General features: G+C 65.6%; 54 protein-coding genes, 1 tRNA gene and 1 pseudogene (1 of these 56 running past the window's edge). 26 read left to right on the forward strand and 30 right to left on the reverse strand.

Annotation, left to right across the window (positions count from 1 at the left end):
* Nucleotides 1-623: 623 nt before the first annotated feature.
* From FJW10_RS25940 to FJW10_RS25980, 9 genes are all read right to left on the reverse strand, one after another.
* Nucleotides 624-708, reverse strand: a tRNA-Leu gene (locus FJW10_RS25940).
* Between the two features lie 139 nt (nt 709-847).
* Nucleotides 848-1,468: a 2,3-bisphosphoglycerate-dependent phosphoglycerate mutase gene (locus FJW10_RS25945; RefSeq protein ID WP_140834797.1), complete on the reverse strand. Its 621-nt coding sequence runs from the start codon at nt 1,466-1,468 to the stop codon at nt 848-850.
* 30 nt (nt 1,469-1,498) lie between these two features.
* Nucleotides 1,499-2,320 (reverse strand): 4-hydroxy-tetrahydrodipicolinate reductase, encoded by an 822-nt coding sequence (dapB, locus tag FJW10_RS25950; RefSeq protein ID WP_140902205.1) that lies wholly within the window; start codon nt 2,318-2,320, stop codon nt 1,499-1,501.
* Nucleotides 2,317-4,239, reverse strand: coding sequence for an ABC transporter ATP-binding protein (locus FJW10_RS25955; protein ID WP_246674374.1), 1,923 nt, complete (start codon nt 4,237-4,239; stop codon nt 2,317-2,319). Before FJW10_RS25955 ends, dapB begins: the two co-directional genes overlap by 4 nt.
* An 80-nt stretch (nt 4,240-4,319) precedes the next feature.
* The gene (locus FJW10_RS25960; RefSeq protein ID WP_140902207.1) at nt 4,320-5,339 is read right to left on the reverse strand and encodes a glucokinase; all 1,020 of its coding nucleotides are present in this window, start codon (nt 5,337-5,339) and stop codon (nt 4,320-4,322) included.
* Between the two features lie 312 nt (nt 5,340-5,651).
* Entirely contained in the window at nt 5,652-6,731 is a 1,080-nt protein-coding gene (mepA, locus tag FJW10_RS25965; RefSeq protein ID WP_140834793.1) for a penicillin-insensitive murein endopeptidase, read from the reverse strand.
* Nucleotides 6,732-6,824: 93 nt separating this feature from the next.
* Nucleotides 6,825-7,730 (reverse strand): SDR family oxidoreductase, encoded by a 906-nt coding sequence (locus tag FJW10_RS25970; RefSeq protein WP_140902208.1) that lies wholly within the window; start codon nt 7,728-7,730, stop codon nt 6,825-6,827.
* Nucleotides 7,731-7,743: 13 nt separating this feature from the next.
* A complete protein-coding gene (gene queG / locus FJW10_RS25975; protein WP_140902209.1) occupies nt 7,744-8,895 on the reverse strand; it encodes a tRNA epoxyqueuosine(34) reductase QueG in 1,152 nt (383 codons plus the stop codon).
* Complete coding sequence (locus tag FJW10_RS25980) at nt 8,876-9,568, reverse strand: glutathione S-transferase family protein (RefSeq protein WP_140645947.1); 693 nt, start codon at nt 9,566-9,568, stop codon at nt 8,876-8,878. Before FJW10_RS25980 ends, queG begins: the two co-directional genes overlap by 20 nt.
* A gap of 213 nt (nt 9,569-9,781) precedes the next feature.
* Here FJW10_RS25980 and FJW10_RS25985 point away from each other — a divergent pair, with 213 nt between their 5' ends.
* On the forward strand, nt 9,782-10,588 hold the full coding sequence (locus FJW10_RS25985) for an undecaprenyl-diphosphate phosphatase (RefSeq protein WP_140902210.1): 807 nt from the start codon (nt 9,782-9,784) through the stop codon (nt 10,586-10,588).
* A gap of 250 nt (nt 10,589-10,838) precedes the next feature.
* Here FJW10_RS25985 and FJW10_RS25990 read toward each other — a convergent pair whose 3' ends face one another.
* Nucleotides 10,839-11,216, reverse strand: a complete 378-nt coding sequence (locus FJW10_RS25990; RefSeq protein ID WP_140711214.1) for a YraN family protein — start codon at nt 11,214-11,216, stop codon at nt 10,839-10,841.
* Nucleotides 11,217-11,267: 51 nt separating this feature from the next.
* Nucleotides 11,268-12,158, reverse strand: coding sequence for a 16S rRNA (cytidine(1402)-2'-O)-methyltransferase (rsmI, locus tag FJW10_RS25995; RefSeq protein ID WP_181177669.1), 891 nt, complete (start codon nt 12,156-12,158; stop codon nt 11,268-11,270).
* A 160-nt stretch (nt 12,159-12,318) separates the two neighbouring features.
* Between rsmI and FJW10_RS26000 the strand changes: the two genes are divergently transcribed.
* Nucleotides 12,319-12,507, forward strand: a complete 189-nt coding sequence (locus tag FJW10_RS26000) for a hypothetical protein (protein WP_140902211.1) — start codon at nt 12,319-12,321, stop codon at nt 12,505-12,507.
* Between the two features lie 198 nt (nt 12,508-12,705).
* Here the strand turns inward: FJW10_RS26000 and hemW are convergent, their stop codons facing one another.
* The 4 genes from hemW to rph form a co-directional block, all read right to left on the reverse strand.
* On the reverse strand, nt 12,706-13,878 hold the full coding sequence (gene hemW, locus FJW10_RS26005; protein WP_140902212.1) for a radical SAM family heme chaperone HemW: 1,173 nt from the start codon (nt 13,876-13,878) through the stop codon (nt 12,706-12,708).
* On the reverse strand, nt 13,875-14,537 hold the full coding sequence (gene rdgB, locus FJW10_RS26010; RefSeq protein WP_140902213.1) for an RdgB/HAM1 family non-canonical purine NTP pyrophosphatase: 663 nt from the start codon (nt 14,535-14,537) through the stop codon (nt 13,875-13,877). Before rdgB ends, hemW begins: the two co-directional genes overlap by 4 nt.
* Nucleotides 14,537-14,947: a VOC family protein gene (locus tag FJW10_RS26015; RefSeq protein WP_140902214.1), complete on the reverse strand. Its 411-nt coding sequence runs from the start codon at nt 14,945-14,947 to the stop codon at nt 14,537-14,539. Before FJW10_RS26015 ends, rdgB begins: the two co-directional genes overlap by 1 nt.
* 184 nt (nt 14,948-15,131) lie before the next feature.
* Nucleotides 15,132-15,848, reverse strand: coding sequence for a ribonuclease PH (gene rph / locus FJW10_RS26025; protein WP_112098165.1), 717 nt, complete (start codon nt 15,846-15,848; stop codon nt 15,132-15,134).
* Between the two features lie 197 nt (nt 15,849-16,045).
* Here rph and hrcA point away from each other — a divergent pair, with 197 nt between their 5' ends.
* The 6 genes from hrcA (at nt 16,046) to FJW10_RS26055 (ending at nt 21,710) form a co-directional block, all read left to right on the forward strand.
* Nucleotides 16,046-17,128, forward strand: coding sequence for a heat-inducible transcriptional repressor HrcA (hrcA, locus tag FJW10_RS26030; protein WP_140658212.1), 1,083 nt, complete (start codon nt 16,046-16,048; stop codon nt 17,126-17,128).
* Nucleotides 17,129-17,200: 72 nt separating this feature from the next.
* Nucleotides 17,201-17,398, forward strand: a complete 198-nt coding sequence (locus tag FJW10_RS26035; RefSeq protein WP_140834782.1) for a hypothetical protein — start codon at nt 17,201-17,203, stop codon at nt 17,396-17,398.
* A gap of 117 nt (nt 17,399-17,515) precedes the next feature.
* Nucleotides 17,516-18,856 carry a sorbosone dehydrogenase family protein gene (locus tag FJW10_RS26040; protein ID WP_140902216.1) on the forward strand — a complete coding sequence of 447 codons (1,341 nt, stop codon included), beginning with the start codon at nt 17,516-17,518 and terminating at the stop codon, nt 18,854-18,856.
* Nucleotides 18,857-19,101: 245 nt separating this feature from the next.
* A complete protein-coding gene (locus tag FJW10_RS26045) occupies nt 19,102-19,719 on the forward strand; it encodes a LysE family translocator (protein WP_140902217.1) in 618 nt (205 codons plus the stop codon).
* A gap of 187 nt (nt 19,720-19,906) precedes the next feature.
* Complete coding sequence (gene cysK, locus FJW10_RS26050; protein ID WP_140645934.1) at nt 19,907-20,887, forward strand: cysteine synthase A; 981 nt, start codon at nt 19,907-19,909, stop codon at nt 20,885-20,887.
* Nucleotides 20,888-21,083: 196 nt separating this feature from the next.
* Complete coding sequence (locus tag FJW10_RS26055) at nt 21,084-21,710, forward strand: glutathione S-transferase family protein (RefSeq protein WP_140902218.1); 627 nt, start codon at nt 21,084-21,086, stop codon at nt 21,708-21,710.
* Here the strand turns inward: FJW10_RS26055 and FJW10_RS26060 are convergent.
* Nucleotides 21,707-22,954: an RNA polymerase sigma factor gene (locus FJW10_RS26060; protein WP_140902219.1), complete on the reverse strand. Its 1,248-nt coding sequence runs from the start codon at nt 22,952-22,954 to the stop codon at nt 21,707-21,709. The two genes, FJW10_RS26055 and FJW10_RS26060, sit on opposite strands and share 4 nt — an antisense overlap.
* Before the next feature lie 11 nt (nt 22,955-22,965).
* On the reverse strand, nt 22,966-23,334 hold the full coding sequence (locus FJW10_RS26065; RefSeq protein ID WP_140834777.1) for a YciI family protein: 369 nt from the start codon (nt 23,332-23,334) through the stop codon (nt 22,966-22,968).
* 241 nt (nt 23,335-23,575) lie between these two features.
* Between FJW10_RS26065 and FJW10_RS26070 the strand changes: the two genes are divergently transcribed.
* From FJW10_RS26070 to FJW10_RS26085, 4 genes are all read left to right on the forward strand, one after another.
* Complete coding sequence (locus FJW10_RS26070) at nt 23,576-24,037, forward strand: RidA family protein (protein WP_140902220.1); 462 nt, start codon at nt 23,576-23,578, stop codon at nt 24,035-24,037.
* A 202-nt stretch (nt 24,038-24,239) separates the two neighbouring features.
* Entirely contained in the window at nt 24,240-25,199 is a 960-nt protein-coding gene (locus FJW10_RS26075; protein WP_140834775.1) for a TAXI family TRAP transporter solute-binding subunit, read from the forward strand.
* 227 nt (nt 25,200-25,426) lie between these two features.
* Nucleotides 25,427-27,523 (forward strand): TRAP transporter permease, encoded by a 2,097-nt coding sequence (locus FJW10_RS26080; RefSeq protein WP_140902221.1) that lies wholly within the window; start codon nt 25,427-25,429, stop codon nt 27,521-27,523.
* Nucleotides 27,520-27,897: a DUF1850 domain-containing protein gene (locus FJW10_RS26085; protein WP_140902222.1), complete on the forward strand. Its 378-nt coding sequence runs from the start codon at nt 27,520-27,522 to the stop codon at nt 27,895-27,897. Before FJW10_RS26080 ends, FJW10_RS26085 begins: the two co-directional genes overlap by 4 nt.
* Before the next feature lie 44 nt (nt 27,898-27,941).
* On the opposite strand, the pseudogene FJW10_RS26090 reads toward FJW10_RS26085, so the two are convergent.
* The 3 genes and pseudogenes from FJW10_RS26090 to FJW10_RS26100 all read right to left on the reverse strand — a co-directional run.
* A pseudogene (locus FJW10_RS26090) lies at nt 27,942-29,534 on the reverse strand (DUF4166 domain-containing protein); the annotation flags it as partial.
* A gap of 24 nt (nt 29,535-29,558) precedes the next feature.
* The gene (locus FJW10_RS26095) at nt 29,559-30,005 is read right to left on the reverse strand and encodes a thiol-disulfide oxidoreductase DCC family protein (protein ID WP_140902223.1); all 447 of its coding nucleotides are present in this window, start codon (nt 30,003-30,005) and stop codon (nt 29,559-29,561) included.
* 212 nt (nt 30,006-30,217) lie between these two features.
* Nucleotides 30,218-30,364 (reverse strand): hypothetical protein, encoded by a 147-nt coding sequence (locus FJW10_RS26100; RefSeq protein ID WP_108702809.1) that lies wholly within the window; start codon nt 30,362-30,364, stop codon nt 30,218-30,220.
* A gap of 395 nt (nt 30,365-30,759) precedes the next feature.
* Between FJW10_RS26100 and FJW10_RS26105 the strand changes: the two genes are divergently transcribed.
* The 3 genes from FJW10_RS26105 (at nt 30,760) to ligD (ending at nt 34,724) form a co-directional block, all read left to right on the forward strand.
* A complete protein-coding gene (locus tag FJW10_RS26105) occupies nt 30,760-31,266 on the forward strand; it encodes a ferritin-like domain-containing protein (RefSeq protein ID WP_140834772.1) in 507 nt (168 codons plus the stop codon).
* 80 nt (nt 31,267-31,346) lie between these two features.
* A complete protein-coding gene (locus FJW10_RS26110; RefSeq protein WP_140902224.1) occupies nt 31,347-32,210 on the forward strand; it encodes a Ku protein in 864 nt (287 codons plus the stop codon).
* A 12-nt stretch (nt 32,211-32,222) separates the two neighbouring features.
* Nucleotides 32,223-34,724, forward strand: coding sequence for a DNA ligase D (ligD, locus tag FJW10_RS26115; RefSeq protein WP_140902225.1), 2,502 nt, complete (start codon nt 32,223-32,225; stop codon nt 34,722-34,724).
* A 55-nt stretch (nt 34,725-34,779) separates the two neighbouring features.
* On the opposite strand, the gene FJW10_RS26120 is transcribed toward ligD, so the two are convergent.
* Nucleotides 34,780-35,454, reverse strand: coding sequence for a winged helix-turn-helix domain-containing protein (locus FJW10_RS26120; protein ID WP_140902226.1), 675 nt, complete (start codon nt 35,452-35,454; stop codon nt 34,780-34,782).
* 166 nt (nt 35,455-35,620) lie between these two features.
* Here FJW10_RS26120 and FJW10_RS26125 point away from each other — a divergent pair, with 166 nt between their 5' ends.
* Nucleotides 35,621-35,989: an NIPSNAP family protein gene (locus tag FJW10_RS26125; RefSeq protein WP_140902227.1), complete on the forward strand. Its 369-nt coding sequence runs from the start codon at nt 35,621-35,623 to the stop codon at nt 35,987-35,989.
* Nucleotides 35,986-36,330 carry an antibiotic biosynthesis monooxygenase gene (locus tag FJW10_RS26130; RefSeq protein ID WP_140902228.1) on the forward strand — a complete coding sequence of 115 codons (345 nt, stop codon included), beginning with the start codon at nt 35,986-35,988 and terminating at the stop codon, nt 36,328-36,330. Before FJW10_RS26125 ends, FJW10_RS26130 begins: the two co-directional genes overlap by 4 nt.
* A gap of 40 nt (nt 36,331-36,370) precedes the next feature.
* On the opposite strand, the gene mbfA is transcribed toward FJW10_RS26130, so the two are convergent.
* Nucleotides 36,371-37,354, reverse strand: coding sequence for an iron exporter MbfA (mbfA, locus tag FJW10_RS26135; RefSeq protein ID WP_140645921.1), 984 nt, complete (start codon nt 37,352-37,354; stop codon nt 36,371-36,373).
* 179 nt (nt 37,355-37,533) lie between these two features.
* Here mbfA and FJW10_RS26140 point away from each other — a divergent pair, with 179 nt between their 5' ends.
* Together FJW10_RS26140 and FJW10_RS26145 are read left to right on the forward strand one after the other, a co-directional pair.
* Complete coding sequence (locus FJW10_RS26140) at nt 37,534-37,857, forward strand: hypothetical protein (RefSeq protein WP_140902229.1); 324 nt, start codon at nt 37,534-37,536, stop codon at nt 37,855-37,857.
* A 112-nt stretch (nt 37,858-37,969) separates the two neighbouring features.
* Entirely contained in the window at nt 37,970-38,947 is a 978-nt protein-coding gene (locus FJW10_RS26145) for a threonine/serine dehydratase (RefSeq protein ID WP_140902230.1), read from the forward strand.
* 15 nt (nt 38,948-38,962) lie between these two features.
* Here the strand turns inward: FJW10_RS26145 and FJW10_RS26150 are convergent, their stop codons facing one another.
* Entirely contained in the window at nt 38,963-39,850 is an 888-nt protein-coding gene (locus tag FJW10_RS26150) for a LysR family transcriptional regulator (RefSeq protein WP_140902231.1), read from the reverse strand.
* Nucleotides 39,851-39,966: 116 nt separating this feature from the next.
* Here FJW10_RS26150 and FJW10_RS26155 point away from each other — a divergent pair, with 116 nt between their 5' ends.
* From FJW10_RS26155 to FJW10_RS26165, 3 genes are all read left to right on the forward strand, one after another.
* A complete protein-coding gene (locus tag FJW10_RS26155) occupies nt 39,967-40,713 on the forward strand; it encodes a glucose 1-dehydrogenase (RefSeq protein ID WP_140834764.1) in 747 nt (248 codons plus the stop codon).
* Between the two features lie 95 nt (nt 40,714-40,808).
* The gene (locus tag FJW10_RS26160) at nt 40,809-42,209 is read left to right on the forward strand and encodes a mercuric reductase (protein ID WP_140902232.1); all 1,401 of its coding nucleotides are present in this window, start codon (nt 40,809-40,811) and stop codon (nt 42,207-42,209) included.
* Nucleotides 42,210-42,277: 68 nt separating this feature from the next.
* Nucleotides 42,278-43,195 (forward strand): NADP-dependent oxidoreductase, encoded by a 918-nt coding sequence (locus tag FJW10_RS26165; protein WP_140902233.1) that lies wholly within the window; start codon nt 42,278-42,280, stop codon nt 43,193-43,195.
* Between the two features lie 365 nt (nt 43,196-43,560).
* On the opposite strand, the gene FJW10_RS26170 is transcribed toward FJW10_RS26165, so the two are convergent.
* From FJW10_RS26170 to FJW10_RS26190, 5 genes are all read right to left on the reverse strand, one after another.
* On the reverse strand, nt 43,561-44,586 hold the full coding sequence (locus FJW10_RS26170) for a hydroxyacid dehydrogenase (protein WP_140709396.1): 1,026 nt from the start codon (nt 44,584-44,586) through the stop codon (nt 43,561-43,563).
* Between the two features lie 443 nt (nt 44,587-45,029).
* Entirely contained in the window at nt 45,030-46,166 is a 1,137-nt protein-coding gene (locus FJW10_RS26175) for an ABC transporter permease (protein ID WP_140902234.1), read from the reverse strand.
* The gene (locus tag FJW10_RS26180) at nt 46,163-47,083 is read right to left on the reverse strand and encodes an ABC transporter ATP-binding protein (RefSeq protein ID WP_140834758.1); all 921 of its coding nucleotides are present in this window, start codon (nt 47,081-47,083) and stop codon (nt 46,163-46,165) included. The genes FJW10_RS26175 and FJW10_RS26180 overlap by 4 nt, the downstream gene beginning before the upstream one ends.
* Nucleotides 47,080-48,033 (reverse strand): HlyD family efflux transporter periplasmic adaptor subunit, encoded by a 954-nt coding sequence (locus FJW10_RS26185; protein WP_140902235.1) that lies wholly within the window; start codon nt 48,031-48,033, stop codon nt 47,080-47,082. Before FJW10_RS26185 ends, FJW10_RS26180 begins: the two co-directional genes overlap by 4 nt.
* On the reverse strand, nt 48,030-48,734 hold the full coding sequence (locus FJW10_RS26190) for a DUF1956 domain-containing protein (protein WP_140902236.1): 705 nt from the start codon (nt 48,732-48,734) through the stop codon (nt 48,030-48,032). The genes FJW10_RS26185 and FJW10_RS26190 overlap by 4 nt, the downstream gene beginning before the upstream one ends.
* A 90-nt stretch (nt 48,735-48,824) precedes the next feature.
* On the opposite strand from FJW10_RS26190, the gene FJW10_RS26195 reads away from it, so the two are divergent.
* Together FJW10_RS26195 and FJW10_RS26200 are read left to right on the forward strand one after the other, a co-directional pair.
* Nucleotides 48,825-49,298: a CYTH domain-containing protein gene (locus FJW10_RS26195; protein ID WP_140902237.1), complete on the forward strand. Its 474-nt coding sequence runs from the start codon at nt 48,825-48,827 to the stop codon at nt 49,296-49,298.
* Nucleotides 49,295-50,227 carry a CHAD domain-containing protein gene (locus FJW10_RS26200; protein ID WP_140902238.1) on the forward strand — a complete coding sequence of 311 codons (933 nt, stop codon included), beginning with the start codon at nt 49,295-49,297 and terminating at the stop codon, nt 50,225-50,227. Before FJW10_RS26195 ends, FJW10_RS26200 begins: the two co-directional genes overlap by 4 nt.
* Before the next feature lie 174 nt (nt 50,228-50,401).
* On the opposite strand, the gene FJW10_RS26205 is transcribed toward FJW10_RS26200, so the two are convergent.
* Complete coding sequence (locus FJW10_RS26205; protein WP_140902239.1) at nt 50,402-51,187, reverse strand: helix-turn-helix transcriptional regulator; 786 nt, start codon at nt 51,185-51,187, stop codon at nt 50,402-50,404.
* 113 nt (nt 51,188-51,300) lie between these two features.
* On the opposite strand from FJW10_RS26205, the gene FJW10_RS26210 reads away from it, so the two are divergent.
* On the forward strand, nt 51,301-52,152 hold the full coding sequence (locus tag FJW10_RS26210; protein WP_140902240.1) for an ATP/GTP-binding protein: 852 nt from the start codon (nt 51,301-51,303) through the stop codon (nt 52,150-52,152).
* Nucleotides 52,153-52,323: 171 nt separating this feature from the next.
* Nucleotides 52,324-53,250: a DMT family transporter gene (locus tag FJW10_RS26215; protein ID WP_140902254.1), complete on the forward strand. Its 927-nt coding sequence runs from the start codon at nt 52,324-52,326 to the stop codon at nt 53,248-53,250.
* Nucleotides 53,251-53,259: 9 nt separating this feature from the next.
* On the opposite strand, the gene FJW10_RS26220 is transcribed toward FJW10_RS26215, so the two are convergent.
* Nucleotides 53,260-54,524 carry the 3' portion of a SulP family inorganic anion transporter gene (locus tag FJW10_RS26220; RefSeq protein WP_140902241.1) on the reverse strand. Its footprint extends 457 nt past the window's final position, so the window shows 1,265 of its 1,722 coding nt (coding positions 458-1,722); its start codon lies off the right edge, out of view; it ends in the stop codon at nt 53,260-53,262.

A 54,524-nucleotide genomic window follows, 5' to 3' on the forward strand; every position in this document is an offset into this window, starting at 1 on the left:
GGCTTGACCCGAGAATCCATGCCGTGACGCGGGTCATATAGTACAACGGAGCGGAATTCTGTAACCGCTGCAACGCCCCGACGTCACGGCATGGATTCCAGGGTCTGCGCGCGTCGCTTCGCTCCTTGCTCCGCCCTGGAATGACGAAGTTTGGAAGCTTACGGCTAATCGCGAACGTTGAGACTTGCATCCCGTTGGCAGTCGGGATGAATGGCGACCCCTTCGCTCTTGGAACTCCGGGATGGCCTGCCATCCGAAGCTCGAAGAGCGAAGGATCGGCTTCATGGCTCTTCATGCGTATAGCGTCGGCAGGCCAGCTTAAAACCAAACCGGTCGCCGGGTTTGGAGCGGCTTGTTCGGAGACGGACCGGAAGGGGAGATTGGAGCAACGGTCACATGTCGTCATTCTCGGGCTTGACCCGAGAATCCATGCCGTGACGCGGGTCATATAGTACAACGGAGCGGAATTCTGTAACCGCTGCAACGCCTCGACGTCACGGCATGGATTCCAGGGTCTGCGCGCGTCGCTTCGCTCCTTGCTCCGCCCTGGAATGACGAAGATCGGAAGCTTACGGCTGATCGCGAACGTTGAGACTTGCACCCCGTTGGCAGTCGGGATGAGATGGTGCCCAGAAGAGGACTCGAACCTCCACTCCTTGCGGAACACGGACCTGAACCGTGCGCGTCTACCAATTCCGCCATCTGGGCTGGTGCGGGCTCATGTAAGCGGGCAAACGATATGTGTCAACGCGCTTTTTTCGTTGCATGTCGCCCAAAAGTGCCAGCGGTTTTGGGATATCGACATGCAACAAAACAAAAATAGGCCGCCTTGGCTGGCCTAATGGCCTCACCCCTCCAGCACGTCCTTCGACGCCACGGTGGAATCGGCGTTGAGCTTGTAGATGACCGGCACGCCGGTGCCGAGCTCGAGCTTGACGATCTCCTCGCCTGACTTGCCGTCCAGCGCCATGATCAGCGCGCGCAGCGAGTTGCCGTGCGCGGCGACCAGCACTGTCTCGCCGCGCAGCACATGCGGCTGCACTTCGTGCAGGTAATAGGGCCACACGCGCGCGCCGGTGTCCTTCAGGCTTTCGCCGCCGGGCGGCGCGATGTCGTAGGAACGGCGCCAGATATGCACCTGCTCCTCGCCCCATTTCTTGCGCGCGTCGTCCTTGTTGAGGCCGGAGAGGTCGCCATAGTCGCGCTCGTTGAGCGCCTGGTCGCGGATCGTCTCCAGGTCGCTCTGGCCGACGATGTCGAGGATGTGCTGGCAGGTCACCTGCGCCCGCTTCAAGGCAGACGTGTAGGCGATGTCGAATTTCAGGCCGCGCGCCTTGAGCTTCTCGCCGGCGGCAAGCGCCTCGGCTGTGCCCTGCTCGGTCAGCCCGACGTCGCGCCAGCCGGTGAACAGGTTCTTCAGGTTCCATTCGCTCTGGCCGTGGCGCACGAGCACGAGAGTTCCCGACATGTCAGCTCCTATAGAGTGTTTGGATAGGGATCAGCTCAGGCCGAGCACGTCCCGCATGGAATAAAGTCCGGGCTTTTTCCCGCGCGCCCAGAGCGCTGCCTTGACGGCGCCGCGGGCGAAGATCGCCCGGTCCTCGGCGTGGTGGGAAAGCGTGATGCGCTCGCCGGTGCCGGCAAGGATCACGCTGTGGTCGCCGACGACGGAGCCGCCGCGCAGCGTGGCAAAGCCGATCGAGCCCGTCTTGCGCACTCCGGTATGGCCGTCGCGCACCCGCACGCTGTTGTCGGCAAGATCGATGCCGCGCCCTTTCGCCGCCGCTTCGCCGAGCAGCAGCGCCGTGCCGGACGGCGCGTCGACCTTGTGCCGGTGGTGCATCTCCAGGATCTCGATGTCGAAATCGTCGGCGTCGAGCGCCTTCGCCGCCTGCTCGACCAGCACCGCCAGAAGATTGACGCCGAGGCTCATATTGCCGGATTTGACGATCGTGGCATGGCGCGCCGCGGCGGCGATTCGGGCATTGTCGTCGGCCGAGCAGCCGGTGGTGCCGATGACATGGACGATGCGCGCCTGCGCGGCATAGCCGGCGAATTCGATGGTTGCCGCGGGCGCGGTGAAGTCGAGCACGCCATCGGCCTTGGCGAAGGCCGGCAGCGGATCGTCGACGATCGGCACGTTGATGATGCCGACGCCGGCGAGCTCGCCGGCATCCTTGCCGAGATGCGCCGAGTCCGGCCGCTCGATCGCGGCGGCGACGCGCGCGCCGGGCATGGTGTGGATGGCGCGGATCAGCGTCTGGCCCATGCGGCCGGCGGCGCCCACCACAACCAAGCCCATATCGCCGGCTTCGCTCATGCGCTTCTCCTGACGGTCTTCTTGGCGCGGCTGCGCGGCGCCGGAGTTTGGCCCGAAGTCTGGCTTGCCTTGACGTCGTCGACAAGCCCCAGCCCCTTCTTGCCCTGGATTCGGTGGAAACGGGCATAGATGCTGTGCGGGTCGGCCATCAGCGCCGCATGCGTGCCTTCCTCGACCAGCCGCCCCTCTTCCAGCACAATGATGTGGTCGGCATTGACTACGGTCGAAAGCCGGTGCGCGATCACGATCGTCGTGCGCCCTTCCATGACATGGGTCAGCGCTTCCTGCACGCGCGCCTCAGCCTCGTTGTCGAGCGCCGAGGTCGCCTCGTCGAGCAAAAGGATCGGCGCCTGGCGAACGATCGCGCGCGCGATCGACACGCGCTGGCGCTGGCCGCCGGAAAGGGTCGACCCGCCTTCGCCGACCGGCGTGTCGTAGCCTTCCGGCTGCTGGCGGATGAACTCGTCGGCCGCCGCTTGTTTCGCCGCCTGCTCGATCTCGGCGTCGGTGGCCGAGAGCCGGCCGTAGCGGATGTTGTCGCGGATCGTGCCTTCGAAGAGATAAGGCGCCTGCGCCACATAGGCGATCGATTGGCGCAGCGAATGCTTGGTCACCTTGGCAATATCCTGGCCGTCGACCTCGATCGAGCCCTCGTCGACGTCGTAGAAGCGCTGCAGCAGCGCCACCATCGTCGACTTGCCGGCGCCCGATGCGCCGACGACGGCCGTCACCTTGCCGGCCGCGGCGGTAAAGCTCAAATCCCTGAGCACCGGCATGTCGGCGTTGTAGCCGAATGTCACATGGTTGAAGCGCACCTCGCCGGTGGTGACCTTCGCCTCGACCGCGTCGGGGGCGTCACCCTGCTTCGGCTCGAGGTCGAGCAGTTCGTAGATCATGCGCGCGTTGACCAAGGCACGTTCCATGCCGACCTGTGTCCGGGCCAGGCGTCTTGCCGGGTCATAGGCCAGGATCAGCGCGGTGATGAAGGAAAACACGGCGCCCGGCGGCTGTCCGAGCACCAGCGCCCGATAGCCGGAATAGGCAAGCACGGCGGTAATGGCGAGGCCGCCCAGGATTTCGGAAATCGGCGACAGCCGCTCCGCGACGCGGGCGATCTTGTTGTTACGCTGCTCGGCCGTGTCGGCCATGATGCCGATGCGGCGCGCCAGCTCGTCCTCCAGGGTGAAGGCCTTGACGATGGCGATGCCTTGGGTGGCCTCCTGCACCGATCCGTTCAGCCGCGAGTTGATCAGCACGGATTCCCGGTTGATCTTGCGCAGGCGGCGGGTGATGTAGACGACGGCCCAGATCAACGGCGGCCCGATCAGCAGCGAGCTGAGCGACAGCACCGGATCCTGGTAGATCATCACGCCGAGGAGGGCGACGAGCGAGACCGCGTCGCGGCTGATGGAAGTTAGCGTCAGCGACAGCAGGTCTCGGATGCCGCCGACATTCTCGTTGACCTGTGCCGCCAGCCGGCCGGAACGGGTCTCGTTGAAGAAGTTGACGCCGAGCTTCATCAGATGGTCGAAGCTGCGCTTCTGGTAGCGGGCGACCAGATTGTTGCCGATCGTCGCCAGCGCCACTGCCTGGCCGTAGCCGGCGAAGCCGCGCAGCAGGGAGGCGCCCATGAAACCGGCGCAGATCCAGACGATCATGTCGCTGCGCCGTTCGTAGAAGATCTGGTTGATCATCGGGGCCATGATCCACGCCGTGAAGGCGGTGGTGCCGGAAACGATCAGCAGGCAGGCGACGGCGACGACATAGGTCCAGCGATATTCCTTGCCGTTTTCGGCCAGGATGCGGCGCAGCACCGCGCTGACCTCGGTGGGCTGGACTTTCAGTTTGAGGGAAGTTTGAACAGTCAAATCAGGGCGCTTCGTGGTTTTCCGCGTGTCGGATGGGCCGCATTTCGGCATCCTCTTAGCGCCCCGGCTACGGCTTGCCTATGGCGAAACTTCGTCGCGGCGGCCGATCGCCAACCCGAACGCTGGCGCGATCAAGCCCGCCAGTGCCGGCCCGCCGTCTGCACTCCGAACAGCGAAGGCGTCCTGGCATAGGCGGCGAGCCCGAGCAACGCCGCCAGCGGATGGGTGATGACATAGACCGGCATTTCGCGCATCAGCGCGCCGTGCGGCGCCTTGTCCTCGAACGCGGCGCGGAAATTGCCGGCTTTCAGCGCCGGCACGATCTTCTGCGCGATGCCGCCGGTCAGGAACACGCCGCCGCGGCCCATGAACACAAGCGCGAGATCCCCCGCTGTGCGGCCGAGACAGGTGACGAACAGCGCCAGCGCCTCCTCTGCCACCGGATCGGATTTGGCGAGCGCGGCCGCCGTGACCTCGGCCGGCGTCGTGAAAGGCGTCGGCTTGCCGTCCGTCCTGGCGACGGCGCGATAAACGTTGACCAGCCCGCGTCCGCACAGGATCTGCTCGCCGGAGATGCGGCCTTCGAGCTTGTCGATATGCGGGAACACCTCGAAGTCGCGCGGCGTGCGCGGGCCGATATCCATATGCCCGCCCTCGCCCGGCACCGGGATCCAGTGGTTGAGCGCATGGATCAGCCCGGCGACGCCAAGGCCGGTGCCGGGGCCAAGTACGACCCGGCTCGCATTGGGTTCCGGCGTGCCGCCGCCGATCTTTTCCATATGCTCTTCGCCGAGCGCCACCACGGCCAGTGCCTGCGCCTCGAAATCGTTGAGCACGACGACTTCGCTCAGGCCCAGATTGGCGAACATCTGCCGGGGCTTCACCACCCAGGGGCAGTTGGTGAGCGGGATCTCGTCGCCGTCGACCGGCCCGGCGATCGCCAGCACCGCCGAGTTCGGCTGGATGGACGAGCGGTCGAGCACCGCCGCCTGGATCGCCTGGTCGATGGTCTTGAAATTGGCCGTCTGGACGATCTGCGGCTCGGTGGCTTCCGAATTGGCATCGAGCACGATCGAGAAGCGCGCATTGGTGCCGCCAATATCGCCGATCAGGACCGGAAACCGCAGCCCTGTCTCGTTCTCGCCTGCCATTTTTTCGCGCGTCCCGTTCCTAGCCATCTGGCACTTGTCTGTTCGTTGAACTAGCGCATGGGCCCGCAAAGTGAAAGCGGCTTCGCGTCCGGCTTCCCCTCCCTTTCAGCGTCGGCGCTGCCCCTCACCTGCCTGCCCTCCGTAGCTGCAGCGGAGGATGGCAGGGCGATTGGGGGGTACTTACCTTGCCAGTGAGGCGCCTGGCTTCGACGTTGGAGCGGTTCGGCGTCTATGGAATCGCTGAACCACTCCAACTCTTTGTTTTTTCGCAATTCCGGGTGGAAAACCGCCGTGCATTTTTCCTGGAGTGCACTAGTTCCCCGGCCGTGGACGCGGCAGCGGGATGCCGATCTTGGGCGTCGGCGCGAAGGCGCTTGCCGCCGACGGAACCGAGGCGTTGCCGCTGGAGATCGTCTCCGCCGGCTCGGTCGGCTGCGGTTCGGCCACGGCGACCGCGGCGCCGCCGCCATGATAGGTCACTGCCTCCAGCGAAGGCGCGTCCGGCGCATTGACTACGTCCTGGCATTGCTTCGGCAGATTGGCCATCGTCATCATGTCGCGCGCCTTGGGCGCGTCCGGATTTTTGTTCGGCCGCCACGGCTCCTCGGTGAACCACCAGGCCAGCGGCTTGCCGCAGCCATCGTCCCCCGGCGTCGTCTCCTGCGCCTTGCAGAAAGGCGAGCCCGGCTGGCAGCCGATGCGCATGTGGAAATGATAGTCATGGCCCCAGAATGGCCGGACCTTGCGCAGCCAGGAGCGGTCGCCGGTGACGGTGTCGCAGAGCTTCTTCTTGATGCCGGCATTGACCAGGATGCGCTCGACCTCCGGATAGCTCGCCGCGCGCTTCAAAAGCCGCGTATGCGCCGGCGTCCACAGCGCGTCCTTCACCAGATGCGTCTTCTCGTCGACCATCAGCGTCGCGCTCATCGATTCGCGCTGCGCCATGGTCAGCGGCCGCCTTGGCATCGGCGTCAGCCATATGTCGGCGTCGAGACCGATCTGGTGCGAGGCATGACCGGTCATCATCGGTCCGCCGCGCGGTTGCGAGACGTCGCCGACCAGAAGCCCCGGCCAGCCATCGGCTACCGCGTCGCGCGAAAGCTTTTCGATCAGCGAAATCATCGCCGGATGGCCCCAGCGGCGGTTGCGCGAAGGGCGCATCACTTCCCAGGTCGGCCCGTCCATCGGCAGCGCCACGCCGCCGGTGAAGCAGCCCTTGGAATAGAAGCCGAAGGATTGCGCAGGCGCCACGGCCGGCAGTTTCCGGGCGCCGAACAGCTCCTTCGCGCGGGGTTCGGCCGAAATGGCGACAGCCGCCAGCGCGGCCAGCGTCACCAGCGCCAGCGCCGCGGTCAGGAACGGCTTGCGGTCAGGCAGCGATCGCAAATTCATCAGGCTGGGTCCCTCTCCAGTCTATCCATTTGCCGCGCGGTCAGGCGAACCCGATCAAGAACGAATCGTACCACGTCGCGCGTCCCGCATCGATCATGCGGCTCTGATCGGGCTGCGCGGCGCTCCGTCCCGCCAGTTGCCCTCGGCCCACATCCGCTCCAGCGCCACCCGATAGTTCGGAAACCGGAAGCGATAGCCGGCCGCCTTGATCGCCTGATTCGCGACGCGCTTGTTCTCGCCATAGAAAGACCGCGCCATGGGCGAAAGTTGGGCGGTCTCGAAGGGAATTTCCGGCGGCGGCGTGACGCCCATCAGCCTGGCGGCATAGGCGACGACATCCTGCGGCGGCGCCGGCTCGTCATCAGTGACGTTGAAGATGCCGCCGAGATTGTTTTCAGCCAGAAGCCAAAGCGCGCCGGCGATATCGTCGCAATGGATACGGTTGAACACCTGGTCCGGCTTGACCAGCCGCCGCGCCGTGCCGTCCTCGAGATTGGCCAGCGCGTTGCGGCCCGGTCCGTAGATGCCGGAAAGCCGAAGGATCGCCACCGGTTTGCCGATCTCCCGGCCAAGCGTCAGCCATTCCTGTTCGGCCGCCACCCGCATCACCGAGCGCCTCGACACCGGGCGGCAAGCGCTGGTCTCGTCCACCCAGGCGCCGCCATGGTCGCCATAGACGCCGACGGTCGAGAGATAGCCGATCCATTCGAGCGCCGGCATCTTTGTCCGGATCGTCTCGCCGGCGGCGTTGAGCACCGGATCGCCGGCGTCGTCGGGGCCGACCGAGACGATGAGATGCGTGGTCTGTGCAAGCGCATCGCTGAACTCGGGCGACAGCGCGCCGTCGAAGCGCAGCGGCTCGATGCCGGCCGACCGCAGCGCCTCGAACTTTTCCGGCGCCCGGGTCGTACCAAAGACCGGCGCGCGGTGCGCGTTGGCCAGCGCGAAAGCCTTGGCCGAATAGCCGGCGCCGAAGATGAAGAAGCGTCTTTCGCCCATCGATGAACCCCCTTCAATCGGCCTTCGCCGGATTCGCTGGCGCCGCCAGCCATTCCTCGCGGACCGTCGCCTCCGTTTCGGTCTTCGATGCCGTGGCGGCGAGGTCGCCAAATTCGCGATCCGACAGCAATCGCGACAGGGCCCAGATTGCCGCACCCCGCACCAGCGGCGAGGCATCGTCGAGCAGGCGGCGCACAATGGGCGTTAGCGATGCATCGCCCGAATTGCCGGCGGCGATCAGCACGTTGCGGATGAAACGGTCGCGGCCGATGCGCTTGACCGGCGAGCCCGAGAAGAATGACCGGAAGCCCGCGTCGTCGAGAAGCAACAGTTCCGACAGCTTCGGCTCGCGCAGATCGGCGCGCGCCGCAAGCTTCGCCTCCGAAGCCATGCTGGCGAATTTGTTCCACGGACAGGCGGCCAGGCAGTCGTCGCAGCCATAGATGCGGTTGCCGATCTTGTCGCGGAACTCGCGCGGGATCGGCCCCTTGTTCTCGATGGTCAGGTAGGAGATGCAGCGCCGCGCGTCGAGACGATAAGGCGCCGGGAACGCGTCGGTCGGGCAGGCGTCGAGGCAGGCGCGGCAGGAGCCGCAATGGTCTATCTCGGCCTGGTCCGGTTCAAGCTCTGCGGTGGTGAAGATGGTGCCGAGGAACAGCCACGAGCCATGCGCGCGGCTGACCAGATTGGTGTGCTTGCCCTGCCAGCCGAGCCCGGCGGCTTCCGCCAGCGGTTTTTCCATGACAGGCGCGGTATCGACGAACACTTTTACGTCGCCGCCAGCGCGCGCGACGATCTTGCCGGCGATCTCCTTCAGCCGGCCCTTCATCACATCGTGGTAGTCCCGGTTTTGCGCATAGACCGAGATCGCGCCGCGGTCGGACTTCGCGAGGATATCGCGCGGATCGCGGTCCGGGCCGTAATTCATCGCCAGCACGATGATCGAACGCACCTCCGGCCACAGCGTCGAGGGCTCGGCCCGCCGCTGAACCGTCTCGGCGATCCACTCCATCGAGCCGTGGAAACCGTCGGATACGAATTCGGCGAGTCTCGCCGGCGCCAGTGGGATCGCGTCCGGCCGGGTCACGGCGACTGCCTCGAAGCCGGCGCGGCGCGCCTCGGCGTCGATCAGCGCGCGCAGGTTCTCAGAAATCGAGGTCCGCATAATGCGACACCGGCGACAGGCCGCGCACCCGGTCGGAAAGCAGCGGCCGGAACGACGGCCGCGATTTCACCCGCGTGTACCATTCGCGCGCGGCGGCATGCTCGCGCCAGTCGATCTCACCGAGATAATCGAGCACCGAAAGCGTCGCCGCCGCCGCGAGGTCGGCATAGGTCACCTTGTTGCCGGCCAGCCAATGGCGCGTGCCGGCCAGCCAGTTGGTGTATTTCATGTGCTGGCGGATGTTGGCGCGCGCGGCGCGGATCGCCGCCGAGTCCGGCGAGCCGCCGCCGGCGGTCTCCGGCATGACCGGCTTCAGCACCCGCTCGCGCACCAGATGCCGCGTCACTTCGCTTTCGGCTTTGCTCAGATACCAGTCGGTCAGCCGGCGGATCTCGGCGCGCTGCATCGGGTCCTCGGCGAACAGCCGCTTGTCGCGCTTCAAGACGCCGCGCGTCTCGTCGAGATATTCGGCGATCACCATGGCGCCGACGATCGGCACGTCGCCTTCGGCAAGCAGGATCGGCAGCGTGCCGGCCGGGTTCAGCGCCAAAAACTCCTTGCGCCGCGTCCACGGCTTTTCCTCGATCAGCGCCAGTTCCTCGCCATACTCGCCGAAGGCGAGGCGCGCGAAGCGGCAGGTGGCGAACATGGGATGATGGAAAAGCGTCAGCATGGTTCCGCGATGAAAAGGCGCACTGGCAATTGGCCGGCCGCGCCGGTAAGTCTTGGCCGCCCGATTCCTGGGGCTGTCATGGGTGTTGCGACCTATAGGGACACTTCCGCCCCATGACAAGCAAGCCCTTCCCTTGGAGCATGATGTCGTCCGAAAACCGCTTCACACTTTTAGGCGTCGTGCTCTAGCCGTCATCCGAGATCAGAGGTTGCCATGGAAAGCCAGACCATCGTCGAAGCGCTGCTGCTCGGGCTTTTGGAGGGCCTGACCGAGTTCATTCCGGTTTCGTCGACCGGCCACATCCTGCTTGCCGGCCATTTCCTCGGCTTCCATTCCACCGGCAAGGCCTTCGAGATCCTGATCCAGCTCGGCGCGATCCTGGCGATCCTCAGCGTCTATTTCAGCAAGCTCTGGCAGATGCTGATCAAGCTGCCCACCGATCCGCAGACCAGGCATTTCGTCATCGGCATCCTGATCGCTTTCCTGCCGGCCGCGGTCATCGGCGCGCTGGCGCATGATTTCATCAAGACCATATTGTTCGAATCGCCCAGGCTGATCTGCATCATGCTGATCATCGGCGGCGTCGTGCTGCTCGTCGTCGACCGCATCAACTTCAAGCCGGTCCATCACGACGTCGAGCGCTTCCCGACCAGCCTTTATCTGAAGATCGGCCTGTTCCAGTGCCTGTCGCTGATCCCCGGCACTTCGCGCTCCGGCTCGACGATTGTCGGCGCGCTGCTGATGGGCGTCGACAAGCGCGCGGCGGCCGAATTCTCCTTCTTCCTCGCCATGCCTACCATGGTCGGCGCCTTCGCCTTCGACCTTTTCAAGAACCGCAACGTGCTGACCTCGGCCGACCTGCCGATCATCGCCGTCGGCTTCGTCGCCGCCTTCGTCACCGCTTTGTTCGTGGTGCGCTTCCTGCTCGATTATGTCTCGCGCAACGGCTATTCGCTGTTCGGCTGGTGGCGGCTTGTGGTGGGCGGGCTCGGCCTGGTTGCCCTGATGGCCTGGGGGTGATTACACTAAGGCGGCGCACCAAACGCCTTCGTCATCCACGGGCGGAGCAAGGAGCGAAGCGACGCGCGCAGGCCCGAGGACCGTGACGCGGACCGTAGAACGCTGCGGTCGCGAATAGCTTTCGTTAGACGCGACGCTCTTTGATCCAGATTCTGCACGGTGGCAGCGCGTCTAGGTCACGGCATGGATCCTAGGGTTTCCGCGACGTCGCTTCGCGACTGCTCCACCCTAGGATGACGAACGAAGGGGATCAACTCCGCCCATAGAACGCGTTCTGGACATGCACCGGCCAGCGCCAGGGCAGCACCGCCACCATGTCGAAACGCATCGAAAGTTTTCCGTAATCCGGTTGGCGCGACAGCCAAAGATCGGCAGCGCCCTCGATCCGCCGCTCCGATTCATGGCCGATCGCTTCCATCGCCTCGATCAGCGTGCGGCGCGCCTTGACCTCGACGAACAGCACAAGGTCGCCGCGCCTGGCGATCAGGTCGATCTCGCCGAGCCTGGTGCGGTGGCGGCGGGCAAGGATGCGGTAGCCTTTCAGCATCAGCGCCAGCGCCGCCAGCCATTCGCCGCGATGGCCGCGCCGATAGGCTTTTCGGCGATGACCGGCCGTGCGCTCAGGCATCTCTTTGTTTGACCATGATCTTTTCCAAAAACCGGGTTCCACTTTTTGGGATCATGGTCTGTCCCTCAGTTCCAGCAGCCGCCGGTAGAGCGCCTGCTTCTGCCCGCCGGTCATTTTCGCCGCTTCGGCCGCGGCCTTCGAGGCCGGCATTTCGGCGGCAAGCGAGAGCAGGAGCCGGTCGATGTCGGCCGGCTGGTCCACCGCCGCCTCCGGCGGGCCGACGCAGACGACGATCTCGCCCTTCGGCGTGTCGGCCGCGGCATAATGGTCGGCCAGCTCGGCCAGCGTGCCGGTGCGCATCTCCTCGAACGTCTTGGTCAGCTCGCGGCCGATGGCGGCTTTGCGTTCGCCGCCGAGCGCCTCGACCATGGCGCCAAGCGTCTCCGCCAGCCGCCGCGGCGATTCGAAGAAGATCAGCGTCGCCGGCACCGCCTTGAACGTTTCGAGCTTGGTCAGCCGTTGCCCGGTCTTCACCGGCAGGAAGCCGGCGAACAGGAAGGCATCGGATGGCAGGCCGGAAGCGGTCAGCGCGGCGAGTGCGGCCGAAGGTCCCGGGATCGGCACGACGCGTATGCCATGCTCCAGCGCCTCGCCGACCAGCCGGTAGCCCGGATCGGAGACCAGCGGCGTGCCGGCGTCGGAGATCAGCGCCACGCTCTGCCCGGCCGCCAGCGCCTCGATCAGCTTCGGCCCCGCCTCGCTCGCATTGTGCTCGTGATAGGCGGTGGTGCGGCGGCGGATGCCGTAACGTTCGAGCAGCACGCGCGAGACGCGCGTGTCCTCGCAGGCGACGATGTCGGCGGCGGCCAGCGTCTCCAGCGCGCGCAGCGTGATGTCGGCCAGATTGCCGATCGGCGTCGCCACCAGATAAAGCGCAGGCAGGAGCGGCCGCGCCGCGATCTCGCTTTGCCCGATCAGATAGCTGCGTTTGTCGCCGGTCACCGAATGCCCCTCCTGACCCGCCCTGTTTGGCATGGCTGGCGCCCCGTTGCAAAACGTGAGGTCGGCGTGAGGAAATCGCCATGCCTTTGCCACAGTGCGGAACGAAACCGGCAACGGCGAATTTAACCCCTGATTCCCCGGGAGGAGGCAGGACCGAACGATGCCCAATCGCTTCGACATCTTCATCAGCCGACTTGAAAGCAAAGCCGCCCGCGAGGGCATGCCTCCACATCCGATCGCCACCCAGTCCGGCGCCCGCCGCGACAAGGCCGACCAGAAGCCTGTCCGCCACGACGAGGCGCATGGCGAGAAGCACCGCGGCAAGCATCGCCAGAAGCACGACGCTTAAGGCAGTTCGCGACCTTCGCGATCTCGCGCCTCGTCATTCCAGGGCGAAGCAAGGAGCGAAGCGACGCGCGCAGACCCTGGAATCCATGCCGTTACTTCGACGCGCCGCCAGCGGTGCGGAATTCTGTTCCGCAGCGTCCTTCGGGTTGGTCACGGAATGGATTCTCGGGTCAAGCCCGAGAATGGCGAACGCGCTGCTCTACCGCGCCAGATCCGCCACCACCGCATCCAGCACGATCATGCCGGCGGTCGTGGCACGCAGCCGGGCGTTGCCGACCGGCGCCACCAGCCCCTCCTCCTGCAGCACCGAGAGCCGCGCGCTCGAAAGACCGCGCCCGGCGAGCGCCTCGTAGCGCTGCAGGTCGATGCCTTCGGCCAGTCGCAGGCCCATCAGCAGGAACTCGTCCGCCTCTTCGGAACGCGTCAAAATCTCGCCGCCGGTGACGCCGTGCCCTCTGGCCTCGACCAGATTGGCCCAGGTCTCCGGCATTCTTTCCGCTATCGTCACCGTGCGGCGGCCATTCTCGACGAAGCGGCCATGCGCGCCGGGGCCGACGCCGACATATTCGCCGTAGCGCCAATAGGTCAGATTGTGCCGACTTTCGGCGCCCGGCCGGGCGTGGTTGGAAATCTCATAGGCCGGCAGGCCACGCGCCGCCGTCACCTCCTGCGTCAGCGCATAGAGGTCGGCGGCGTGGTCGTTGTCGGGCAGCGTGAATTTCCGCGCAGCGTAGAGCGCGTGGAAGGGCGTGCCCTCCTCGATGGTCAGCTGGTACAGCGACAGGTGGTCGACGGCGTAGCCGATCGCCTGCTCCAGCTCCGCTCGCCACGCCTCGGGCGTCTGGCCGGGCCGCGCATAGATCAGGTCGAAGGACAGACGCGGAAAAATCTCACGCGCCAGGCCGATGGCATGCAGCGCCTCCTCGACATTGTGCAGCCGGCCAAGGAAGCGCAGATCCTTGTCGTTGAGCGCCTGCACGCCGAGCGACACGCGGTTGACGCCGGCGGCGCGGTAGCCGCGGAAGCGCTCGGCCTCGACCGAGGACGGGTTGGCTTCCAGGGTCACCTCGATGCCGGCTGGCATCGTCCAGTTCCTGGCCACCGCCTCCAGCACCGCCGCGACGGTTTCCGGCTTCATCAGCGACGGCGTGCCGCCGCCGAGAAAAATGCTGGTCACCTCGCGCGGGCCGGTGCGGTCGCGCATGGTCGCAAGCTCCGTCTCGAAGGCGCGGGCAAAGCGCTCCTGGTCGACCGGCTGGTGGCGGACATGGCTGTTGAAGTCGCAATAAGGGCACTTGGCCGCGCAGAACGGCCAGTGGATGTAGACGCCGAAGCCGGGGCTCCGGTCGAGCGGTATGGTGACCGCGCTCATGCCGATCCTGGTCGCGCCAGATCAAGGCGTGCTTGCGCGAATTTCTGGAAGGCGCGGGCGCGGTGCGAAAGCGCCGTGGCCTGGCCGGGCTTCCAGCCATGCTTTTCTTGCGCGCTCATCTCGCCGAAAGTCTTGTCGAAACCGTTGGGCAGGAACACCGGATCGTAGCCGAAGCCGAGCGTGCCGCGCGGCGGCCAAACAAGCGTGCCTTCCGCCTCGCCGCGATAATATTCGGCTTCGCCGTCCGGAAATGCCAGGCAGATGACGGCGACGAAGCGGCCGGTGCGCTGGACGGGCTCGGTCGCGCGGGCTTGCTGCAGCGCCGTTTCCGTCTTTCGCATGGCCATGCCGAAATCCCTGCTGCCATCGGGCTTCTCGGCCCAGTTGGCGGTGTAGACCCCCGGCGCGCCGTCGAGCGCGTCGACGCAGAGGCCTGAATCGTCCGACAGCGCCGGCAGGCCGGTGGCCTTGGCGGCTGCGTATGCCTTGATATAGGCATTCTCCTCGAAGGTGGTGCCGGTCTCGTCGGGTTCGGGCAGGCCGTATTCCTTGGCCGATTTCGCCTCGAAGCCGAACGGCGCCATCAGGTCGGCGAATTCGCGCAGCTTGCCTTCATTGTGGCTGGCGACGACGATCTTCTTTCCATTGAGGGAATGCATCAAAGACCCCAGATCCTTGGCTCGGCGAACTCGATCGAATTGCCCGACGGGTCGCGGATATAGATCGAATGCCCGCCCTGCGGCCACTCGAAATCGCTTTCGATGGCGATGTTCCTGGCCGCGAGATGCTTGCGCCATGCGGCGATCTGATCGGCGGTCGCGGCGAAGCAGAGGTGCCCTTCGCCGGCCGTGCCGTGCGGCGGCACCTTCAGCCTGGCGTCGGGCGCCGGCGGGATCTTCGTCGCCTCCGCGTTGAAGAGAAGCAATACGCCGTTGCCGCAGCGGAAAAAGACGTGGCGCCCTTCGACCTTGCCCAAGGCTTCGAGGCCGATGATGTCGCGGTAGAAGGCTTCGGCGGCGTGCAAGTCTGTGACGTAAAGCGCTGATTCCAAGATCGCCGAGGGTATCACGAGGCCCCCCTCTCTGCCCTGGCGGCCATCTCCCCCTCAAGGGGGGAGATTGGCAGCTTCGGCGAAGGCGCCATTCTTGCAACGCTGGCGATTGGCGAAAGCGGTCGCGACATCTGATCTCCCTCCTTGAGGGGGAGATGGCCGGCAGGCCAGAGAGGGGGGCCCAGGCTCGGCATTCGAAAACCTACGCCACCGCCATCTGCTGCAAGCTCACCAACCGCGAGATACCCTTCTTCGCCAGCCCCATCAGCGCCGCGAACTGCTCCTCGGAAAACGGCTCGCCTTCCGCCGTACCCTGGATCTCGACGATGCCGCCCTTGCCGGTCATGACGAAATTGGCGTCGGTGCCGGCCGAGGAATCCTCGAGGTAATCGAGATCGATGACCGGCTGGCCGTCATGGATGCCGCAGGAAATCGCCGCGACATGGTCCTTCAGCACCTTGGAAACGCTCACCATCTGGCGCGCTTCCATCCAGCGCAGGCAATCATAGAGCGCTACCCAGCCGCCGGTAATCGAGGCGGTGCGGGTGCCGCCATCGGCCTGGATGACGTCGCAATCGACGGTGATCTGCTGCTCGCCCAGCGCCTGCAGGTCGACCACGGCGCGCAAGCTCCGGCCGATCAGCCGCTGGATCTCCAGCGTGCGGCCGCCCTGCTTGCCGGCGGAGGCCTCGCGCCGCATGCGCTCGCCGGTCGAGCGCGGCAGCATGCCGTATTCGGCCGTCACCCAGCCCTTGCCGGAATTGCGCATCCATGCCGGCACTTTTTCCTCCAGGCTCGCCGTGCACAGCACATGCGTGTCGCCGAACTTCACCAGGCACGAGCCTTCGGCATGCTTGGAGACGCCGCGCTCGAAGGAGATGGCGCGCATTTCGTCGGCTTGGCGTTTGGAGGGGCGCATTCGGCCTTCTTTCTTGTCGTTTTGCGGAATCGTGGCCGGCTTGTAGACGCATGCGGGGCAAGTCGCAAAGGAAAAGGACGCCGCGCAGGAAAACGGGCCGGGCGACCGCAAACGCGGCGCCGTGACCGCAAACGCGGCACCGGGTTGCGCCGCTGTGGCTTAAGTCTATATCTTTCGGAAGGAGGTTTCTCGCCGGAATGAACAAACCAGTCGATCCGACGTCGCAGTCGCCGGTACTTCAATCACTCGACATGCGCTCGCGCGATATCTTCCGGCGGATTGTCGATTCCTATCTGCGCGACGGCGAGCCGGTCGGCTCGCGCAGCCTGTCGCGCATCCTGCCCTCCTCGCTGTCGCCCGCCACCATCCGCAACGTTATGAGCGACCTCGAGCATCTGGGCCTGATCTACGCGCCGCATATTTCCGCCGGCCGCCTGCCGACCCAGACCGGCCTGCGCTTCTTCGTCGATGCTTTCATGGAACTCGGCGACCTTTCCGACGACGAGCGCCGCGTCATCGAGGCGCAGGTGCGCGCCTCCGGCTCGGGCGCGACGCTGGAGCATATGCTGACCGAGGCCAGCCAAATGCTGTCCGGCATGTCGCGCGGCGCCGGCCTCGTGCTCGCCTCCAAGAACGAGGTGGCGCTGAAGCACATCGAATTCATCCAGCTCGAGCCCACCAAGGCGCTGGCCGTGCTGGTGTCGCAGAACGGCGATGTCGAGAACCGCGTCGTCGACCTGCCGGCCGGCATCACCGTCTCGCAGCTGCACGAGGCCTCGAACTTCCTCAACGCCCATATCAGGGGGCGCACGCTTGCCGAGGCGCGCATCGAGATCGCCCGCATCAAGGACGAGACCAGGACGGCGCTCGACACGCTGTCGCAGGATCTGGTCGAGAAGGGGCTGGCGGTCTGGGCCGGCGCCGAGAGCGGCCTGCCGGCGCGCCTCATCGTGCGCGGCCGCGCCAACCTCCTGGAAAACGTCACCGCCCAGGCCGATCTCGAGCTCCTGCGTCATCTGTTCGAGGATCTGGAGACGCAGGACGGGCTGCTGCAGCTGCTCGACCTCGCCGAGGAAGGACCTGGCGTGCGCATCTTCATCGGCTCGGAGAACAAGCTGTTTTCGCTGTCCGGCTCGTCGCTGGTGGTTGCGCCCTATCGGGACAAGGACGCCCGCGTCATCGGCGCGCTTGGCGTCATCGGCCCGACCCGTCTGAACTACGCCCGCATCGTGCCGATGGTCGATTACACCGCGCAGCTGATTTCACGAATGCTGCGCTAGGTGTATCGGTATACAGGGTGATGTCGGCCTGACCTGAATCTCGACACACCTGAGGGTGCAAAGGAGAAAAACATGGCGCTGGAATCGCTCAAGGCCCAGATCGGCCTGCTGCTTGAGGAGATGGTGAACCAGCCCGAGGACGAGCACGAGATCCAGGAGCAGCTGCGCGAGAAATTGCGGGAGATGCGCGCAATGGGTCTGCCCTTGCCGGCTGACCTCGTCGAGTTGGAAAAGCGCCTCGACGACGATCTGGATGCCGAAGAGGCCTGAGCCCGAGGCCCCTCAAATCCGCGTGCGCAAGCTTCTCTTTTCGATCGTTTGCCCAATATGTCCTGGCTCTGGGCGCCTGATCGATTGAGGCGCGCTGGCAGACGACGGAGGACAGCCATGATGCGGATCGCCGGCCTTGCGGGCCTCGCGCTGGTCTTTGCCACCGGCGCCTTTGCACAGCAGGCCGATCAACCTTTGCTCAGCGGTGAAAAGGCCTTCGGCGATTGGAAGGCCGACCGCCCGGGCGTGCGCCGGCTGCTGAAGCCAGAGGATTTGCCGAAGCCGGATGTGACGGAGTCCGCCTCGAACGGCGGCGGCGTCACCGAGCGCCCCGAGGACGCGAAGCCGAAACTTCCGCCCGGCTTCTCCGCCGAGATGGTCGCATCCGGCATCGATAGTCCGCGCGTCGTGCGCGTGGCTCCGAACGGCGACCTCTTCGTCGCCGACAGCCGGGCGAACCAGGTCCGTGTCTATCGCCTGGCGGAAGGCAGCGCCAAGCCCGCGCAAAAGTCGGTCTTCGCCAAGGGCCTGACCCGGCCCTACGGCATCGCCTTCTATCCGCCTGGCGACACGCCGCAATGGGTCTATGTCGCCAACAGCAACAGCGTCGTCCGCTTTGCCTATCGCGACGGCGACCTCAAGGCGTCCGGCAAGCCGCAGATCATCGTCGCAAAGATCCCCGCCAGCCATCACTGGACGCGCGACATCGCCTTCTCGCCCGACGGCAAGACGCTTTATCTGTCGGTCGGCTCGGGCTCCAACGTCGCCGAGGACATGGGCGCAAAGCCGAAGGGCGGTGTCGAGGCGTGGGCGAAATCGCAGCCGCTGGGCGAGGCCTGGGGTCCGGAACAGGGTCGCGCCGACGTGCTGGCCTTCGATCCGGACGGCAACAACCGCAGGACCGTCGCCACCGGCCTGCGCAACTGCTCCGGCATGACCGTGCAGCCGGCGACAGGCGCGCCCTGGTGCGTCGTCAACGAGCGCGACGAGCTTGGCGACAACATCCCCTTCGAATACGCGACCGCCGTGAAGGACGGCGCCTTCTACGGCTGGCCCTGGTATTACATCGGCGACAACGAGGACCCGCGCCACAAGGGCGCGCGCCCCGACCTCGCCGGCAAGGTCACGGTTCCGGATGTGCTGATCCAGGCGCATTCGGCGCCGCTCAACATCGCCTTCTACGACGGCGGCAATTTCCCGGCCGACTACAGGGGCGATGCCTTCGTCGCGCTGCACGGCTCGTGGAACCGCAACGTCCGCACCGGCTACAAGGTGGTGCGGCTGAGATTCAAGGACGGCAAGCCGACCGGCGAATACGAGGACTTCGCCACCGGCTTTGTCATTTCCGATGACGCGGTCTGGGGCCGGCCGGTCGGCGTCGCCGTTGCCAGGGACGGCGCGTTGATCCTCACCGAGGACGGCAACGGCACCATCTGGCGCGTTACGTATGGCGGGTAGCTCCCCCCAATCTCGTCATTCTAGGGCTGCGCGCGTCGCTCCGCTGCTTGCTCCGCCCTGGAATGACGACAGGACTGATCGTTTCGGCAATCTCCAAGGTATGCGGCGTCCCACAAAGGAACCAGCTCCCGGTCGAACTGGCGCAACGAATCGCATTGCGAGGGGAATTACCGTCGCACTGGCATCATGATAAAAGCCCGGCTCTCGACAGCGGTCCCCGCAGGACTGTACGCCAGGCCAGAACCATGACACTCACCGGATTCCTCGCCTACAGCGCCGCCCTCGGCATCGCCGCCGTCATTCCCGGCCCCGGCGTCACGGCGCTTGTCGCCCGCGCGCTCGGCTCCGGCTTCCGCTCGTCGCTCGCCATGTCGTTCGGCCTGATGCTCGGCGACCTCACCTATCTCACCGCCGTGGTGCTCGGGCTTGCTTTCGTCGCCCAGACCTTCGGCATGGTCTTCCTCGCCATCAAATGGGCCGGCGTCGCCTATCTCGCTTTCCTCGCCTGGCGCTTCTGGACCAGCGGCATCACGCCCGAAACCGTCGAGGCCCGGAAGGCCAAGGGAGGTCTGGTGTCGAGCTTCGCCGCCGGGCTGACCGTGACGCTCGGCAATCCGAAGACGATGATCTTCTATCTCGCCATCACGCCGACCATCGTCGACCTGAAGACGATCACGCTCGCCGACTACGCCATCCTTGCGATGCTCACCGTGGCGGTGCTGTTCGTGGTGCTGGTGCCTTACCTGGTTTTGGCCGCCAAGGCGCGCTGGTTCCTGAAATCGCCGCGGGCGCTGAAGGTCCTCAACCGCACCGCCGCCGGCTTCATGATGGGCGCGGCCGCGGCCATAGCGGCGCGCCAATAGGCGCCAATCTCAACCCGCGCCCGATTCGGCCAAACCATTCCCGAAACCCGCTGTGGCGGAAAATGCTTTTCCGGTCGTGGGCGCTTTTGAGCAACCGCCCCACTCGGATATTTTCGGTCGCCGGCCTATCTTGCGCGGCTGAAAGCCCTATTCTGTTTTTGCCTGTGCCATTGCCTTGGAGCGAACCATGAACAAGCCCGTCACCTCCGCGCGCGTGCCCGGCCGCGGCCGCGTCTTCAATTCGATCACGGAGACGATTGGCGACACGCCGCTGGTCAGGCTGGACAAGTTCGCCAGGGAGAAGGGCATCGTCGCCAATCTCATGGCCAAGCTCGAATTCTTCAACCCGATCGCTTCGGTCAAGGATCGCATCGGCGTCGCCATGATCGAAGCGCTGGAGGAGGCTGGCAAGATCGCGCCCGGCAAGACCACGCTGATCGAGCCGACCTCCGGCAACACCGGCATCGCGCTGGCCTTCGCCGCCGCCGCCAAGGGCTACAAGCTGATCCTCACCATGCCGGAGACCATGTCGGTCGAGCGCCGCAAGATGCTGGCGCTGCTCGGCGCGGAGCTGGTGCTGACCGAAGGCCCGAAAGGCATGAAGGGCGCCATCGCCAAGGCCGACGAGCTCGCCGCCACCCTGCCCAACGCCATCATCCCGCAGCAATTCGAGAATCCGGCCAATCCCGAAATCCACCGCCGCACCACGGCCGAGGAAATCTGGAACGACACCAATGGCGAGGTCGACATTTTCGTTTCCGCCATCGGCACCGGCGGCACCATCACCGGCGTCGGCCAGGTGCTGAAGAAGCGCAAGCCCTCGCTGCAGGTCGTGGCGGTCGAGCCGGAAGCGTCGCCGGTGCTGTCGGGCGGCCAGCCCGGCCCGCACAAGATCCAGGGCATCGGCGCCGGCTTCGCCCCGAAAATCCTCGACACGTCGATCTATGACGAGGTCGTCAGGGTTTCGAACGAGGATTCGGTCGCCAATGCGCGTCTCGTCGCCCGCCTCGAAGGCGTGCCGGTCGGCATCTCGTCGGGCGCAGCACTCCAGGCGGCCATCGTCGTCGGCTCGCGGCCGGAGAACAAGGGCAAGAACCTCGTCGTCGTCATCCCCTCTTTCGCCGAGCGCTATCTCTCGACCATCCTGTTCGACGGGCTGGGCGCTTAGGCATACCCCTCGTCATCCTCGGGCTTGACCCGACGATCCATGCCTTGACCGCGGCCGTGGAATGCCGCGGGAGTGTCTCGCTTAATCCCTGGACTGTTCAAAAAAGCATCCGTGGCAGGCGCTGCCCGGCTTGAGCAAGACCGGGCTTCCGGCTCATATCGCCGCCAGGCCTCATCGGCAGGCGGGAGGATTTCTCATGTACAAGCTCTATACGCGCCCGGGCAGCGGCGGCTTCGTCGTCGAGGCTGCGCTTGCCATGACCGGCCTGCCCTTCGAACAGATCGATGTGCCGAAGAAAGATCCGCCCGATCCGGCCTTCCTCGCCATCAGCCCGCTGAACCAGGTGCCCGCGCTGACGCTGCCCGACGGCCATTCGCTGACGGAGTCGGCGGCAATCTGCATTCTGCTCGCCGAGCGCCACCCGCAGGCCGGCCTTGCGCCGCAACCGGGCTCGCCCGGCCGCGCCGAATTCCTGCGCTGGATGGCCTTCATGTCGTCGGTGCTCTATCCGGCGATGCTGCGGCTCTATTACGCGCACCGCTACACCGCCGATGGCGAAGGCCTCCAGCCGGTGAAAGCGGCGGCGGTCGCCGAGATGGATCGCGGCTTTGCTATCCTCGACCAGGCGCTGGCCGGCCGCAACTGGCTGGCCGGCGAGACGCTCTCGCTGGCCGACATCTACCTGGTCATGCTGGTGGCTTGGCATCCCGACCTCGAGAAAGCGCGGGCCGCCTGGCCGAACATCGAGCGCCTGTGGGCGAAACTGCGCCGGCACGACCTCATGCGCAAGCTGAACGCATCGCACGAGATGTGGGCCGCTTAACTCCCAATAAGCTTCGCCTTCTCGCCCTGCAGGAAACGCCGCAGCGCGGGGTCGCGCTCGAGGCCGATCGCCCGGTCGTAGCACTGGGCCGCCTGCTTCGTGTTGCCGAGCCTGGCCAACAGCCCGGCGCGAGCGGCCCAATAGGGCTGGTAGTCCTGCAGCCGCTTGTCCTCGCCGAGCACGTAAAGTGCCGCCAGCCCAGCCGTTGCACCCTCGGTTTCGGCGATCGCCACCGCGCGGTTGATCGCCACCACCGGCGAGCCGGCCACGGCCTGCAGCGCGTCGTAAAGCTGGCGGATCGCCGTCCAGTCCGTGCCGCCGCCGCGCCGGCGCGCCGTATGGGCGGACTGCACGGCCGCCTCGAGCTGGTAGCGGCCGATGATGCTCCCTTGCGCGGCGCGCACCAGCAAGGCCTCCGCCTCGTCGATCAGGCCGTCGTCCCAGAGCGCGATATCCTGCTCGGCCAAAGGCACGAAATCGCCTTCTGGGCCGCGCCTCGCCGAGCGGCGCGCCTCGGCGAACAGCATCAGCGCCAGCAGCCCGAGCGCTTCCGGCTCGTCCGGCATCAGCGAGGCGACCAGCCGACCGAGCCAGATGCCTTCGGTGGCGAGGTTGCGCCGCCGGCTGTCGGTGCCGGTCGGGTCCGACCAGCCTTCGGCGAAGGTGGCGTAGATCGCCTCCAGCACCGCGCCCAGCCGGTCGCCCAGCTCCGCCTGCTCCGGCACGCGGAACGGAATCCCGGTTTCGCGGATGCGCGCCTTGGCCCGCACCAGCCGCTGTCCCATCGTCGCCGGCGAAACCAGGAAGGCCGAGGCGATCGTCGCGGCGTCGAAACCGAGGATCGTCTGCAGGATCAGCGGCGCGCGCACGCTGGCCTCGATCGCCGGATGGGCGCAGGCAAACATCAGCCGCAGCCGGTCGTCGGGCAGCTCCTCGCCGCGCATGCGCGCCTCCATTTCCTCGGCCATCAGCTGCAGATGATCGCGGGCCGCCTCGCCGGTCAGCCGCCGCCGCACCGCGTCCACGTCGCGCCGGCGCGCCACCGCGAGCAGCCAGGCTTCCGGCTCCGCCGGGACGCCGGTTCGCGGCCAGCGTTCGAGCGCGGCCGCGAAGGCATCGGCCAGCGCGTCCTCGGCGCCGGCGACGTCGCGCGTGCGCGCCGCGAGCCAGGCGACCAGCTTGCCGTAGCTGCGCCGGGCGGCCGCCTCGGCCGCCGCCCGCGCGATCTCCGAGCGATCATCCATCACAGGGTTCGCTATGCGGCGGCTATGTACTCGGCCATTTCCCAGATCGGCCGCACCTCGACCGTGCCGGTGCTGGACGCGGGACAGCGCGCGCCCCATTCGATGGCCGTATCGATGTCGGCCGCCTCGATCATGTAGAAACCCGCCAATTGCTCCTTGGTGTCGGCATAGGGGCCGTCGAGCACATTGGTCTTGCCGTTCGCCATCCGCACCGCGGTGGCCGCCTGGGTCGGGCGCAGCCGCTCGCCGGCGATGTACGCGCCGGATGTCTTCAGCGCCTCGGTATAGGCGCCATAGGCCGCGAGCACCTGTTGGGTCTGCTCCTTCGGAGCGTTCGCCATCGCGGCTTCGTCATTGTAGATCAAAAGCATGTATCGCATGGTCTTCTCCCGTTTTGTTGACGGCCGCTTTCGTCGCGTGCCGACCTATGTCGTGCGGCCGCGGCCGATTTCGACAGGCATCGGGAAAATCTTTCGTCCTCGTCCGGCGATTGCGCAAGCACCACGCTCTCCAGGCAGCCAGGGCCGATCGCGGCAACGCTGGAACAACTGGCAGCGGCGCCTCGCGGCGCTATCCTTTTTCTCCGGAGCGGCGGATCGCGCGAAAAGATGGGAGAAGACCATGGAACTTGTGACCCACAAGAAATTCAAGAACGGCCGGCTGATGCCGTGGGGAAAGGGAACGGTCGTCAGCGGGGCGAAGGGGACCGTCTATCTTTGCGGAAACACGGCCACATCGGATGACTACGATCCAATGGGCAAGAAGGGCGGCGGCTTCGTCGGCGATGCCGCGGCGCAATGGCGCGCGGTGCTCGGCAATATCAAGTCGGACCTGGAAGAGCTCGGCAGCGGTCTCGAACATCTCATCAGGCTCACCTTCTTCGTCAGGGGGCCGTTTCCCGACGGCGGCGTCCTCGGCTCGCCCAATTTTCGCCTGGACGTGCTGGACGCGTTCTTTGCCGAGCACTGTCCCAAGCATTGCAGCTACAACAACCCGCCGCCCTCGGAGGTGATCGGGGTCGCGGCGCTTGCTCAAGCCGATATCGTCATCGAAATCGTCGCGGTCGCGGCGCTGCCGGACTGAGGTCCGCCGCCGCAAGCCGCGCAGCGGCATCCGGTGCTTGCAGCGGCGTGCGGACAGAACGGATTTGAGCGGTTCTGCTGTCTTAACCGTTCGTCTAATGACTGCAATTGCGGGTTGGCATTTGCCGCTCGCTGTCTAAACTCTCCGCGAACTCGGGCCGGGAGGACGGCGCGGCCCGGATGTTTTCAGGGAGGAAATCGCGATGTTCAATTTCAGGACCAGGCTTGTTGCCGCCGGCGCGCTGGCGCTGTCGCTTGGCCTCGGCGCCGTGTCGGCCGGGGCGCAGGAATTCATCAATGTGCTCACCGGCGGCACGTCGGGCGTCTACTATCCGCTCGGGGTCGCGCTGTCGGAGATTTACGGCAAGGGCATCGAGGGCTCGCGCACCCAGGTTCAGGCGACCAAGGCTTCGGTCGAGAACCTCAACCTGCTGCAGCAGGGCAAGGGCGAGATCGCCTTTGCGCTCGGCGATTCCGTCAAGATGGCCGCCGAAGGCAACACGGAGGCCGGCTTCCCGGGCAAGCTCGACAAGTTGCGCGGCATCGCCGCGATCTATCCCAACTACATCCAGATCGTCGCCAGCCGGGACTCCGGCATCAAGACGCTCGCCGACCTCAAGGGCAAGAGTCTGTCGGTCGGCGCGCCTGCCTCCGGCACCGAGCTCAACGCGCGCGCCATCTTCGCCGCCGCCGGTCTCAAATACGAGGATCTCGGACGGGTCGAATATCTGCCCTTCGCCGAGTCGGTCGAGCTGATCAAGAACCGCCAGCTCGATGCCACCTTGCAGTCGGCCGGCCTCGGCGTCGCCTCCATCCGCGACCTCGCGACCTCGCTTCCCATCAACGTCGTCGCCGTGCCGGCCGAGGACGTCGCCAAGATCGGGGCGCCCTATCTTTCCGTGGTTATCCCGAAAGGCACCTATGAGGGACAGACGGAAGACGTCGCGACCGCCGCGGTCGGCAATTTCCTCATTACCCGCGCCGACGTCTCCGACGAGACCGCCTACCAGATGACCAAGCTGCTGTTCGAGCATCTCGACCAACTGGCTGCCGCGCATGCCGCCGCCAAGGCGATCGATCCGGCCAAGGCGCTGGACGGCATGCCCGTGGCGCTGCATCCCGGCGCGGAGAAATATTACAGGGAAAAAGGGTTGCTGAAGTAGGGCCCATCGAGGAAAGGCTATCGCATAGCCCAGCGCCAGCCCCCTCATCCGGCCGCTTCGCGGCCACCTTCTCCCCGACGGAGAGAAGAGACCGGCGCCAACGCCGACCGCCTCCTCTCCCCTCGGGGAGAGGTCGGTCGAGCGAAGCGGAGGCTGGGTGAGGGGGAGCGCCATACGCGGTTTCCCTCCCCTCAACCGAGACGGTATTGCCCGCCAGGAATCCGCCAATGACCGATACCCCCACCGTTCTTTCCCCGATCGCCGAGGAACAAGTCGAAGGCCTCCCGCCCGGTTTTGGCGACGGCCTTGCCGGCAAGGTGGCCTTCCTCATCGCCGTCGCCTTCTCCGTCTTCCAGATTTACATCGCCGCCTATGGCAGCCTGCCCAGCCAGGTGGTGCGGGCCATGCATGTCGGCTTCCTGCTGCTGCTCGGTTTCGGCCTCATCGCCAACCTGCGCGCCAGGAGCGCAGCGGCGAAGCTTGGCTTCTGGGTGCTCGGCCTGCTCGGCTTCGGCACCGGCCTCTACAACTGGGTCTTCTACGCCGACCTCATCCGCCGCTCCGGCTTCCTCACCACGCCGGACCTGATCGTCGGCGCGTTGCTGGTGATGCTCGTCTTCGAAGCAGCCAGGCGGCTGATGGGCCTGCCGCTGGCCGTCATCGCCTTCATCTTCCTCGCCTATTGCTTCGTCGGCAACCACCTGCCGCCGCCCTTCACCCATCGCGGCTATGATTTCGCGCAGCTGGTCGACACCTTCGCCTATGGCACCGAAGGCATATACGGCACGCCGGTCTATGTTTCGGCTGCCTACATCTTCATCTTCGTCGTCTTTGCCGCTTTCCTCGAACGAGCCGGCATGATCGCCCTGTTCAACGATTTCGCGCTCGGCCTGGTCGGCTCGTGGCGCGGCGGCCCGGCCCAGGTCTGCGTGCTGTCCTCCGCGCTGATGGGCACAATCTCCGGTTCGGGCGTCGCCAATGTCGTCGCCAGCGGCCAGTTCACCATCCCGCTGATGAAGCGCTTCGGCTTCCGCTCCGCCTTTGCCGGCGCGGTCGAGGCGACCTCCTCGATGGGCGGCCAGATCATGCCGCCGGTGATGGGAGCCGTCGCCTTCATCATGGCCGAGACGCTGAACATCCCTTATGCCGAGGTGGTCAAGGCGGCGATCATCCCGGCGCTGCTCTATTTCGGCGCCTGCTTCTGGCAGGTGCATCTGGAGGCCGGCAAAGCCGGCCTGCACGGCATGGCCAAGGCGGATTTGCCCAATCCGTGGGAAGCGGTCAGAAAGCACTGGCCGCTGGTGCTGCCGCTTGCCGCGCTGATCTACCTGCTGTTTGCCGGCTACACGCCGATCTTCGCCGGCACGATGGGGCTCGCGCTGACCATCGTGCTCATCCTCGGCACGCCGCTGGCAGCCTTGATCGGGCCGCTCGCCTTCCGCTTCGTCTTCTGGCTGGCGCTCGGGCTGGCCGCGGCGTCTTTCATGCGCTTCGGCGTCAATGTGCTCAGCCTCGTCATCGCGGCGCTCGTCATCGCCTGCCTTGCCTTCAAGGGCGGGCGCGAGACGCTGCGCATCTGCGTCGATTCGCTTGCCGAAGGAGCGAAGAACGCCCTGCCCGTCGGCATCGCCTGCGCCATCGTCGGCATCGTCATCGGCACGCTGACGCTCACCGGCATCGCCTCCACTTTCATCGGCTGGATCATATCCATCGGCGAGAACAACCTGTTCCTGTCGCTGGTGTTGACCATGCTCACCTGCCTGGTTCTCGGCATGGGCATTCCGACCATCCCCAACTACATCATCACCTCCTCTCTCGCCGGCCCGGCGCTGCTGTCGCTCGGCGTGCCGCTGGTGGTCAGCCACATGTTCGTCTTCTATTTCGGCATCATGGCGGATCTCACCCCGCCGGTGGCGCTCGCCGCCTTTGCCGCGGCACCCATGGCCAAGGAAAGCGGCCTCAAGATCGGCATCCAGGCGTCCAAGCTCGCCATCGCCGGCTTCGTCGTGCCGTTCATGGCCGTCTACACGCCGGCGCTGATGCTGCAGGACGCGGGCCCGATCGCGGCTTCGTTCGGCTATCCCGTCGAGGTCGCCTACATCGTCGTCAAGGCCTGCATGGGCATCGTGCTGTGGGGGGCTGCCGCCGTCGGCTTCCTCGCCCGCCGCATGGCTTGGTGGGAGCGTCTCGTCGCGTTCTGCGCCGGCCTGCTCCTGGTGGCCGCATTGCCGCTCACCGACGAGACCGGCTGGGTGCTGGCGCTGGCGTGGATCGGCTGGCACTGCTGGCGCGCCCGCCGGCTGTCCGCCGCCGACACTCCATGAGCCTGTGTATCCTCGCCGCCGGCAAGACGGTGACGCTCGCCGTCGCCGCCTTCACGCTATCCTGGACACATTCGGTGGAACGGACGCGCTGGCAGGAGGACTGGACGGTGACGCCGGCCGGGCTGCGGGTCGTTGAGGCACGGGTCAAGGGCTCCGGCGCCGGCATGGAGCCGCCGGAGGGCTCGGTGCTGCGGGGCGGCTGGTGGGTCTATGCGCCCCGGATCGGACCCCAGCCGCGTCTGGTGCTCGCGGCATCCGGCGCCACCGGGGAAGGCTGGACGCTGTGCACGGCGGCCAACTGCCGGGAACTGGGCGGGACGGCCGGCGAACCCACCGTGCTCGAACCGTGCGACGGCTCGAGCCAGCCACGGTAGCGCACGATCAGCCCGGCGACCGGGTGCGATATCTCGACATGGAAGCGGAAGCGGTCGTCCTCGACTGTTTCGTACGCGTTCGACCGCGGGCAAAGCCACATCGGCAATGGCAGACCGAGAAAGCTCCAGCGGCGCAGCACGAGCGACAGGCGGTCCTCGCCGGCCACCAGCGCCATGGCGAAGGTGAGGGGGCCGAAGCGCTCGCAAAGCAGCCGATCCGAGCGGCCACGTCCGGCAAATTGCCGGCTCGAAAAACCGTGAGTTCCGAAAGACCGCGTCCAGGTCTCGCCTTGCCCGTCTGTGACGAAACGCACCTTGACGGGGACATCGGCTGCAGTAGGCGGAAAGCCGGCCATGCGCGCGGCAAGCCGGCTAAGAATACCGCCGCCGCGCTCCACGCTCGCACTTCCTTCCGCCATAGCCGCTCCCTCATGCATGGCGCGGATTTCAGCTGGCAGGCTTTTCCAGGCATCGCCGAGCACACCGGAATAGAGAGCCTTTCCCTTGTCGGTGTCGTTCCTGAGGCCGGTGTGGATCGTCTTGCCGGCAAACAGCGCTTCATAGTCCGCGAGATCGACGTCACGCACCGCCGCCCGGGCGCCCGGCAAGGGCATGCGGCCGTCGAGCGCCTTGCGGACGATCGCCTCGACCGCCATGGACGGGATCAGCGGCCCGTCATCGCCCTCGGCCAACAGGTGCCAGGACCGTTTGATCGGCTTGCCGGCCTCGTCCGCGCCTTCGACTTCGACGAACATGCCGCCGCGATGCTCGCCCCATGACAGCCGGTTGGTCGCCCAGTGCATCAGCGGCGCCAGCGGCGACAGCGATCGCGCCAGGCCGGCACGGACCAGCCAGGCCAGGCCGATCAGCGCGCGGTGCAGCACCTCGGGCACCGGCCCGGCGCCCATCCAGATCGTGCTCGCCTCCGGCCACAGCGCCTGCAGCGCGCGCAGGTCCGGCACGTCGACCAGCGAGAACAAGGTGTTCCTCACCGGTACACGCCCGGGCGGCGCGATCGTGTACCGCATCTGCTCGGTGAGCGGGTAACCCTCGGCCGGCCTGCCGCCGCGCTGCAGCCGCACCGCCCGGCCGGCATAGCTCGCGATGGCGCGGATGACGTTCTCGCCGACGCCGGCGAAAGGCGACGGCGCGATGCCGCCACGGATGGTGCCGACGCGCGCCATGCCGGCCGAAAGATGGCGCACCACGGCGGCCGTCAGCACCGGGAAGCTCGACACCCCGGACAGCACGACGACGCCGGCCGCCCTGGCTGCCGCGTCGAAAGCGGATACCCCGGCGACGAAGTCCGAACCGTCGGCAAGGTCGAGATAGTGGATGCGCGCGGCGATACAGGCCTCGACCAGCCGGTAGCGCCCCTCGCCATAGGCCTGAAACGGACCGCTGGCGTCGACGACGATGTCGGGCAGCATGCCGGCGAGTTGCGCGCCAAGGTCGCCGTCGCGGTCGAACGTCGCCGGCACCAGCCGAGCCTTGGTGTTGCCTCGATCCCCGCAATAGGCCGCTGCCTTGGCGAGCGACCGGCCGGCGATGATGAGCTCGAGGCGCGGCTCGTTCTCCAGCAATTGGACGATGCGTCCGCCGAAGGTGCCGTAGCCGCCGACGATGAGAAGCTTCATGCCATGCCCCCAAGCCAATCGCCGTCAGCCGATCAACCGCTCCCGCAACTCGGCCGAAGGAATATCGCAACTGTCCTTGCAGCCGAACAGCGCGTAGCGGTTCTTGGCGACGCGGTCGTAGAGCCAGTCGCGCAGCGGCCGCGGCAGCATGAGCAGCGCCTTTGCAATGCGCCATGGCCAGCCGAGCGCGGCCATGACGGCGATGAAGCTGTCGAGGCGCGTGAAGGCCGCGCCGTCGATGATGGCGAGGTTGCTGTCGTAATCGTCGGTCGGCAGGCCGTGCTCACGAAACAGTGCCTCGCCGAGCGGCGACTGCGCCGTGGCGAAGCGGAAGCGTTTTTTCCGGTCGAGCTTGAGGATGAGCTGGACGAAGCCCGAGCAGAACACGCAGACGCCGTCGAAGACGATCAGCGGCTGGCTGGCGTCATAGGCCTGGCGCGGCAAGGTGGGAGGTTCGGGCAGGTCGGTCATGGCGGCCCCGGCTGCTTGTGGCCCCCTTACGCTATGCCAAGGGGACACTGAGCTGGGGAGACACTAAGCCAGCCGGCGGCGGCGTCAAAGCCGCGGCGTTGTCGCACGCCATGTGGCGGCGAGCGCAAGGCGTTCGGCGCGATAGGTGGTAGTGCGCTGGTCGGCGGCCGGCCGGCAGATGCGGCTGTGGTGGGCGCGTTCGCGGGTCATGATCAGTTCGCGCTGACGCCCAGCGAGTTGCCGCGGCGCGCGCACGCAGGGCCTGGGCCGCGCATGTAATAGCGCTCGGGCCGATAGGTCGGCGCGACGAATTCGCGAATGGCTGCGGCGTAGCCGGCGATGTGATTCCAGAAGTTCATTTTTACTGTCCCTGTCCCGCTTTCGGATGTCCCGTCCGAATTGTTCGAGAGCATAGCGTCGAGGCGTGAATAGTCGGTGAACGTGATGTTAATTTCTGGTCCGAAACACGTTGCATCGTGGCCGGATTACGGCTGATTCGCGGTCTTTCGGTGCCTTTCGTCGCCTTTCCGCCCCGTGTGACTTTTGCATCACATATGTTTCGTTCCGATGTCGCTTGCGCGCGCATCTGTTTCACGTTTGCCCGGGGACAGGGAATTTCCTTTCGCGCGCCTGGGCGGGCAGGAACCTGTCACGGAAGACGACGTTGACCTCGCAAGGTCGGGCGAACCGGCCGGTTGACGGCTGTCCTGCCGGGCAACTTCCTCAAAACGCGAAACATGGAAAGGCAACCGCCATGGGCTTCTTTTCGAAAGACATCAAGACGCTGGACGACCTCTTCATCCACACGTTGCGCGACATCTATTATGCCGAGAAGCAGATCGAGAAATCGCTGCCGAAGATGATCGACAAGGCGACCGATCCGCAATTGAAGGCCGGCTTCGAGAAACATCTTGCGCAGACCAAGGGCCACATCGAGCGGGTCGAGCAGGTGTTCGAGCTGCACGGCGTCAAGGCCAAGACCGTCAACTGCCCGGCCATCGACGGCATCCTCGCGGAGGCCGACGAAGTCAGCGGCGATGTCGACGACAAGGAGGTTCTGGACGCTGCGCTGATCGCATCCGCCCAAGCCGTCGAGCACTACGAGATAACGCGCTACGGCACGCTGATCGCCTGGGCCAAGCAGCTCGGCCGCAGCGACTGCGCCAACGTGCTGGCCAAGAACCTCAAGGAAGAAGAGGCGACGGACCGCAAGCTAACCGAGATCGCGGAAAGCAAGGTCAACCTGCAGGCCGCCGAATAGCAGGCCGCGTGGCAGCCCTCCCGGAACCCAAGCGAACCCCTGTCCGTTGCGATTGAAACCGCATCGCGCAGGAGTTCGCAATGGCACCACGCCCGGCCTGGAAGGGCTATCTCAAACTGTCGCTGGTCACGTGCGCCATCGAGCTCACCAACGTCGTGACCCATGCCGAGAAGGTCTCTTTCCGCATCCTCAACCGCAAGACCGGCAACACCGTCAAACGCATCTATGTCGATGCCGGGACCGGCAAGCCGCTTGAGGAGGGGGACGAGATCAAGGGCTATGAGGTGAGCGACGGCGATTTCATCCATATCGAGGAGGACGAGATCGAAGCGGTGCAGATCGAATCCTCGCACACGATGAGCCTCGACGGCTTCGTCGAGAAATCCTCGATCGAGCAGATCTATCTCGATACGCCCTACTATGTCTCGCCGGCGGACAAGGTGTCGGAGGAGGCTTTCGCCGTCATCCGCGATGCGATGGCTGGCAAGAAGATGGCTGGCCTTGCGCGTATCGTGCTTTACAGCCGCGAGCGCCCGGTGGTGATCGAGCCGCTCGGCAAGGGCATGGTGCTGACGACGTTGCGCTACGACAACACTGTGCGCCAGCCCGACGCGGTGTTCGGCGAGATCAAGTCGGTGAAGACCGACCGGGAGATGACGGATCTCGCCGAGCTCATCATCGACAAGAAGCATGCCAAGTTCGATCCTTCGAAGTTCGATGACAAATACGAGGATGCGCTGCTCGAGCTGATCCGCGCCAAGAAGGCCGGCAAGAAGGCGCCCAAGGCCAAGGCGCCGCCGAAACCCTCCAATGTCGTCAACCTGTTCGACGCGCTGAAAAAGAGCTTGAATGCCGATGGTGGCGGCAAGGGCGGCAAATCCACCGCCAAGGCGCCGGCGAAACGAACCAAAGCCAAGCCCGCGCCGAAGCGCAAATCCGCATAGGAGCACAGCGTCATGGCTGGTCTCGAGCAATATCACGCCAAGCGCGATTTCAAGAAAACAGCCGAGCCTGCGGGCAAGGTCGCGCGCGGCAAGAAGGGCGGCGGCATTTTCGTCGTCCAGAAGCACGCCGCCACGCGGCTCCACTATGATTTCCGGCTGGAGCATGACGGCGTGCTGTGGAGCTGGGCGGTGACGCGCGGCCCGAGCCTCGATCCGCATGAGAAGCGGCTGGCCGTGCATGTCGAGGATCACCCGATCGACTACGCGTCCTTCGAAGGCACCATTCCGAAGGGCCAATATGGCGGCGGCTCAGTCATCGTCTGGGACGAAGGCAGGTGGACGCCGGATGGCGATCCGGCCAAGGGCATGAAGAAAGGCCATATCGACTTCGAGCTCGAGGGTCACAAGCTCAACGGCCGCTGGCATCTGGTCAGGCTGAGGCCCCGCCCGGGCGAGAAGCGCGACAATTGGCTGCTGATCAAGTCCGACGATGCCGCCGCCCGGCCCGGCGAGGATGTCCTCGAGGAGGAACCGAAATCGGTGAAGTCGGGCCTGACTATCGAGGAGGTGGGCGAAGGCAAGGCCGCCAGGGGGGAGAAGCCGAAAGTCTGGCAATCCAACAGGCCGGCTGCCGCCAAGGCCAAGGCCGGGCATGACAAGCGTCTCGACTTCATCGAGCCGCAGCTGGCGACGCTGGAGAAGGATGCGCCCGCCGGCGAGGACTGGCTGCATGAAGTCAAGTTCGACGGCTACCGCATGCAGGCGCAGATCGCCGGCAGCGAGGTCAGGCTGCTCACCCGCGCCGGTCTCGACTGGACGGACAAATTCGATGGTCCGGTCACCGCCGCGCTTGCCGGGCTGAAATGCCGCGACGCCATCATCGACGGCGAGATCGTGGTTTTGGCCGACAGCGGCGTGTCGTCCTTCCCCTTGCTGCAGGCGGATCTGTCGGCCCGACGCGCCGACCGCTTCGTCTATTATGTCTTCGACCTGATGCGGCTCGACGGCAAGGACCTGCGCCGCGAACCTTTGGTCGAACGCAAGCAGGCGCTGGCCGAACTGCTCGGCGAGCAGCCCGACCATTCGGGGCTGCGCTTCAGCGACCATTTCCACGAGCCGGGCAAGGTCATGCTGCAGCATGTTTGCCGCATGGGCTTGGAAGGCGTGGTGTCGAAACGTGCCGATGCGCCCTACCGCAGCGGACGTGGGCTCTCCTGGATCAAGTCGAAATGCACGCTCAGGCAGGAATTCGTCATCGGCGGCTATCTGCCCTCGGACAAGACCGGGCGCGGCCTGCGCTCGCTGCTGGTCGGCTTCAACGAAGGCGGCAAGCTGCACTATGCCGGCCGTGTCGGCACCGGCTTTTCCGGCAAGGTGATGACCGATTTGAAGAAGAAGCTAGACGGCCTCGAGGCGAAGGGCTCGCCGTTCTCGGCCGCCGTGCCCAAGGGCAAGGGCCTCACCTTCGTCAAGCCGGAGCTTGTCGGCGAAGTGGAGTTCCGCAGCTGGACTTCCGACCGTATAATCCGCCACGCCTCGTTCCAGGGGTTGCGCGAGGACAAGCCGGCGGAGGAAGTCGTGCAAGAACAGCCGAAGAAGGCCGAAAGCGAAGCAAAACCGAACGCAAAGACGGCGCCGAAGCCCTCGGCCGGAATGGCGAAGACCTCGGTAAAGCTCTCGCATCCCGACAAGCTGCTGTGGCCCGACGAAAAGGTCTCCAAGCAGGACCTGCTCGATCACTACGCGCTGGTCTGGCCGCGCATGGCAGAATTCGTCGTCAACCGGCCGCTGAGCCTGGTGCGCGCGCCGGACGGCATCAACGGCCAGCGCTTCTTCCAGAAACACGCCTCGCCCGGCATGAGCGACAAGATCGCCAGGATGAAGGATCCGACCGACGGCGAGGAGATCCTGTTCATCAGGGATTTCGACGGCCTGGCCGCACTCGTCCAGTACGGCGTGGTCGAGGTCCATATCTGGGGCTGCACCCTCGACGCGCTGGAGAAGCCGGACCAGATCATCTTCGACCTCGATCCGGACGAAGGCGTGGATGTCGGCAAAGTGCGCGAGGCGGCGCTCGACATCCACAAGCAGCTTGGCGAGCTGTCGCTGCCGAACCTTGTCAAGACCTCCGGCGGCAAGGGCTATCACGTGCTGGTGCCGCTGAAACCCTCGGCGGAGTGGGACGCGGTCAAGGACTTCGCCCATGATTTCGCCCGCGCGCTGGAGCAGGCCGCGCCCGACCGCTACACGGCGACGCTGTCGAAGAAGGCGCGTACCGGCAAGATCTTCGTCGACTATCTGCGCAACGGCAGGGGCTCGACCACGGTCGCGCCCTATTCCTCGCGCGCCAAGAAGGGCGCGACGATATCGATGCCGGTGACCTGGCCTGAGATCGAAAAGGGACTTGCGCCGAACGCCTTCCCGCTTGGCGATGCGACGACGCTGGAACAGTTGAAGAAGGCCGATCCGTGGAAGGAGTTCTTCAAGCTGGGGAAGTCGCTGAAGCGGGGATGAGCCTGGGCGAAGGAAGGCCACGTCGTGGTTCTGTCAGCATCGTGTGATTGTCCGCCTAGGAGAGAAACACCCGCTTGAATTCCTGCCTGCCCGTCGGCGAGAACACCACGGCGCGGCTGTCCTTTTCGCGCCGGGCCCATTTCTCGGCGATGATCCTGTCGAGGATGGCGGCGCCCAGAGTGCCGGCGAGATGCGAGCGCCGCACGCTCCAGTCGAGGCAGGCGCGGCACACCGGCCGCCGCGCCTTGGCATGGGTGTCGATGCCGAGCGCGGAAAAATGCGAGACGCCGGATGACGAGAGCCTGATCTCGTTGTCCTCGCGCAGCAAAAGTTTCCTGTCGAAGAGCCGGTCGAGCATCGCCACCGCCTGCTCGCCGGCGAGGTGATCGTAACAAACGCGCGCCACGCGCATGGCCGCGTCGCGCGGGCCGGGCCGTACACGCTTCGGGCCGACCGCCTCGGCGACGCCGATGATCGCTTCGATCATGACGGCCACCTGCGCGCTGGCCAGGCCATAATAGCGGTGGCGCCCCTGGCTGGCCAAGGTCAGCAGCCCGCCTTCCATCAGTTTCGACAGATGCGAGGAAGCGGTGGGCAGCGACACGCCGGCCTCGAGCGCCAGTTCCGACGCCGTCAGCGCCGTACCACCCATCAACGCGTTCAGCATGTTGGCGCGGGCCGGATCGCCGACCAGGCTGGCGATGCGGGCGATGTCCGGTCCTTCACGCATGGTTCGATCCTTATCGAAGCATTCCCGTCAGGGAAGCATTATTCTGGGGTCATCTCAAGCAGCGCGGCAAACCCTCCTGACAGGAATATGCCTAGCACAATGACGCAAGCGATGTTTCGACCGGGATCGAACCGTCGTCGAAAAACAACCATACGAGGACACCGACATGACCATCACCTGCTTCATCCGCTACGAGATCGATCCGTTCGGCAAGGCGGCGTTCGAGCAATATGCGCGCGTCTGGGGCCAGGCCATTCCGCGTTGCGGCGCCGACCTGATCGGCTACTACGCCCCGCACGAAGGCTCGGCCACCACGGCCTATGCCGTCTACAACATCGAGAGCCTCGCGGCCTATGAAGCCTATCGCGCCCGGCTTGCCGCCGACCCGGCCGGCAAGGCAAACTACGAATTCGCGCGGCGCGAGAAATTCATCCTCAAGGAGGACCGCGTCTTCCTGAAGCTGGTGTCCGGCCCGCATGGCCCGCGGCAGGTCTTTCGCACCGACGTGACGGTCAGGGAAGGGATGGAGGCATGATCGCAGTCATCTTCGAAGTGGAGCCGGCGGAAGGCAAGCGCGATGCCTATCTCGGCATCGCCGCGGAGCTTAAGCCCCTGCTCGACGGCATAGACGGTTTCATCTCGGTCGAGCGCTTCCAGAGCCTTGCCGATCCCAAGCGGGTGCTGTCGCTGTCCTTCTGGCGCGACGAGGACGCGGTGAAGGCCTGGCGCAACACCGAGGAGCACCGGCAGGCGCAGAAGGCGGGGCGGGGCGGAATCTTTGCCGGCTACCGTTTGCGCATCGCCCATGTCGTGCGCGACTACGGGATGACCGAAAGGGCGGAAGCGCCAAGGGATAGCCGCGCGGTGAATGGGTGAACCGCGCCTTCCCTTATCCCCTTGCGGGAGAAGGGAAAACCTAAGCGTTCCCGATCAGCACGCCCGCCCCGAACACCAGCGCGCCGCCCAGCACCACCTGGAAGGCGGCGCGCCAGAACGGGGTCTGCATGTAGCGGTTCTGGACGAAAGCGATCGCCCAGAGCTCGAAGAACACCACCACAGCCGCCACGGCGGTGGCCGTCCAGAAGTGCGGGATCAGATAGGGCAGCGCGTGGCCGAGGCCGCCCAGCGAAGTCATCAGGCCGACCGTCAGCCCGCGCTTGATCGGCGAGCCGCGCCCCGACAGCTTGCCGTCGTCGGAGGCGACCTCGGTGAAACCCATCGAAATGCCGGCGCCGATCGAGGCAGCGAGGCCGACCAGAAGCGTCTGCCAGGTGTCGTGCGTGGCGAATGCCGCGGCGAAGATCGGCGCCAGCGTCGACACCGAACCGTCCATCAGCCCGGCCAGCCCCGGCTGCACATAGGTGAGGATGAACTGGCGCTGCTCGGCGCTCGCCTCCTCGACCTTGACCGTGCCCGGCACATGCTCCTGCTCCAATTCATGCGCCGAGCTCTCATGGCCCTGCTCGGCCACGGCGAGATCGTCGAGCAGCTTTCGCGTCGAAGCGTCGGTGGTGCGCTTGGCCGCCTCCACATAGAAGCGATAGGCCTGCTGCTCCATGGCCTCCGCCTGGCGCCGCACATGCTCGATGCCGAGCGGCTTCACCAGCCAGTCGGGCTTGCGCTCGAAATAGCCTTTCACATGTTCGCGCCGGATCAGCGGGATGCGCTCGCCGAAGCGCTTGCGGTAAAGCTCGATGAGCGAATCGCGATGGCCGTCCTCTTCCTCGGCCATCGCCTCGAACACTTTCGCCGATTGCGGAAAGTCCTGCGCCAGGCCATCGGCATAAGCGCGGTAGATGCGTCCGTCATCCTCCTCGGAAGAGATCGCCAGCGCCAGGATCTCCTGCTCCGACAGTGAATCGAACGAGCGGCGGCCGAAGCCGAAAACACGGGAAAGCATGATGGGATCACTCTAGTTTAGAATTGTTCTAAACTAGGATTTTGATTGCCGGACGTCAATTGCGAACGGCACGGGCTGCGGGCGCGAATGGGTGATCCAGCGGAACCCGGCCAACTCTTCATTATTGCCGAATGTTTGCCTATATAGCTCACAACCGCCAAAATTGAAGGAACCCCGGCATGACGAACAAAAAGCCCCCACACGCATTTGACGGCAAACCGGTTCTCGATCTCATCGCCAGCATCGAGGCCGACCTGCAGCGCCTGAAGGGTCTTGTCGAAGAACAGCTCGAGAAATTCGACCCGGCCAACCCGCACAACAAGACGCCGGATGGCAAGCTGACCGAGGAGGGCGCCGAGTGCTGCTACCGCATGTTCGACGAAGGCAAGTCGCGTTACACCGTCGCCCAGCAGATGAAGATTTCGTTCGCCGCCGCGACACACCGCTTCAACAACTGGCGCAAGCTGGGCGGCAGCAAAAGGACGAGGACGCTGCTGGGGTGAGGCGCGCCGGGCGCCACTCTCCCAACCTTGTAACCATCACATTTTTTCGTTGGCGTGCCGCCGCATTTTCCGTGCAGCATGGCCGAACCCATCCTTCGCGAGAGCAACGCCCATGACCACCGAGCCCGGCATCGCCGATATCCACGCCGCTTCGGCCCGGCTTTCCGGCCTGATCGTCGAAACGCCGCTGATCGAGTCGCCCGAGCTCAACAAGCGCTATGGCGGCCGCATCCTGTTCAAGCCCGAGACGCTGCAGCGCACCGGCTCCTTCAAGTTCCGTGGCGCCTACAACAAGCTGTCCTCGCTGAGCGAGGAAGAGCGCAGCCGCGGCGTCGTCGCGTACTCCTCCGGCAACCACGCGCAAGGGGTCGCGGCGTCGGCCGCGATGTTCGGCGTCAAGGCCGTCATCGTCATGCCCGCCGATGCGCCGGCCATCAAGATCGACAATGTCCGCAAGCTGGGCGCCGAGGTGGTGCCCTATGATCGCTTTCGCGAAGACCGCACCGTCGTGGTCCGGCCCTATGTCGAAAGCGGCATGGTGCTGGTGCCGCCTTATGACGACCCGGCCATCATCGCCGGCCAGGGCACGATTGGCGTCGAACTGGTCGCCCAGGCGAAGGCGCTCGGCGTCAGCCTCGATGCCGTCGTCATCCCTTGCGGCGGCGGTGGGTTGAGCAGCGGCATTTCGATCGCCGTCAAGGATGCTTCGCCGGCCACATCGGTCTGGATAGCCGAGCCCGAGCATTTCGACGACACCAGCCGTTCGCTGGCCAAGGGCGCCCGGCTTGGCAACGAGCCCGGCCATGCCTCGATCTGCGATGCGCTGCTCGTCGCCGAACCGGGCACGCTCACCTTCGAGATCAACCGCAGGAACCTGGCCGGCGGCATCGCCGTGTCCGAAGACGCGGTCAGGCAGGCGATGCGCGACGCCATGGCCCATCTCAAGCTGGTGGTCGAGCCGGGCGGCTCGGTCGGCCTGGCGGCGGTCTCGTCGGGCAGGATCGACCTTGCCGGCAAATGCGTCGCCGTCGTGCTCTCCGGCGGCAATGTCGATCTGGGCACCTATGCCGGGATCATGGCGGCTGCATAAAGCGGCGCGCCGCGGTCATCCGGTTACCAGCGCCTGTTCCAGATAGTCGGTGAAGGCACGCGCCTTCCGCGAAGGACGCCGTCCGGCGGGAAAGACCACATAAGCCGTCATCGGTTCGAGCCTGTAATCGGCCAGGATTTCGACCAGTGCGCCGGAAGCAAGCTCGCTCGCGCACATCCATGTCGAGGCGATGCCGATACCGAGGCCCGCGCTCGCACAGGCGACGACACCGATGGCCGAACGGGTCTGCACGCGCGGAATAACTGGCTGAATCTCGGTCACGCCATCGTGCTGCGCCGTCCAGGTCTGGTCGCCTCCGTCGCCGGGCCCGCCGATCAGGTGGTGCTGGCCGAGGTCGGCGAGGCATTTCGGCGTGCCGCGGCGGGCAAGGTAGGCCGGTCCCGCAACGAACAGGCGCCGGGTCGTTGCGAGCTTGCGCGTCACGAAGCTTGAATCCGGCTGGTTGCCGAGACGAAGCGCCATGTCGGCGCCTTCGGTGATCAAATTCTCGTACCGGTCGGACATCATCAAATCGATCTTGAGCAGCGGATGCCGTTCGAGGAAGGCAGGCAGCAACGGCACGATCTGTTTGACGCTATAGGTCGTAGGCAACGCCACGCGCAGCGTGCCGGACAGCCGGTCCGCGCCGCGCGCCGCGTTCTCTGCCTCCTCGATGCCGGCAAGCGCCTCGCGCGCCCGCGAAAGCAGCGCCTCGCCGGCATCGGTCATGGACAGCTGGCGCGTGGTCCTGGTGAGCAGCTTGACGCCGAGCCGCTCCTCGAGCGCCGCGATCGTGCGCGAGACGGAAGGCTGCGTCAGCCCGAACTCGCGGGCCACCTTCGAGAAATTGCCGGTCTCGACGGTGCGGACGAAGATCGCAAGTTGCTGGAGCCGGTCATTCATACGGCCTACGTATATATCATATGAGGTTCACCGGGCTACTGGGCCTGCTGCGCATGATTTACCTCTTCGGCAACGCCGCGATTGGTGGCGTTTCGCAGAATTGAAGGAGAAAAATCATGGACGAGCTGAAAGGCAAGGTGGCGATCGTCACGGGCGCTTCGAAGGGCATCGGCGCGGCAATCGCGCGGCAGTTGGCAAAAGCGGGCGCCGCGGTGGTGGTAAATTACGGTTCGAGCAAGGAAGACGCGGACAAGGTGGTCGGCGACATCCTGCGCGACGAGGGCAAGGCGGTGGCGATCCAGGCGGATGTCAGCAAGGGCGCCGACGTGAAGCGGCTCTTCGCCGAGACGAAGGCTGCCTTCGGCACGCCCAGCATCCTCGTCAACAACGCCGGCGTATACCGTTTCGGGCCGCTGGAGGAGGTGACGGAAGCCGAGTTCCATCGTCAGTTCAACACCAACGTGCTGAGCACGATCCTGACGACACAGGAAGCGGCAAAAGCATTTGACGGCCACGGCGGCAGTATCATCAACCTCAGCACCATTTCGAGCACCAATCCCGTGCCGAACTCCGTCGTCTATTCGGCCTCCAAGAGCGCGGTGGATACCATCACCAGGGCGCTCGCCAACGAACTCGCCACCCGCAAGATCAGGGTCAATGCGATCGCCCCGGGCATGACGGAAACCGAGGGCCTCGCGGTCGCCGGCATCGAAGGCGAAACCGCCAGGACCATCGGCGCGTCCTTGCCGATGGGCCGGATGGGAGTGCCGGACGATATCGCCCGCGTCGCCGTCTTCCTGGCGTCCGACCAGTCAGCCTGGCTGACCGGCGAACGCATCACCGCTTCCGGCGGGCAGCGCTGACTGCCGGACCCAAAAGTCTTGCAGCAGCCAGATGGACACATCCGCCTGCTGCAAGATGTGTCATTATTGTTTTTGGAATGCAGCGGAGAAAGCTCATGCCCCAATCAGAGCATTTTGATTTCGTGATCCTCGGCAGCGGCCAGGGTGGCAAGGCGCTTGCATGGCATCTGGGCCGATCCGGCCAGCGCGTCGCCGTCGTCGAGCGCCGCTGGGTCGGCGGCTCCTGTCCCGCCGTCGCCTGCATGCCCAGCAAGAACGAGGTTTGGAGCGCAAGGGTCGCGTACCTGGCCCACAACGCCGGCCAGTTCGGCACGTCGACCGGTCCCGTCTCGACCGACATGGCGAAGGTCCGGCGGCGAAAGCAGGAGATGATCGACCGCGAGATCGCCTTTCACCTCGATGCCTACAAGAGCAGCGGCGCGGACTTGATCATGGGCAGTGGCCGCTTCATTGGCGAAAAGACAATCGAAGTTGCGCTGAACGAAGGCGGCACGCGGGTGCTCACCGGTGACAAGGTCGTCATCAATGTAGGCACGCACGCGGCGATCCCAGGCATTCCCGGTCTCCAGCAAGCTCAGCCGCTCACCCATATCAGCGCGCTCGAGCTCGACATCCTGCCGTCGCATCTCCTCGTGCTCGGCGGCGGTTATGTCGGGCTGGAACTGGCGCAGGCCTATCGACGCTTCGGCAGCCGGGTGACGGTGATCGAAGCCGGGCCTCAGCTTGTCGGCCGCGAGGACCGCGACGTCGCCGACGAGATGCGGAAACTCCTCGAGGGCGAAGGCATCGAATTCTTTGTCGGCGCCGAGCCGCTTGGCGTGCATGGCCGTTCAGGCGAACAGGTCGGCGTGACCATACGCACGGCTTCCGGCGAGCTGACGATCGAGGGAAGCCATCTGCTCGCCGCCGTGGGCCGCGTGCCGAACACCGCCGGCATTGGCCTCGAAGAGGCCGGCGTGGCGCTCGACGGCCGTGGTTTCATCCGCGTCAACGAGCGGCTGGAAACAAGCGCGCCCGATGTCTGGGCGCTCGGCGAAGGCGCCGGCAGCCCGCAATTCACGCATGTCTCGGTCGACGACTTCCGCATCGTCAGGGACAATCTGGCCGGCGGCCATCGCACGACGCGCGACCGGCTTGTGCCCTACACCATGTTCACCGATCCGCCGCTTGCCCGCGTCGGCTTGAGCGAAGGCGAGGCGCAGCGCCAGGGCGTCATTGTCCGTGTCGCCAGGTTGCCGATGAGCGCGGTGCTGCGCACGGAAGCGACGGACGAAAAGCAGGGCTTCATGAAGGTGGTCGTGGCCGGCGATGACGACCGTATCCTCGGCTTCACCATGATAGGCTCCGAGGCAGGCGAGGTGCTGGCGGCGGTGCAGACGGCAATGCTGGCGAACCTGCCTTATCCGAAGCTGCGCGATGCCGTCATCACGCATTTGACGATCGCGGAGGGACTTGGCCCCCTGCTGGCGAACGTGCCGCCGAGGTCCGGGCAATAAATCGGAAGCTTTGTGTCGGCGTCGGCTTTCAGACAGCTGAACCATCCAAATGACCGGGGAAAAATATCATGAAGGCTATCGTGGTGACGGACCAGGCCGCGGGAACGGCCGGGATGACGCTGATGGAGCGCCCCGAGCCGCAGGCAGCGATAAACGACGTCATCGTTCAGGTTCATGCGTCGGGATTCGTCACGACCGAGCTGGCGTGGCCCTCGACCTGGACCGATCGCCGCGGTGGTGACCGAACACCGTCGATCCCCGGCCACGAGCTGGCCGGCGTGGTCACCGCTCTCGGCTACGGCACGACGGGATTGTCAGTAGGACAGCGGGTGTTCGGCCTCGCCGACTGGTATCGCGACGGCACCCTGGCGGAATATATCGCCATCGAGGCCCGCAACCTCGCGCCGCTGCCTGGCGACGTCGACTTCACGGTGGGCGCGAGCCTGCCGATCTCGGGCCTGACGGCGTGGCAGGGACTGTTCGAGCACGGCCGCCTTCGGGCCAGGCAGAGCGTCCTTGCGCATGGCGCAGCCGGCGCGGTCGGGTCGATGGTAACGCAACTCGCGCGAGAGGCCGGCGCCTACGTCGTCGGCACCGGACGCGCCGCCGACCGTCAGGCGGTGCTCGACTTCGGCGCCAAGGAGTTCGTCGACCTCGACAACGACGCCCTGGAAGACGCCGGCAAAGTCGATCTGGTGTTCGACGTCGTCGGCGGCGACATCGGCAAGCGGTCCGCGGGCATGGTTCGGCCCGGAGGAACGCTGGTGTCCGTCGTCGGGCCGGTCGAGGCGCGGCCCGCCGACGGCCTGGCGGTCGACTTCGTCGTCGAGTCCGATCGCGCCCAGCTGAGCGAGGTCGTCCAGCGGGTGCGGGACGGTCGACTGCGGACGAACATCGGCAACGTCTCGACCCTCGACGATGCCGTCGCCGCCTTCAGCCCCACCGAGCGACGCAAGGGGAAGACGATCATCCGCGTTCGTCCGTGAGGACTTGGGGACGGCGAATGGTCTCTGCCCTCCTCGTGGATAGAACGTGCCGTTCCTCGATGTCCGGTTCTGGCCACAACAAGGCCGTTCGAGCCACTCTCGCTCGCCCCTTGCAATTGTCCTTCGCCCCCAATCCAGCGGCGGTGAGGGGCTTTCAAGTTGCCGCGCGGTTGGACCCGCTTTGGGCCGAGAGAAGACTGGCGGGTTTCGGGCTGCGAATCTGCGAGAGCTGACATTCAGGTTAGGTCGGCATCGTTCGAGACATGACCCGACGCCGAAACATGGAAGCACGCGACGCAATCGAGTGCAGCCTTGCGGGTACCTCAATCGAGGAAGGGATTGGGCATTCACGCAGCCTCCTGAAATCACACGTCGCCGAGCAAGGCCGCACTCGTGCGCTGCTTGGCTTGCGGGTTGACGATATCGGCTTGTCCTTCGCCGCTCATCATCGCCCACAGGTTCTTGGCCGCATGCCAGCCGATGGCTTGAGTTCCTTCAGTCGTCCAGGCGGCGACATGCGGCGTGCACAAGACGTTGGGCCGCGAAAACAGCGGATCGTCGGTCTTCGGCGGCTCCTGGTCGAACACGTCGAGTGCTGCACCCGCGATTTGGCCATTGGCCAGCGCTGCTCGCAGGGCCGCGTAGTCGATCAGCGATCCGCGCCCGGTGTTAACGACAATGGCTGAGGGTTTCATCTTCGCAAACGCGGCGGCGTTCAGGATGTGATGGTTATCCGGGCTCGGCGTTGCGTGCAGCGTCAAGAAGTCGGATTGCTTCACCAGAGTGAAGAAGTCTACGAGTTCGATACCCGGAGGCGCTTCCTTAAGGAAGGGATCATAGGCCAGGATGCGAGCCTCCCAGCCCGACAGCCGTTGCGCCACGCCACGGCCGATGCGGCCGAGGCCGAGGATGCCGACGGTGGCGCCGCGCAGCGTAGCGCCATGTGTCAGGCCGCGCCACCCGCCACGCCGCATGAATTCGGGCGTCCACGTGCCGAGTTGCTTGGCAACAGCCAACATTAGGGCGACCGCGTGCTCGCTGACCGTAAAGATTTGAAAGTCGTTCGGCGTGCTGGAAACCAGAATGCCGTGCTCTGTTGCGGCGTCGATATCAATGCTGTCAACGCCAATGCCATATTTCGAGATATAGCGCAGATCCGGAAGCGCCTGTAAGACGCTCCGGGTGATGCGGGTGCCGCTTGCCCCCATCAAGGCGACACAGCCCTGTGCCTTGGCAATCAGCTCATCCTCGGTGAAGCGCTTGAACGGCATTTCCCAGAGCGCATTGCCGAAAATGACGTTGACCCCACGCTCGCGCAACCAGTCCAGCGAGGCGTCAGTCGGGTCGTAGCGTTCAAATGCGAGAACGCTGGGCAAGTCTTGAGCGCTCATGATGGTGCGATCTCCTCAGATACCTTCGAATTGTCCCGACGGAACAGTTCTTGTCGATTCAATCCGCGTCGCAGATGCGCTGGCAGGTATTGGACGGCTGCGCGCGCCTTGCCCCGCTTTGGCTTGGCAGCGGCTTGAGCGCTCAACCGCGATCGCTGGCAACGCATCTTCAGCATTCTTGTTTCCAGCACACAGCCCAAGCCTCGCACACGACCTTCCAAAAAAATAGTGCAGCATAGGTCCTGCATCTGATACGCGTCAGCAATGACGGCTTTTGGGAAACAGCTGCATCACCCGAAACGTCTGAACGGAGGCGCAAAGCAGCCATTGCCTGGCTCGGGGCCTGATCCGGCTTAGAACATGCCGTTCATCGATGTCCGGTTCTGACGACAACAAAGGACCGTCTCGACCCACTCCCGCTCGCCCCGCGTTGTCCTCCGCCCCTAATCCAGCGTCCGCCTGAACCGCACCAGGGCCACGCCGGCAAACAGCGCCACGAACACCACCAGCCAGCCGATCTCGGTCGCCACCGCCGGCAGTTGCGCGCCCTTCAGCATCACCGCGCGGGTGATGCGCAGAAAATGTGTCAGCGGGAAGATCTCGCCAAAAGTCTGCGCCCAGCCCGGCATGCCGCGATAGGGGAACATGAAGCCCGACAGCATGATCGAGGGCAGGAAGAAGAAGAAGGTGAGCTGCAGCGCCTGCATCTGCGTGCGGGCGATGGTCGAGATCGTGTAGCCGAGCAGCACCAGCGACAGCACGAACACCAGCACCGCCGACAACAACAGAGAGAGCGAGCCGGTGAAGGGGATGGCAAACAGAAGCTTCGCCGCGGCCAGCACCACCACCACTTGCACCGCGCCCACAACCAGATAAGGCAGCACCTTGCCGAGCATGATTTCCAGCGGGCTCGACGGCATGGCCAGAAGGTTTTCCATCGTGCCGCGCTCGGTCTCGCGCGTCAGCGCGATCGAGGTCATCATCACCATCGTCATCTGCAGGATGACGCCGAGCAGGCCGGGCACGATGTTGTATTGCGAGATGCCCTCGGGATTGTAGCGCCGGTGCACGACGACATCGAGCTGGCCCCGCGCCGCCTCCTTGGCGGTCTCCTGCGTGCCTTGCGCCCTCAGCAGCGCCTGGCCGGCCACGGTGCTCAGCGTCGAGATCGCGCCGCTGGCCACCGCCGGATCGGTGGCGTCGGCCTCGATCAGGATCTGCGGATTGTCGCCGCGCTCCACCCGTCGGGCGAAATCGGCGGGAATGGTGACGACGAAGGAGACATCGCCGCGCGACATCAGGAATTCGGCTTCCTCGGCACTTTGCGCGACATGGTCGAAGCGGTAGTAGCCCGTCGTCTGCAGCGCCGAGACCATGGCGCGCGTATAGGGATCGCTGCTGGTCGCCACAAGAGCTGCCGGCAGGCTCTTCGGGTCGTTGTTGATCGCATAGCCGAACAGCACCAGCTGGATCAGCGGCACGCCCAGCATCATGGCGAAGGTGATGCGGTCGCGCCGCATCTGGATGAATTCCTTGATGAGCAGCGCGCCGAGCCTGGCGAAGGAGAAGACCGCGTTCATGCCATGTTGTCCTTCGAGCCCGACATGAACTGGATGAACACATCCTCGAGGCTTGTCTCGCCGGGCTTCACCGTGACGCCCTTATGCTCCTTCTCGACATCGGCGAGCGCCTTTTCCAGCGCCGCCTTGTCGGAACCGACGACATGCAGCGTCGCGCCGAACGGCGCCACCTGGTCGACGCCGGGACGGCCCTGCAGCGCCTCGGCCACCTGGTCGAGCCGCGGTCCCTGCAGCACGAAGGTGGTCAGCCCGGCATTCTTCACCACCTCTTCCACTGTACCGGTGGCGAGCATCTTGCCGTAGGAGATGTAGCTGATGCGGTGGCAGCGTTCGGCCTCGTCCATGTAGTGGGTGGAGACGAGCACGGTCAGCCCGCCGCCGGCCAGCCGATGGATCTCGTCCCAGAACTCGCGCCGCGCCTTCGGGTCGACGCCGGCGGTCGGCTCGTCGAGCAGGAGCAGCTTCGGCTTGTGCATGATGCAGGCGGCCAGCGCCAGCCGCTGCTTCCAGCCGCCGGAAAGCGTGCCGGCCAGCTGGTCGCGACGGCTCGTCAGGCCGAGCTCCTGAAGCGTGCGCGCGACATATTCCTCCACCGGCCTCAGCCGGTAGAGCCGCGCCACGAATTCGAGGTTCTCGCCGATCGTCAAATCCTCGTAGAACGAAAACTTCTGCGTCATGTAGCCGACTTCGCGCTTGATCTTGAGCGCGTCGCTGCGGATGTCGAAGCCCAGCACCGTGCCGTCGCCTTCGTCCGGCGTGAGCAGCCCGCACATCATGCGGATGGTCGTCGTCTTGCCCGAGCCGTTCGGCCCGAGGAAGCCGACGATCTCGCCCTCGGCGACCGTCATCGTCACATGGTCGACGACGGTCTTGTCGCCGAAGCGCTTGACCAGGCCGCGAACGTCGATTGCGTTCATTGCCCGAGATCCGCGAGATCGACATCGACGATCTGGCCGGGCTGCAAGGGCCCGGCATTGCCGTCCGGCCGCGCCTCGACCAGATAGACCAGCTTCTGCCGGTTCTCGAGCGAATAGATCACCGGCGGAGTGAATTCGGGATCGGGCGAGACATAGCTGACGCGTGCCTTGAGTCCCGTCCCGCAGCCGTCGCAATGGACGTTGAGCTCGGTGCCGACCTTGACCGACGAGAAGGCGCTTTCCGGCACATAGACGCTGAGCTTCACGGCGCCGTCCGGCAGCACCGAGATTACCGGCGCGGTCGGCCCGGCTGTGTCGCCGGGATTGCGGATGACGTCGTTGACGCGGCCGGGCGAGGGCGCCGTCAGCACCCGCTTCGACAGCCGCCACTCGGCCTGCTCCAGGGTCGACTGCGCCTGCTTGACCTGGTTGTCGGCGGCCTTGATGGTCTCGGCCCGCGCCGGCAGGTTGCCGACGGCGAGATTGGCTTCCGCCTGGCCGACCTGGGCCGTGGCCGTCTCCAGCGAAGCCGAGGCGGTGTCGTAGTCGGCCTGGGTGCCGGTGCCGCGCTTGTAGAGATCGCTCGCCCGGTCGTATTTGCGTTTGGCGTCGGCCGCCTGGGCTTTTGCCATGTCGACCTCGGCCTTGAGCACCGCGATTTCCTCGGGGCGCTTGCCGACCTGCAGGTCGGCAAGCTGGGCCTGCGCCTGCGCCAACGCGGCCTGCGCTTGCGTGACCTCGATCTTGGCGTCGGCGTCCTCGAGCGTCGCCACCGGCGTGCCGCTCTCGACGCGGTCGCCGCGCCTGACCGTCACCGTCGCCACCTGGGCCACTTCGATCGGTGCCATCAGCACATATTCGCCTTCGACATAGCCGACGGCCAAGGGCGCCGCCGGCGCGCAGGCGCCGAACAATTGGGCCGCGAGCGGCAGCGAACAGAGAAAGCTCATGATTTGCCCTTCTTGCCGGCGGCCGGCCCGCGCGCCGCCAGCATTGCCCTGAGGTTGTCGGTTGCGACCGCCGCCACCTTGGCGGCCTCTTCATTGCCGATCTCGCGCCAGCCCATCCGTCGCATCACCGCTTCGCGGCCGATGCGGAAATAGATGACCTGGCCGATCATGGTGAAGACGGTGAGTTTGGTCGCCTCGCTCTCGGCCGGCTCGCCGGTCGCCTGTTCCCAGATATGGCACAGCCGCCGGTGCGTCGGCTCGAACACGCCCGCATAGATGCGATCGAGCGCGGCGGTCGGATGCGAGAGCTCGCGAAGTACGAATTGTACGATCTCGCCGGCCTGCGGACTGGCCACGACGAAGCCCACCATCCGCTCGAGCGCTGCGAAAAGCTGGGCGCGGGCGGCTTCGGGCTCCAGTGGCGCGGCGGCCTGGGCGCCGCCCAGCGCCTGGCCGGCGATCCTCTGGATGGTGTCGACGATAAAATCGGCGGCGGCGGCGCGCAGGCCTTCCTTGCCGCCGAAATGATAGGCGATCGAGCCGATATTGGCCTTGGCCTCGGCCGCGATCTCGCGCGTCGAGGTGCCGTCGAAACCTTGCCGCCCGAACAGCTTGAGCGCCGCGTGCACCAGTGCCGTTCGCGTTTGCTCTGCGGTGGTGGACTCGCGCGGCTGCCTTTTTATGCCTGGTTGCCTGTTCATACTCCGATTTTGATCAATCGATTGATTAAAGTCAAGTTTGACTCCGAGTCGGCTTGCCTTCCCGGCCCTCACAGGCTTTAGTGCCCGGCCATGGGCAAGGAAGTCGAGCGTAAGTTCCTGGTCTCCAGTCCGGCTTGGCGCGACAGGGTCGAGGCGGAAATCCGCATTCGCCAGTTCTATGTCGCCGCGCAGCCCGGCCGCACGGTGCGCGTGCGCATCTCAGACGGGCGCTCCGCCAGGCTGACGCTGAAGTTCGGCGACAGGGCGCGCGAGCGCGACGAGTTCGAATATTCGATCCCGCTTGCCGAGGCCGAGGAGTTGATGGCGTTTGCCGTCGGACGTGTCATCGAGAAGACACGCCACCATGTTAGACACCGCGGCTATCTCTATGAAGTCGATGTTTTCGGCGGAAAGCTCGCGGGGTTGGTGATCGCGGAGCTGGAGACGCCGGAGGACGTATCCGACGAAATGCTGCCCGACTGGCTCGGTCGCGAGGTCACCGGCGAGTCGAGATTTTACAACGCGTCGCTGGCCCTTGGGGGGATTCCGGAGATCGTCGCATGAGCTTCCGCATCGATCCGCGCTTGCCGCTGACCGGCGAGGTCAGGCGCATATTGGCCGACGAGATCGGGAAGGCAATCGCCCATCTCGAGATGGCGCGCGAGAAGCCGGAGCAGGGGCTGCACAAATGCCGCAAGCGGCTGAAGAGCGTGCGCGCCTTGCTGCGCCTGGTTCGTTCCGGCGACGAACCGTTCTGCCAGACCGAGAACGAATGTTATAAGCAGGTATCGGCGCTGCTGGCCGGGCCGCGCGAGGCAACCGCCTTGATCGAAACCGTCGATCGCCTGGCCGATGCCTTTCCGGAGCAATCCGCCGGCGGCGGCCTCGATCCGGTGCGCGAGCGGCTGGTGCTGCGCCAGCATGAGCTCCATGCCGGCCCCGGCCTCGATGCCGCCATCAATGCGGCCGTAGCCGCCTGCCGTGAGGGCCTGGAGCGCATCGACAGGCTGGCCATGCCCGATCAGCCGGAACAGGCCGCCGACATCCTCGCCGACGGCGCCCGCGCCACCTTGCGGCGGGCCAAGAAAGCGCTCGACAAGGCGGAGTCGCGCGGCGAGAACGAGGATTTTCACGACCTGCGCAAGGCGGCCAAGACGCATTCCATGCATCTGTCGCTGCTCGGCCGCCTGTGGCCGACGCCGATCAAGGCGCGGCGCAAGGCGGTCGACAAGCTCGGCGAGCAGCTCGGCGAATTGCACGACGTCTTTGTCATGCGCGCGCTGCTCGACGCCGATGGCGAGCCGCTCGGCCCCGCCGATGACACGAAGCTTCTGCGCAAGCTCTTGAAGCGCTCCGAAAAGAGCCTGACCAAGGCCTGCCTCGCCGATGCCGCTGACCTGTTCGGCGACAGTCCGAAACGCTCGGCCAAAAAACTCGCCCGCAAGGCGCGCGACGATCTCGCCGCGCCGCAGGAAGAAGCGAAAGCGGCGTGAAGCCCTTTCCTTCTCCCCTTGTGGGAGAAGGAGGATCGGCGCGTAGCGCCGAGACGGATGAGGGGTGCTCCAGCTTGGCCAACGCGCTCGTCTAAAGCCGCAATCGCCAACGTCTCATTCCCTGGAACACCCCTCATCCGTCGCCTTTCTCCTGCAAGGGGAGAAGAGGGAGAGCTACGCCGGCAGCGCCCGTTTCTCCTTCGCCGCTCGCGCTCCCGCATCGCGCGGATGCGGCCCGATCGGCATGATCGCCGGAAAGGGCGTCGCGCCGAAAGCAAAGGTCCATTTGTAGCCGGTGAGCTGGTCCTCCGGCGTGGTGTGCTGGTCGTGGTGGGCAAGCAGCCTGGCGCGTTCGGCGAGCTCCTCGGCCTCGCGCCGCAGCATCTCCGCCGTTTGCGGCCGCATCCGCCTGGAAAAGCTGATGAAGGTCGCGCCCTGCTCCATATGGCCGAGCGCCCAGCCGACGAAATTCTTGTTGGTCATCTCGAAATGCGGCTTCAGCGGTCCCTCGAAATCCCACTGGATCGGCGTGTCGACGAGCAGCCTTGCCGACAGGCCGCGCCCCAGCGCCACCAACCCGAGCTCCTCGAGATCGCGCAGGTAGAGGAACATCGAAGCTTCGCTCAGGCCCTGCGAGCGCATGATGCCTTCGGCCGTGAATTTCTCCGACAGCATGATGAAGACGAAGAGCAGCGCCGGCCGTGCCGCCAGGCGGCGCTCGATCTCCGGCCCGACGCGGTTGGCCGGGCCCGGTCCCCGGTTCATCGCGCCGAGCACGTTCTCCAGCTCGACATCGGCGGCCGCGCAGATCTCCATCAGCCGGTCGAGCTTGCAGTTCCGCTCGTGGAAGATGCGCTTCACCGTCGGCTCGGAAATGCCCATGCGTTCGGCCAGCGTCCGGTAGGTCAGGCCCTTGGCCCTCAGCGTCCGTTTCAGCGCCTCGAAGATCGGACCGTTCATGGAATGCGCCTCGTTCATCCGATTTGGTATCGAAAAACGATACTAGTCTTGTTCCGACTTCCAGGAAAGTATCGAAAATCCTAGCTCTCCGTCGTCATTACAGGAGAGCACCCATGAAACGTCTCATCGCCTCAACCATCGTCGCAACGATCGCCGTGTCCGCCGCGCAGGCCGGCGAACTCTGGCGCGCCACCGGCTTCCAGCAGCCGGAATCCGCGCTTGTCGATGCCGCCCACAACCGCATCGTCGTCTCCAACATCGCCGGCAATCCCGGCGACGCGGACGGCAATGGCTACCTGTCGCTTCTGTCGATGGACGGCAAGGTCATCGCTCGCCACTGGGTGGACGGCATGGACGCGCCCAAGGGCATGGCGATCGCCAGTGGCAGGCTCTACGCCGCCGACATCACCAAGGTGCGCGTCGTCGACCTCGCCAGCGGCAAACTGGTCGAGACAATCGACGTGCCGGGCGCCGTGTTCCTCAACGACATGACGCAGGACAGCGCCGGCAAGGTCTATGTCAGCGACATGCTGGCCGACACGATCTATCGCATCGACGGCGACAGGCCGGAATTGTTCGTCAAGGACGCGCTGCTCGCCTCGCCCAATGGCGTATTCGCCGATGGCGGCAGGCTGATCGTCGCGTCCTGGGGCAAGGGCATCGACAAGACCGATTTCAGCACCGCCGAGCCGGGCGGCCTGCTGTCGGTCGACCTCGCCACGAAGAAGGTCACGCCGCTGGCGGGCGCTCAAGAATTCGCCGACCTCGACGGTGTCATCGCCATTGGCGACACCATCTACGCCACGGCCTACATGACCGGCACGCTTTACAGCTACAAAACAGGCGGCGCGCCGGAAGCGGTGGCGCACTTCAAGCCCGGCAGCGCCGACATCGGCACCGACGGCAAAAAGATCTTCGTGCCGCTGATGGGCGAAGGCGAGGTCGTGGCGCAGTCACTGGATTGAGCACGTCGCGGCGGAGAAGCCTTGAACCGCCGGCGGGACAGCGTTTCGCATCTCGGCACTCAGCGGCGAGGCGATTTTTCGCCTCGCCAATCGCGATTGGACCGCCATGTCGGTGGCGGCTGCCATCTGGTTTCGCCGCTTGCTCCGCACTATCCGGCTCCCATCCGTCATCTGAGCGAAGCCGTGAAGACATCCAGCCCGACCGGCGCCGTTTCGCCGATGATCCCCGTGTTCATATGCGCTCTGGCGATCTTCCTGCTCTCCGGCATGGATGCGGCCATGAAGTCCCTGGCCCTCGCGGTCGGCGTCTACAACACGCTGCTGTGGCGCAGCCTGGTCGCCACGTTGGTCGCGGGCGCCGCCTGGTCGGCAGGGTCGCGCTCGAAGCCGACCCTTCCGGTGCTGGGCCTGCATGCCTTGCGCGCCGCGATTGTCGGTATCGTCCTGGTCTTGTTCTTCTGGGGTCTGGCGAGGCTGCCGCTCGCCGAGGCGATCGGGCTCAGCTTCGTCGCGCCGCTGTTTGCGCTTTTCCTCGCGGCATTGTTGCTGGGCGAACGCATAAGGCGGCAGGCGGTCTGGGCGTCGCTGGCCGGCATGGCGGGCGTCGCGATCATGCTGGCCGGCAAATTCGGGGCGGCAAGCCATTCGCAAGATGCCCTGCTTGGCACGGCCGCGGTGCTCGTATCGACGGTGTTCTACGCCTACAATCTGATCCTCTCCCGGCAACAGGCGCTGCTGGCCAGGCCGGTCGAGATCATGCTGTTCCAGAACCTGTTCGTCGCGATCATCCTCGGTCTCGCAGCACCCTGGCTCGCGGTTGCGCTGCCGAGCGATCTCTGGCTTCCTTTGGGCGCGGTGGCGCTGCTGTCGCTCGCCGGGCAATTTTTGATGAGCTGGTCCTACGCCCGTGCCGAGGCGCAATATCTGATCCCGACCGAATACTCGGCCTTCATCTGGGCGATCGCGCTTGGCTGGTTCTTCTTCGGCGAGACGGTGGCCTGGACCACGCTGACAGGGGCATGCCTCATCGTCGCCGGCTGCCTGATCGCCGCGCGCGCCAATCCGAAGCTTGCCGAGCCGATCGAAGCGACCGTTTGAGCAAGGGGCCTACGCCGTCGCCGCTTTTCCGCCCAGTTGCGCCCGCGCGTCACGGATCGAGGCGGCATAGGTCACCAGCGGTCGCTTGACGCCATGGCTTATCAGCGTGCGCCTGACTTGCGACGAGGCGCCCGCGATAATGAAGCGTCCTCCGGCGCGCCTGGCCTTGCGCACGGTGCTTTCGATGACGTTTGCCGCGGTCGAATCGAGGAAGGGCACCGCCGTGCAATCGAGGATGAAGTTCCTGCGCTGGTCGGCGATACGGTCCAGCACCGCGGCAACCGTTGCCGCAGCGCCGAAGAAGAAGGCGCCGGAGATGCGGTAGATGACGGTGTCCGGATCGGTGGCGGCGGCGAGGTCATAGGCAACGCGCCCGCCATTTGCGTCGTCGGCGCGGTCGTCCGTCACCGACGGGACGTGCGCCTCCACCTCGACCGAACGTGCCATCCGCCCGATGAACAGCAGCGCGCCCAGCGCGAAGCCGATCACGATGCCGGTGGTGAGGTCGCGGAAGATGACAAGTCCGAAGGTGACCAGAAGCACCAGGGCGTCGCCCCAGGACGATCGGATCAGCGCCAGGAAGGCTGGCTTCTCCACCATGTTCCAGGCCACCGTGGCCAGCACCCCGGCAAGCGCCGCCAGCGGGATATAGCTGGCAAGCGGCGCAGCCACCAGCATGAACAGCAGCAGGAAGGCGGAATGGAATATTCCCGACAACGGTCCATGCGCGCCGGCGCGGATGTTGGTTGCCGTGCGCGCGATCAGTCCGGTCACGCAGATCCCGCCGAAGAGCGCCGAGCCGATATTGGCGATGCCCTGTGCTACCAGTTCGCAGTTGGAGCGGTGCCGTCGGCCGGTCATACCGTCCGCGACCACGGCGGAAAGCAGCGACTCGATCGCTCCCAGCAGGGCGAAGGAAATTGCATCGGGTACCACGGAGATGAGCTTCTGCGCATCGAGCGGCGGTAGAGTCGGGTCCGGCAACATCCGCGGAATGCCGCCGAATTGCGTGCCGATCGTCTCCACGGGAAGACCAAGAGCCGTCGCGGCCAGCGACGCCGCGGCGACCGCGATCAGTAGGCCCGGCCAGGAGGGCCGCCAGCGCTTCAAGGCCACGATGATCCCTATCGTCAGCGCGGCGACGGCAATGGCCGCCGGATTTGCTGTCCCGGCAGCCTTGCCGAGCGCGATAAGCCGCGGCAGCGGGTCGCCTGGCTCCTTGCCCGGCAGCGTCAGGCCGAACAGGTCGTGCAACTGGCTGGACAGGATGATGA

This window comes from Mesorhizobium sp. B4-1-1, assembly GCF_006439375.1.
GTDB lineage: Bacteria > Pseudomonadota > Alphaproteobacteria > Rhizobiales > Rhizobiaceae > Mesorhizobium.

What these genes read in the sequence shown, in the direction of transcription:
- FJW10_RS26190 (WP_140902236.1), bottom strand. Translation starts at nt 48,734, where the DNA reads ATGAACAGGCAACCAGGCATAAAAAGGCAGCCGCGCGAGTCCACCACC.
- queG (WP_140902209.1), bottom strand. Translation starts at nt 8,895, where the DNA reads ATGCGGACCTCGATTTCTGAGAACCTGCGCGCGCTGATCGACGCCGAG.
- FJW10_RS26070 (WP_140902220.1), top strand. Translation starts at nt 23,576, where the DNA reads ATGGAACTTGTGACCCACAAGAAATTCAAGAACGGCCGGCTGATGCCG.
- FJW10_RS26205 (WP_140902239.1), bottom strand. Translation starts at nt 51,187, where the DNA reads ATGAACGGTCCGATCTTCGAGGCGCTGAAACGGACGCTGAGGGCCAAG.
- FJW10_RS26000 (WP_140902211.1), top strand. Translation starts at nt 12,319, where the DNA reads ATGCCCAATCGCTTCGACATCTTCATCAGCCGACTTGAAAGCAAAGCC.
- FJW10_RS26045 (WP_140902217.1), top strand. Translation starts at nt 19,102, where the DNA reads ATGACACTCACCGGATTCCTCGCCTACAGCGCCGCCCTCGGCATCGCC.
- FJW10_RS26180 (WP_140834758.1), bottom strand. Translation starts at nt 47,083, where the DNA reads ATGAACGCAATCGACGTTCGCGGCCTGGTCAAGCGCTTCGGCGACAAG.
- FJW10_RS25980 (WP_140645947.1), bottom strand. Translation starts at nt 9,568, where the DNA reads ATGCTGACGCTTTTCCATCATCCCATGTTCGCCACCTGCCGCTTCGCG.
- FJW10_RS26175 (WP_140902234.1), bottom strand. Translation starts at nt 46,166, where the DNA reads ATGAACGCGGTCTTCTCCTTCGCCAGGCTCGGCGCGCTGCTCATCAAG.
- FJW10_RS26165 (WP_140902233.1), top strand. Translation starts at nt 42,278, where the DNA reads ATGAAGGCTATCGTGGTGACGGACCAGGCCGCGGGAACGGCCGGGATG.
- FJW10_RS26120 (WP_140902226.1), bottom strand. Translation starts at nt 35,454, where the DNA reads ATGCGTGAAGGACCGGACATCGCCCGCATCGCCAGCCTGGTCGGCGAT.
- FJW10_RS26145 (WP_140902230.1), top strand. Translation starts at nt 37,970, where the DNA reads ATGACCACCGAGCCCGGCATCGCCGATATCCACGCCGCTTCGGCCCGG.
- FJW10_RS26130 (WP_140902228.1), top strand. Translation starts at nt 35,986, where the DNA reads ATGATCGCAGTCATCTTCGAAGTGGAGCCGGCGGAAGGCAAGCGCGAT.
- FJW10_RS26040 (WP_140902216.1), top strand. Translation starts at nt 17,516, where the DNA reads ATGATGCGGATCGCCGGCCTTGCGGGCCTCGCGCTGGTCTTTGCCACC.
- cysK (WP_140645934.1), top strand. Translation starts at nt 19,907, where the DNA reads ATGAACAAGCCCGTCACCTCCGCGCGCGTGCCCGGCCGCGGCCGCGTC.
- FJW10_RS25955 (WP_246674374.1), bottom strand. Translation starts at nt 4,239, where the DNA reads ATGCCGAAATGCGGCCCATCCGACACGCGGAAAACCACGAAGCGCCCT.
- FJW10_RS26160 (WP_140902232.1), top strand. Translation starts at nt 40,809, where the DNA reads ATGCCCCAATCAGAGCATTTTGATTTCGTGATCCTCGGCAGCGGCCAG.
- hemW (WP_140902212.1), bottom strand. Translation starts at nt 13,878, where the DNA reads ATGAGCGCGGTCACCATACCGCTCGACCGGAGCCCCGGCTTCGGCGTC.
- FJW10_RS26085 (WP_140902222.1), top strand. Translation starts at nt 27,520, where the DNA reads ATGAGCCTGTGTATCCTCGCCGCCGGCAAGACGGTGACGCTCGCCGTC.
- FJW10_RS26075 (WP_140834775.1), top strand. Translation starts at nt 24,240, where the DNA reads ATGTTCAATTTCAGGACCAGGCTTGTTGCCGCCGGCGCGCTGGCGCTG.
- FJW10_RS25945 (WP_140834797.1), bottom strand. Translation starts at nt 1,468, where the DNA reads ATGTCGGGAACTCTCGTGCTCGTGCGCCACGGCCAGAGCGAATGGAAC.
- FJW10_RS26195 (WP_140902237.1), top strand. Translation starts at nt 48,825, where the DNA reads ATGGGCAAGGAAGTCGAGCGTAAGTTCCTGGTCTCCAGTCCGGCTTGG.
- rph (WP_112098165.1), bottom strand. Translation starts at nt 15,848, where the DNA reads ATGCGCCCCTCCAAACGCCAAGCCGACGAAATGCGCGCCATCTCCTTC.
- FJW10_RS25985 (WP_140902210.1), top strand. Translation starts at nt 9,782, where the DNA reads ATGGAAAGCCAGACCATCGTCGAAGCGCTGCTGCTCGGGCTTTTGGAG.
- FJW10_RS25960 (WP_140902207.1), bottom strand. Translation starts at nt 5,339, where the DNA reads ATGGCAGGCGAGAACGAGACAGGGCTGCGGTTTCCGGTCCTGATCGGC.
- FJW10_RS26110 (WP_140902224.1), top strand. Translation starts at nt 31,347, where the DNA reads ATGGCACCACGCCCGGCCTGGAAGGGCTATCTCAAACTGTCGCTGGTC.
- dapB (WP_140902205.1), bottom strand. Translation starts at nt 2,320, where the DNA reads ATGAGCGAAGCCGGCGATATGGGCTTGGTTGTGGTGGGCGCCGCCGGC.
- rdgB (WP_140902213.1), bottom strand. Translation starts at nt 14,537, where the DNA reads ATGCATTCCCTCAATGGAAAGAAGATCGTCGTCGCCAGCCACAATGAA.
- FJW10_RS26035 (WP_140834782.1), top strand. Translation starts at nt 17,201, where the DNA reads ATGGCGCTGGAATCGCTCAAGGCCCAGATCGGCCTGCTGCTTGAGGAG.
- FJW10_RS25990 (WP_140711214.1), bottom strand. Translation starts at nt 11,216, where the DNA reads ATGCCTGAGCGCACGGCCGGTCATCGCCGAAAAGCCTATCGGCGCGGC.
- FJW10_RS26095 (WP_140902223.1), bottom strand. Translation starts at nt 30,005, where the DNA reads ATGACCGACCTGCCCGAACCTCCCACCTTGCCGCGCCAGGCCTATGAC.
- FJW10_RS26140 (WP_140902229.1), top strand. Translation starts at nt 37,534, where the DNA reads ATGACGAACAAAAAGCCCCCACACGCATTTGACGGCAAACCGGTTCTC.
- hrcA (WP_140658212.1), top strand. Translation starts at nt 16,046, where the DNA reads ATGAACAAACCAGTCGATCCGACGTCGCAGTCGCCGGTACTTCAATCA.
- mepA (WP_140834793.1), bottom strand. Translation starts at nt 6,731, where the DNA reads ATGAATTTGCGATCGCTGCCTGACCGCAAGCCGTTCCTGACCGCGGCG.
- FJW10_RS26200 (WP_140902238.1), top strand. Translation starts at nt 49,295, where the DNA reads ATGAGCTTCCGCATCGATCCGCGCTTGCCGCTGACCGGCGAGGTCAGG.
- FJW10_RS26155 (WP_140834764.1), top strand. Translation starts at nt 39,967, where the DNA reads ATGGACGAGCTGAAAGGCAAGGTGGCGATCGTCACGGGCGCTTCGAAG.
- FJW10_RS26170 (WP_140709396.1), bottom strand. Translation starts at nt 44,586, where the DNA reads ATGAGCGCTCAAGACTTGCCCAGCGTTCTCGCATTTGAACGCTACGAC.
- FJW10_RS26210 (WP_140902240.1), top strand. Translation starts at nt 51,301, where the DNA reads ATGAAACGTCTCATCGCCTCAACCATCGTCGCAACGATCGCCGTGTCC.
- FJW10_RS26100 (WP_108702809.1), bottom strand. Translation starts at nt 30,364, where the DNA reads ATGAACTTCTGGAATCACATCGCCGGCTACGCCGCAGCCATTCGCGAA.
- mbfA (WP_140645921.1), bottom strand. Translation starts at nt 37,354, where the DNA reads ATGCTTTCCCGTGTTTTCGGCTTCGGCCGCCGCTCGTTCGATTCACTG.
- FJW10_RS26105 (WP_140834772.1), top strand. Translation starts at nt 30,760, where the DNA reads ATGGGCTTCTTTTCGAAAGACATCAAGACGCTGGACGACCTCTTCATC.
- FJW10_RS26055 (WP_140902218.1), top strand. Translation starts at nt 21,084, where the DNA reads ATGTACAAGCTCTATACGCGCCCGGGCAGCGGCGGCTTCGTCGTCGAG.
- FJW10_RS26060 (WP_140902219.1), bottom strand. Translation starts at nt 22,954, where the DNA reads ATGGATGATCGCTCGGAGATCGCGCGGGCGGCGGCCGAGGCGGCCGCC.
- FJW10_RS26125 (WP_140902227.1), top strand. Translation starts at nt 35,621, where the DNA reads ATGACCATCACCTGCTTCATCCGCTACGAGATCGATCCGTTCGGCAAG.
- ligD (WP_140902225.1), top strand. Translation starts at nt 32,223, where the DNA reads ATGGCTGGTCTCGAGCAATATCACGCCAAGCGCGATTTCAAGAAAACA.
- FJW10_RS26185 (WP_140902235.1), bottom strand. Translation starts at nt 48,033, where the DNA reads ATGAGCTTTCTCTGTTCGCTGCCGCTCGCGGCCCAATTGTTCGGCGCC.
- FJW10_RS26080 (WP_140902221.1), top strand. Translation starts at nt 25,427, where the DNA reads ATGACCGATACCCCCACCGTTCTTTCCCCGATCGCCGAGGAACAAGTC.
- FJW10_RS26150 (WP_140902231.1), bottom strand. Translation starts at nt 39,850, where the DNA reads ATGAATGACCGGCTCCAGCAACTTGCGATCTTCGTCCGCACCGTCGAG.
- FJW10_RS26065 (WP_140834777.1), bottom strand. Translation starts at nt 23,334, where the DNA reads ATGCGATACATGCTTTTGATCTACAATGACGAAGCCGCGATGGCGAAC.
- FJW10_RS25970 (WP_140902208.1), bottom strand. Translation starts at nt 7,730, where the DNA reads ATGGGCGAAAGACGCTTCTTCATCTTCGGCGCCGGCTATTCGGCCAAG.